Here is a 57,671-nt window from a genome sequence, read left to right as displayed (position 1 = left end):
CGCGCCACGCCGGACGGCGAGCCACTGGCCGTACCGCTTCTGCGGACCCGCCTCGGCGGTGAGCAGCGCGTGGTGTCCGTCGCCGAGCAGGGCGGTGAGCGCGGCGTCCACCCGCCCCGCCACCCGGCCGTCCGGCACGACGACGAGCGCGCCGCGCCCCGAGGCGAGCGTCGCGGCGACGGCCCGCGCCAGCTCGTCCGCCCAGTGCGGTCCGGGCAGCGCGATCCACACGGCGCGCGGGGAGCCCCCCTCGGCGAGCGCGTCCAGGAAGGCGGGCCCCTTCGCGTACCGCTGCCAGGTGCCCGGCTCCGGCCTGTCCGGCGCGGGCAGCGGTTCGGGGGACGGCTTGGCCTCCGCGCGCGCGTTCCTGGGCGGCACGGCCAGTTGCAGTACGTCGGCGAGGCTTCCCGCGTAGCGGTCGGCGACGGCGCGCGCGAGTCCCAGCAGCTCGGGGCCGAGCACCGGCTCCGGCGACACCACACCGGCCAGCGCGGCGAGCGGCCCCGCGTAGTCGGACTCGGCCCGCCGCTCGACGACGAACCCGTCGATCAGCCGCCCGCCCTCGCGCCGCCCACCCCGCACCTGCCCCGAACCGGCCCCGAACCGCACCCGCACCCGCACCCCGGGCTGCGCGGCCTCGTCCAGCTCCTCGGGCACGGCGTAGTCGAAAAACTGATCAAGATGCAGCACCCCCTTGTTCACCACCACCCGCGCGACGGGCAACTCCCCCGCCAACGGCGCCCCCCGCCACGTCCGCGGCTTGGCCCGCGGCACCTTGGCGGCCCGCACGGTCTCCCGAATAAACGCGAGCTGCTCCGGCCCACCGCCCCCGGCGGACTCCTCGGCATGCTCGTCGTCGCTGCTCACAGCCAAATTCTTACCAGACCCCACCGACACCGCTGCCCGTGGCCGATATCGCCGTCTCGACACGTTCGGCGCTGTCGGGTTGCCTCCGAAAGGGAAACAGGAAACTCCGCCGTCCTTCTTGTCGGACCGGTACGGCGACGGAACGCTGGCAGACGCCCGGCGCCAGACAGGCAAGGACCCAGACACGACCGGTATCAGGGGGAGCACGTGCTGGAACAGTCAGTCACGTTCGGGAGCGCATTGCGGCGGGCCCGGCTGGACGCCGGATTGACCCTCGTACAGCTCGCCAAACGCGTGCACTACAGCAAGGGGCAGATCAGCAAGGTCGAGCGGGGCCACAAACCGCCGGCGCCGGAACTGGCCCGCCTCTGCGACGCGGCGCTGGAGGCGGGCGGCAGGCTCAGCGGCCTCGTCACGGACAAGCCACATGCCGACGGCGCCGCGTGCGGTCCATCCGGCAACCAGGTCGCCACCGCCTCGTACGGCGATGCCCCGCCCGCCCGGCGGCAGGTGCTCACCGCGGGTGCGGCCTCCGTCTTCGGGACCGCCCTGCCGGATCATCGGCCCACCATGGAGGCCGCCGCCGACGGGACGCTGCTCGACGCCTCCCGCGCGTTGTTCGACCAGTTCCGACGGCTGGGGCAGACGGTGCCGCCGGGAGCCGTACTGCCAGCGCTCGGGGAGCAGACGAGAGCGCTCCGCGCGCTGGCCGCCCGAAGCGGTAGCCGCACCGGAAACAGTCTGCTCGTCCTGTGCGCGCGGTACGCCGAGTTCGCCGGATGGATGGCACAGGAGGCCGGCCAGGAGGAAGCCGCACTGCGCTGGACCGAGCATGCTGTGGAGGTCGCCCAAGCCACCAGTGACAGCGCTCTCGCCTCGTACGCCTTGGTACGCCGGGGCCTCATCGCCTACTACCGAGGCGATGCTTCCGAGACCATCGCCCTCGCTCAGGGCGTGCGGTCACGCCGATTACCGAGCCGCGTGCTCGGCCTCGCCGCACAGCGCGAGGCTCAGGGCCACGCGCTCGCGGGCGACCACGACGCCTGTAGGAGAAGGCTGGACCGCGCCCGCGACCTGCTTGCCGAGGATGTCGCGAACGGCTCGGCGCCCGTGCTGGGAACGACAAACCTCAGCGATCCGGTGTCGATGATCACCGGATGGTGCCTGCTGGATCTGGGCCGCCCTCGCCAGGCGGCGCGTGTCTTCGACCAGGAAATGGGCCGGATCCCGGCCCATGCACTGCGCACTCGTGCGAGATACGGCGCACGTCAGGCCCTGGCACACGCACTGGCCGGTGAGATCGACCACGCCTGCGATCTGACCCACGACCTGCTGAGCGCCGCGCACACGGTCGGCTCGGCAACCATCGCCCTTGACCTGCGCCGGCTCTCTCACACGCTCGGTCGACACCCGCGCAACGCGGCCGTCAGAGAACTCGCCCCCTTGCTCGCCTTCGCGCTCTCCCCTGCCGCACAGCCCCTGTAGATCCGACGAAAGGACTGCACGTCATGGCCGAGGTGTTCATCAACTACCGCACAGGCGACGGAGAGCAGACGGCGGTGGCCCTCGAACAAGGGCTCTCCGCGCGCTTCGGCGAGGAGCGGGTCTTCCGTGCGAGTTCAGCCATCCCAGCGGGCTCCTTGTTCGACGACAAACTGTTGGCAGGCGTCAGGACCAGCTCCGTGCTGATCGCGGTGATCGGTGAACACTGGGCCGACTCTCCGCGCCTGCACCAGCGAGGCGACTGGGTACGCCGGGAGATCCTGGAGGCGTTCCGTTGCGCGATCCCCGTCATTCCGGTGCTCGTGGGCCGCCGGACCGAGCGCCTCAGCGCCGCCACGCTGCCGACAGCGCTCCGCAAACTCGCTCGCTACCACTCGATCCGTTACGACAGCCAGAACGTGAAGCACGACCTGCTGCACATCGGAGACGCCGTGGTGGAGCAGGTCCCCGCACTCGGACGGGTGGAGCAAGCAGACAAGAGCACGCGATCGCCCGCTCCCGGCACCGCGCACAACTCGATGGGTGACGCGAACGGCGGGCCGGCTGTCCAGGCCCACGAGGTAACCGGCGATATCGGCGGCACGATCATCAAGAACTCTCACGGGCCCGTCAACACCGGGTCGGGCAACCAGAATCATCACGCCCCACACCTGTCGGGTGACGGCGCCTCGTACGTGGCCGGGGACCAGCACGACGGCGGCAACCGCAATACGTTCGGCACCGGGCGTCACCGCCAGGACGGCGATCGATGAGGGCGGCGCCGACGACCCACATCGGAACTTCCCAAGGCACCGTCAACACAGGGCCCGGCGACCAGCACATCCACAACTATCTGCAAGACATGGGCCCGCTGTCGAAGGACCCCAAGGGCAGGACACCCAGGGCCCTCGCCGAGGAGGAACTCAACTGGCTGCGCGACCACTTCGAGAACCCTGAGGGCTTCATCGAGGCGTTCGAAAAGCTGCGGGAACAGAACACGGTTCTCTTGGACGGCGAGCACGGCGACGGCCGTAACGCCGCCGCAAGAATGCTGCTCGTGCGGATCGAACACGGCGGGAAGTCGCTCCACGAAGTGCTGCTACGTGAGGAAGAAGGCTCCTCAAGGCAGTTGGACCCCGAGTCGATCGGTGACGAGGACCGGCTGCTGCTCGACCTGTCCCGGTCGAGCGACGACGTCTGGCAGAAGGTCGAACCCGAACTCTCGGAGTTTCGTGAGTCGGTCCGACTACGCCGGGCCAAGCTGGTAGTGATTCTGCCTCGTGGAGTCGCACGCCGCCTCAGCCCCGAGCTGACGCGTCTGCGCTTCGTGATCACACGCCCGCCAGGCATGGAGCTGGATATCGTCAAGCGTCATCTGCGCGTGGCGGGCATCGATCCGACCCTCACCGACACCGCCCCCACCGCGCTGGAGAAGTTCCTGGTCCAGCGACGTCCTCTCGCCGAGGTCGCCACTTTCGCGCAGTACGTCTGTCAGGCACACCGCGACGGGGACGACTTCCCGGGGGCGTGCGACACGGCCCTCGATGCGCTGCAAGGGCAGCCGGCGGGCGCGGCGGACCTCCTCGCCAAGGTCCGGAACCAGTCCGCGCGGGCCCTCCTTCTCGCCGCTGCCATGTTGCAGGGCGCGCGTGCGGACGCAGTGCACCGGGCCGCCGCTCTGTTGCTCGAAGCCGCCGATCCGACGGCGTCGAAGCGCCCCGCCCTGCAACACCCGCTCCTGTCCAAGCGGCTGCAGCCGTTGCGCGTGCAGATCGACGCCTCGGGACGGGTCCACTTCGCCGAGTTGGGTCTGGACGTCGCGGTCCGGGCGTGCGTATGGAACGATTTTCCGCAATTGCGAGAGACCCTGCGGGACTGGGTGGGCGACGCACTGGCCCTACCGGAACTGGGCGATACGGACCGCGAGGCGCTGGTCACACGCTTCGCCGAACAGACACTGGCCTGCCGACGCCCCCAGGACCTGCTGATCCTGGTCGAACGCTGGTCCCGCACCGACAAGAACGGAACTCAACTTCACGGGGCGGCCACGGCTCTCATCCGGGGCCTGCACGACCGTGAATTCGGACGCGAGTTCCGCAGTTCGGTCTATAACTGGTCCATCGACGACCGGCTGCCCCCCGGGCGACGGAAAGTCCTCGTCGATGTCTGTCGTGACGACATGGCGGTCAGTCATCCGAACGCGGCCCTGGTCCGCCTCCACCAGCTTGCCCGCCGGGAGAAGCACAGCATCATGGCCCGACCGGCCCTGCTCCACCTCACGGCCGATGATCACCGCCTCCGCCGTCGCCTGCTGTCCCGGCTGGGGAGCTACTTGGGACCGGTCGCATACGAAGGGGCGGTCAGAAAGCACGCGAGAGAAGATGTCAGCTTCTTCCTTGAGCACAGCGCACCCGGACCACTGACCGACGCAGGCACGCGCGGCCACCCGCTGATCTCCGAATCAGGAGTGCGGAACGACCTCACCACCGGATGGGCCGCCGTGTTCAGCATCGCTCCCGCCGAGGAGTGGACCACGTCCGTGCACGGCTGGTTCAGCACGGCCTGCGCCGAGCCCGCCAGCTTCGATGTGCTCATAGACACGTTGATCGCCGCCTGCGACCGGCGTGGTGACCGGCTCGCGTCGCTGTACAACGCGGCTCTGGCCTGGACGGCGCCCGCGTCCGTGCCGCACGCCGAAGCGGCGGACCTCGCCGGCCGCGTGCTCCGAAAGATGCCCGCGGCAACACATCACCAGCCCCCGACAGCGCGGGAGACGAGATGAGATCAGGCCAGAAGACCGTCACGGTCCTCATCACTGTCATCTTCGCCCTGGTCGTCGCCATCGTCGGCTACGCGACGCACTGGCCCACGTGGGCGTGGGCCACGTCGGTCCTCGTACTGGCCGTTGTTCCGGCTGCGGCTCTGCGACTGGCGAACCGGCACAGGGATCCCTTCCCGGCGCAGTACCTCCAGGAGCCCGACCTGCCGATCCCGCCGGCCGAGCGGCGCGAACTGCGTATCACCGGTGTCGCCCTTCCCAGCACCATGGAGGACTACGACTTTCTCCTCACAGCCACGGTCCGCTGGTGCCCGCTCAGCGCTCCCACGGGGGCCCCTCTGGTCAATCTCGGCGGACTGGCCGTCGACTCCATCCTCGAACGCGCCAGTCGCGTCTCGGAGGCCCGCCACCCGGCCCGCAGTTCATACGTACAGCACGAACTCAACGGAGCGCTGGCCACGATGCGCGACGACAGCACCGGCAGGGTCGAGGCAATGGCCCTGGATGTCACGCTGGAACTGTCCGAGCGGGACCAGGAACGTCTCGACACACTCGCGGCCGTGCGCAAGGACGAGGACGTCTGGGAGCACGAACGCAAGTACGAGCAGAGCCGGCGGGCCTACCTGGGGGACGACGTGCTCAAGGACACCGGAAGTGCGGTCGTCTGGTGGCTGCATCGCAACGAGGACAGCGTCGACACGACCGTGAAGGACATCGGCCTGCTGGCACAACTCACATCGGCGGCCAACGACGAGGACATCTCCGACCGTCTGCGCCACCTCGTGCCACCGGCAGTACACGATCCCGAGTCATACGGAGCGCCGGGAAGCTGGATTCCGGCCCAGCCGACCGAACAGGACCGGGGATTCGGTCACGCCTTCGAACAGCTTCTCAAGGCTGCCGGGATGTCACCCGACGACAAGGAGGTCCCGCTGCTGGCCGCGCACGTCGACATGGTGCTGGCCCAACGCGAGGGCGATCCCGCCTCCGAGATCCGGCACTACTTCGCGAAGCCTGATCCTCCAGAGGAGAGCGGCCCCGCGCCGGGGCCGACAGAGCCACGGGACGACGGCGACGGCCCCGCCGACTGACGGAAGCGGGCCCCGGACACCAGTGGTGTCCGGGGCCCGCCCCCTCACTGTGCGGTGTGCGCCTTACAGACCGGCCGCCGCGCGCAGGGCGTCCACGCGGTCCGTGCGCTCCCAGGTGAAGTCCGCCTCCTCGCGGCCGAAGTGGCCGTACGCCGCCGTCTGGGCGTAGATCGGGCGGAGCAGGTCCAGGTCGCGGATGATCGCGGCCGGGCGGAGGTCGAAGACCGAGGCGATGGCCTGCTCGATCTTCTCGACGTCGACGGCCGCCGTGCCGAAGGTCTCGATGAACAGGCCCACCGGCTCGGCCTTGCCGATCGCGTACGCGACCTGGACCTCGCAGCGCGAGGCGAGGCCGGCCGCGACCACGTTCTTCGCGACCCAGCGCATCGCGTACGCAGCCGAGCGGTCCACCTTGGAGGGGTCCTTGCCGGAGAAGGCGCCGCCGCCGTGGCGGGCCATGCCGCCGTAGGTGTCGATGATGATCTTGCGGCCGGTGAGGCCGGCGTCGCCCATGGGGCCGCCGATCTCGAAGCGGCCCGTCGGGTTGACCAGCAGGCGGTAGCCCTCGGTCTCCAGCTTGATGCCGTCCTCAAGGAGCTGCTTGATCACGTGCTCGACGACGAACTCGCGGATGTCGGGCGCCAGGAGCGAGTCCAGGTCGATGTCCGACGCGTGCTGCGAGGAGACGACGACCGTGTCGAGGCGGACGGCCTTGTCGCCGTCGTACTCGATGGTGACCTGGGTCTTGCCGTCGGGGCGCAGGTACGGGATGGTCCCGTTCTTGCGGACCTCGGACAGCCGGCGCGAGAGCCGATGGGCGAGGTGGATCGGGAGCGGCATCAGCTCGGGCGTCTCGTCGCAGGCGTAGCCGAACATCAGGCCCTGGTCGCCGGCGCCCTGCTTGTCCAGCTCGTCCTCCACACCGCCGACCCGCTTCTCGTAGGCGGTGTCGACGCCCTGGGCGATGTCGGGGGACTGCGCTCCGATGGACACCGACACGCCGCAGGAGGCGCCGTCGAAGCCCTTCTTCGAGGAGTCGTAGCCGATTTCCAGCACCTTGTCGCGGACGAGCTTCGCGATGGGCGCGTAAGCCTTGGTGGTCACCTCGCCGGCCACATGCACCAGGCCGGTGGTGATCAGGGTCTCGACCGCCACGCGTGAGGTGGGGTCCTCCCTCAGGAGCGCGTCGAGAATGGTGTCGCTGATCTGGTCAGCGATCTTGTCGGGGTGACCTTCGGTCACGGACTCCGAAGTGAACAGACGGCGCGACACATCGCTCCCTGGGGTTGCAGCGGCTGCTGGCTAGATCCTTGGCGGAACGCCCGGGGAGCTGCGCCCCGCGTCGTTCCGCCGCCAGTTTATCCGGCCGACGGCTCGGAAGGTCCAGACGTCTCGGACTGTGGGAGTGGAGTTAGGGGTGTCACTCCGTCCTGCGATACGACGATCGTCCCCTATCCCGACCTGGAACACCTGGTTTGAGCCGTTTTTCCCCGCCCGAAGGAGCGAACGAAGAATTAACGTCCCGTTCGTCTACGCGGAGCCGAATGCCGGTACGACCAGATCCCAGACCGTGTCGGCGAGGGCGTCCTTGGGGCCGTGCGGCACCGGGGTCTCGCCGCCGTCCGCGGCGAGAATCACCGCCTCGTTCTCCTCGGCGCCGAAGGTCTTGCGCTCCCCCACCTCGTTGACGACCAGCAGATCGCAGCCCTTGCGCCGCAGCTTCGCCCGGCCGTTGGCCAGCACGTCGTCCGTCTCGGCGGCGAATCCGACGATCACCTGGCCGGGCCTGGCGCGCTCGGTGCCGATCTCGGCGAGGATGTCCGGGTTGCGGACCAGCACGATGGGCGCCGGCTCCTGGCCGTCCTTCTTCTTGATCTTGCCCGTGGCGTAGTCGGCGGGGCGGAAATCGGCCACGGCCGCGGCCATCACCACCGCGTCGGCGTCGGCAGCCGCTTTCAGGACGGCTTCGCGCAGCTGTACGGCGGTGCCGACGCGCACGATGTCGACTCCGGCCGGGTCGGGCAGCCCGGTGTTGGCCTCGATGAGGGTGACACGGGCGCCACGGGCCGCCGCCGTACGGGCGAGGGCGTACCCCTGCTTGCCGGAGGAGCGGTTTCCGAGGAACCGTACGGGGTCGAGCGGCTCGCGCGTGCCGCCCGCCGAGACCACGACATGCCGGCCGGCCAGGTCGGGCTCGCTCACACCGCGTGCCAGCACCCGGCGGCACACCTCGAAGATCGCGTCGGGGTCGGGCAGCCGCCCCTTGCCTGTGTCGACGCCGGTCAGGCGGCCGACGGCGGGCTCGATGACGACGGCTCCGCGCTCGCGGAGGGTCGCGACGTTCGCCCGGGTGGCGGGGTGCTCCCACATCTCGGTGTGCATGGCCGGTGCGAAGACCACCGGGCAGCGCGCGGTGAGGAGCGTGTTGGTCAGCAGGTCGTCCGCCTGGCCGTGGGCGGCCTTGGCCAGCATGTCGGCGGTGGCGGGGGCGACGACGACGAGGTCGGCGGACTGGCCGATACGTACGTGCGGCACCTCGTGGACGTCCGACCAGACCTCGGTGGAGACGGGGTGGCCGGAGAGCGCCGCCCAGGTCGCGGCGCCGACGAAGTGCAGGGACGCCGCGGTCGGTACGACCTGTACGTCATGGCCCGACTCGGTGAGGCGGCGCAGCAGCTCGCAGGCCTTGTACGCGGCGATCCCGCCGCTCACCCCCAGGACGACCTTCGGCCTGTCCTGCGTCTTCGCCGACCGCTCCGTCTGGTCCACCGTGTCTCCCCGCGTTCGGATGGCTGCGTCGTCCCCCACCGGGAGACATCACCTATGACACACCACAGGCCCGGCAGTCGCGCTGCCGGGCCTGTGGGATGAGTAACTGTCGCCGTTACTGCGCCGGGCCGTCGATGGCCTCGGACGTCAGCAGACCCGCGTTGATCTCACGCAGGGCGATCGAGAGCGGCTTCTCGTGAACGTGCGTGTCCACCAGCGGACCGACGTATTCGAGCAGGCCCTCGCCGAGCTGTGAGTAGTACGCGTTGATCTGACGCGCGCGCTTGGCCGCGTAGATCACGAGGCTGTACTTCGAGTCCGTGGCCTCAAGCAGCTCGTCGATCGGCGGGTTGATGATGCCCTCGGGCGTGGAAATGGAAGAGGACACTCTCTTGCCTTCCGAAGATAAATCAGGGAAATACAGGAAATGCGAGGTGCTGCCGACGGCTGCGCGAAAGCAGACAGGGGTCAGACAACTGCCATCAAGGCTAGCAGCTCGCGGGCCACGTCCTCGACGGAGGTGTTGACGAGGCAGATGTCGAACTCCGGCTCGGCGGCCAGCTCCACCTTCGCGGCCTCCAGCCGGCGCTCGATCACCTCGGGCGACTCGGTGCCCCGGCCGGTCAGCCGGCGGACCAGTTCGTCCCAGCTCGGCGGCGCGAGGAAGACCAGCCGGGAGTCCGGCATCGAGTCCTTGACCTGCCGCGCGCCCTGGAGATCGATCTCCAGGAGCACGGGCTCGCCCGCCTCCAGGCGTTCGAGCACCGCGCGACGCGGCGTGCCGTAGCGGTTGCCCGCGAACTCCGCCCATTCCAGCAGCTCGCCGTTGGCGACCAGTTTGTCGAACTCCTCGTCGCCGACGAAGAAGTACTGGACGCCATGACGTTCGCCGGGACGCGGTTTTCTGGTGGTGGCCGACACCGAGAGCCATACCTCGGGGTGGACCTTGCGCATATGGGCGACGACCGTGCTCTTGCCGACCCCCGAGGGGCCGGAGAGCACGGTCAGCCGCGAACGTACCTCTGGTGCCATGCAGCGATTATCCAGGTTCCCGGGAGTGCCCGGGAACGTCAGGCGGCACCGCCGCCGAACTCGCGTTCAAGCGACGCGATCTGGTTGGAGCCGAGACCCCGCACACGCCGGCTCTCGGAGATGCCGAGCCGCTCCATGATCTGCTTGGCGCGGACCTTGCCCACGCCGGGCAGAGATTCGAGGAGGGCGGAGACCTTCATCTTTCCGATGACGTCGTTCTCCTGGCCCTTCTTGATGACCTCGTGGAGGGAAGCGCCGGAGTGCTTGAGTCGATTCTTGACCTCGGCCCGCTCCCGGCGAGCCGCGGCGGCCTTTTCGAGCGCGGCTGCGCGCTGTTCAGGGGTAAGGGGCGGAAGAGCCACGCCTACGTCACCTCGGATGTCGAACTGTCGGATACGGACCGGTGAGGAACTGGTTCGCCCCACACCAGGGCGAGCAACGAGCGAAGGTTCCACGCGTTGGCTCTCGACGGAGACTAGCGTTGAAGACCGCTCTCGTCAGCGAGAACAGCCGAAAAGTCCTGGTCAGCATCGCTCGACCAGGACATTCCAGGCAAAACAACCCGCTTTTCTGCTTCAATCCGGTTCAGCGCGCTCCGTCAGCGCTCCGGACCACGCCCTCAACCGCCGTCCGGACCTCGTCGCTGAACCGCTCCGCCGCCGCACGCAGGGCGTAAACATCCGGACCGTGCCGCAGTACGCCGCGGCTGACGCTCGGCACCACGTTTCCGACGGCCGCGCCGAACACCCCCGGAAGATCGGCGGGGGTCGCCCCCTGTGCCCCGATGCCGGGGGCGAGGAGCGGACCGTTGATGGCGAGATCCACACCGGCCTCGCCGAGGGTCGCCCCGACGACGGCACCGACCGAACCGAGCGGCGCCGCCCCGGAGTTCTCCGCGGCCATGTGATCGAGCATCAGCTGCGCGAGCGGCCGGCCGTCCGCCGTGGTGGACCGCTGGACCTCCGCGCCCTCCGGGTTGGAGGTGAGGGCGAGCACGAAGAGACCGGAGCCGCCGGCGCGCGCCGCGTCCAGGGCGGGCCGCAGCGAGCCGAAGCCGAGATACGGCGAGACCGTGAGCGCGTCCGAGAAGAGCGGGCTGCCCCTGTCGAGGTAGGTCTCGGCGTACGCGGCCATGGTGGAGCCGATGTCACCGCGCTTGGCGTCCATCAGGACGAGCGCACCGGCGGCCCGCGCCTCGGCGACTGCCTTCTCCAGGACGGCGACACCGCGCGAGCCGAACCGCTCGAAGAAGGCCGACTGCGGCTTCAGTACGGCGACGCGGTCGGCCAGCGCCTCGACGACCGTCCGGGTGAAGGCCGTCAGACCCGCGACGTCGTCGCTCAGACCCCAGGCGTGCAGCAGCGAGCTGTGCGGGTCGATGCCCACGCAGAGCGGGCCCCGGGTGTCCATGGCGCGGCGCAGCCGGGCCCCGAACGGGTCGGGCGCGGGCCGGACTTCGGCGGCGGGTGCGTTCACGCGCGCACCTTCCTGGTGTCGGCGCCGACGGCGTCGGCGAGTGTGGCGTACTCGCTGGTGGCGAGGCGCGCGGCGAGCCCCTTGTGGATGCCCCGGCTCCAGAACGGGCCCTGGTAGATGAAGGCGCTGTAGCCCTGGACGAGCGTCGCGCCCGCGAGGATCCGCTGCCAGGCGTCCTCGGCGTTCTCGATGCCTCCCACGCCGACCAGGGTGATCCGGTCTCCCACACGCCCGTACAGCCGCCTCAGGACCGCCAGCGAGCGCTCCTTGAGGGGCGCTCCGGACAGTCCGCCGGTCTCGGCGAGCAGCGAGGGGGCCGTCTTCAGGCCGAGGCCGTGCCGCGCGACGGTGGTGTTGGTGGCGATGATGCCGTCCAGGCCCAGCTCGACGGCCAGGTCGGCGACCGCGTCGATGTCCTCGTCGGCGAGGTCGGGGGCGATCTTGACCAGCAGCGGGACCCGCCGTCCGGTGACGACGCGGTCGGCGGCCTCGCGTACGGCGCTCAGCAGCGGGCGCAGCTGGTCGACGGCCTGGAGGTCGCGCAGGCCGGGGGTGTTGGGCGACGAGACGTTCACCACGAGGTAGTCGGCGTACGCGGCCAGGCGCTCGGTCGACGTCACATAGTCACGGATCGCCGCGTCGGGGGCCACGGTCTTGGTCTTGCCGATGTTGACGCCGACCGTCGTACGGAAGACGGCGCGGCGGGTGGCGAGACGCAGGGCGACGGTGGCCGATCCGTCGTTGTTGAAGCCCATGCGGTTGATCAGGGCGCGGTCGGCGGGCAGCCGGAACAGCCGCTGCCGGGGGTTGCCCGGCTGCGGCTGCCCGGTGACGGTGCCGATCTCGACGTGGTCGAAGCCGAGCATGGCCATGGCGTCGACGGCGACGGCGTTCTTGTCGAAGCCGGCGGCGAGTCCGAAGGGGCCGTGCATCCGCAGCCCGAGGGCCTCGGTGCGCAGCTCCTTGTAACGAGGTGCCAGCGCCGCCGCGACGAAGGTGCGCAGGACGGGGACGCCGACGACGAACCGGATCCAGCGGAAGGCCAGCTGATGGGCCTGCTCCGGATCCATCCGTCGGAAGAAGAGCCGGAAGAAGAGTCGGTACATGGGAGCAGGCTCCTCCTAGTCCTCGCGGGCGGCGATGAGGTGCTGGGCGTGTTCCTGGAGGGAACGGACGCCGACGTCGCCGTGGTTGAGGGCGTCGATGCCCTGGACGGCCGCCGCGAGCGCCTGCACCGTCGTCAGACAGGGGACGCCGCGGGCCACGGCGGCGGTGCGGATCTCGTAGCCGTCGAGCCGGCCGCCGGTGCCGTACGGGGTGTTGACGATGAGGTCGACCTCGCCGTCGTGGATGAGCTGGACGATGGTCTTCTCGCCGTTCGGCCCGGTGCCCTCGAACTGCTTGCGCACGATGCGGGCGTTGATGCCGTTGCGCCGGAGGACCTCGGCGGTGCCGGAGGTGGCGAGCAGTTCGAAGCCGTGGGCGACCAGTTCACGCGCGGGGAAGATCATGGATCGCTTGTCGCGGTTGGCGACGGAGATGAAGGCGCGGCCCTTCGTGGGAAGCGGACCGTACGCCCCTGCCTGCGACTTGGCGTACGCCGTGCCGAAGACGGAGTCGATGCCCATGACCTCGCCGGTGGAGCGCATCTCCGGGCCGAGGACGGTGTCGACGCCCCGCCCGTGGATGTCGCGGAAGCGGGACCACGGCATGACGGCCTCCTTGACGGAGATCGGCGCGTCCATGGGGAGGGTGCCGCCGTCGCCGTTGGCGGGCAGCAGGCCCTCCGTACGGAGGTCGGCGATCGTGGCGCCGAGCGAGATCCGGGCGGCGGCCTTGGCCAGCGGCACGGCGGTGGCCTTGGAGGTGAAGGGCACGGTGCGCGAGGCGCGCGGGTTGGCCTCCAGGACGTAGAGGATGTCCCCGGCCAGCGCGAACTGGATGTTGATCAGGCCGCGGACGCCGACCCCGCGCGCGATGGCCTCGGTGGAGGCGCGCAGCCGCTTGATGTCGAAGCCGCCGAGGGTGATCGGGGGCAGGGCGCACGCCGAGTCGCCGGAGTGGATGCCGGCCTCCTCGATGTGCTCCATGACGCCGCCGAGATACAGCTCCGTGCCGTCGTAGAGCGCGTCGACGTCGATCTCGATGGCGTCGTCGAGGAAGCGGTCCACCAGGACGGGCCGGGTGGGGCTGATCTCGGTGGACTCGGCGATGTACGAGGAGAGGCGGACCTCGTCGTACACGATCTCCATGCCGCGCCCGCCGAGGACGTAGCTGGGGCGGACCAGCACCGGGTAGCCGATCTCGTCGGCGATGGCCTTGGCCTCGTCGAAGGTGGTGGCCGTGCCGTGCTTGGGCGCGGGCAGTCCGGCCTCGGCGAGGACCCGGCCGAAGGCGCCGCGGTCCTCGGCGGCGTGGATGGCCTCCGGGGGCGTGCCGACGACGGGGACGCCGTTGTCCTTGAGCGCCTGGGCCAGGCCGAGCGGTGTCTGGCCGCCGAGCTGGACGATGACGCCCGCGACGGGCCCGGCCAGGGTCTCCGCGTGCACGATCTCCAGGACGTCCTCCAGGGTGAGCGGCTCGAAGTAGAGCCGGTCGGAGGTGTCGTAGTCGGTGGAGACGGTCTCCGGGTTGCAGTTGACCATCACGGTCTCGTACCCGGCGTCGCTCAGCGCGAAGGAGGCGTGCACACAGGAGTAGTCGAACTCGATGCCCTGACCGATGCGGTTGGGACCGGAGCCGAGGATGATCACGGCGGGCTTCTCGCGCGGCGCGACCTCGCTCTCCTCGTCGTAGGACGAGTAGAAGTACGGGGTCTTCGCGGCGAACTCGGCGGCGCAGGTGTCGACCGTCTTGTAGACGGGGCGCACGCCCAGCGCCTGCCGTACCTCGCGTACGACGTCCTCGCGCAGCCCGCGGATCTCGGCGATCTGGGCGTCGGAGAAGCCGTGCCGCTTGGCTTCGGCGAGGAGTTCGGGGTCGAGCTTCTCCGCGGCGGCCAGGTCGTCCGCGTACTCCTTGATCAGGAAGAGCTGGTCGACGAACCACGGGTCGATCTTCGTCGCGTCGAAGACCTCCTCCTGGCTCGCTCCCGCCCGGATCGCCCGCATGACGGTGTTGATCCGGCCGTCGGTGGGGACCTTCGCCAGCTCCAGCAGCTCGGCCTTGGTACCGAGGCCGATGCCACCGGGTCCGTCCGGGCCGCCCGGGTCGCCGGTGAAGGAGAACTGGCTGCCCTTCTTCTCCAGCGAGCGCAGCGCCTTCTGGAGCGCCTCGGTGAAGTTACGGCCGATGGCCATGGCCTCGCCCACCGACTTCATGGTGGTGGTGAGGGTGGCGTCGGCGGCGGGGAACTTCTCGAAGGCGAAGCGCGGGACCTTCACCACCACGTAGTCGAGGGTCGGTTCGAAGGACGCCGGGGTCTTCTCGGTGATGTCGTTGGGGATCTCGTCCAGCGTGTAGCCCACGGCGAGGCGCGCGGCGATCTTGGCGATCGGGAAGCCGGTGGCCTTGGAGGCGAGCGCGGAGGACCGCGAGACGCGGGGGTTCATCTCGATGACGATGATCCGGCCGTCGGCCGGGTCGACGGCGAACTGGATGTTGCAGCCGCCGGTGTCGACGCCGACCTCGCGGATGATCGCGATGCCGATGTCACGCAGCCGCTGGTACTCGCGGTCGGTGAGGGTCATCGCGGGCGCGACGGTGATGGAGTCGCCGGTGTGGACGCCCATCGGGTCGAAGTTCTCGATGGAGCAGACGACCACGACGTTGTCGTTCCGGTCGCGCATCAGCTCCAGTTCGTACTCCTTCCAGCCGAGGATCGACTCCTCCAGAAGCACCTCGGTGGTCGGCGAGAGCATCAGGCCCTGTCCGGCGATCCGGCGCAGCTCGTCCTCGTCGTGCGCGAAGCCGGAGCCGGCGCCGCCCATGGTGAAGGAGGGGCGTACGACGACGGGGTAGCCGCCCAGTTCCTCGACGCCGGCCAGGATGTCGTCCATCGAGTGGCAGATGACGGAGCGGGCGGACTCGCCGTAACCGATCTTCGCCTTGACGGCTTCGACGACGCCCTTGAAGAGGTCGCGGTCCTCGCCCTTGTTGATGGCTTCGACGTTGGCGCCGATCAGCTCGACGCCGTACTTCTCCAGGACACCGTTCTCGTGCATGGAGATCGCCGTGTTGAGGGCGGTCTGGCCGCCGAGGGTGGGCAGCAGCGCGTCGGGGCGCTCCTTGGCGATGATCTTCTCGACGAACTCGGGGGTGATCGGCTCGACGTACGTGGCGTCGGCGATCTCCGGGTCGGTCATGATCGTCGCCGGGTTGGAGTTGACGAGGATGACGCGCAGGCCCTCGGCCTTGAGGACGCGGCAGGCCTGGGTGCCCGAGTAGTCGAACTCGGCCGCCTGGCCGATGACGATCGGACCCGAGCCGATGACCAGGACGGACCGGATATCGGAGCGCTTAGGCACGCTGGCCCTCCATCAGGGATGTGAAGCGGTCGAAGAGGTACGCGGCGTCGTGCGGGCCGGCGGCCGCCTCGGGGTGGTACTGGACGCTGAAGACCGGCCGGTCGAGCAGCCTGAGTCCTTCGACCACGTTGTCGTTGAGACAGACGTGGGAGACCTCGGCGCGGCCGTAGGGGGTCTCGGTGATCTGGTCGAGCGGGGCGTCGACGGCGAACCCGTGGTTGTGCGCGGTGACTTCGACCTTGCCGGTGGAACGATCCTGCACCGGCTGGTTGATTCCCCGGTGGCCGTACTTGAGCTTGTACGTGCCGAAGCCCAGCGCGCGGCCGAGGAGTTGGTTGCCGAAGCAGATGCCGAAGAGCGGGGTGCCGCGCTCCAGCACGCCCTTGACCACGGTCAGGTCGGCGGTGGCGGGGTCTCCGGGGCCGTTGGAGAGGAACACGCCGTCCGGCTCGACCGCGTACACGTCATCGACGGTGGCGGTGGCGGGCAGGACGTGCACCTCGATGCCGCGCTCGGCCATCCGCCGCGGGGTCATGCCCTTGATGCCGAGGTCGATGGCGGCGACGGTGAACCGCTTGGTGCCGACGGCCGGGACGACGTACGACTCGGCGGTGGCGACCTCGGCGGAGAGGTCGGCGCCCTTCATCGCGGGCGCTTCCCGCACGCGCGCGGTGAGCGCCGCGTCGTCGGCGAGGAGGCCGCCGGCGAGCGCGTCGCCGGAGAAGATGCCGACGCGCATGGCGCCGCGCTCGCGCAGATGGCGGGTGAGCGCGCGGGTGTCGACGCCGCTGATGCCGACGATGCCCTGCCGGACCAGCTCCTCGTCCAGCGAGCGCCGGGAGCGCCAGTTGGACGGGGTGCGGGCGGGGTCGCGTACGACATAGCCGGCGACCCAGATCCGGCCGGACTCGTCGTCCTCGTCGTTGACGCCGGTGTTGCCGATGTGCGGGGCGGTCATGACGACGACCTGGCGATGGTACGAGGGGTCGGTGAGGGTTTCCTGGTAGCCGGTCATGCCGGTGGAGAACACCGCCTCGCCGAAGGTCTCCCCCACGGCCCCGTAGGCACGGCCGCGGAAGCTGCGGCCGTCCTCCAGGACGAGTACGGCGGGAGCCTCGGCGGCTCCCCGGGTGGAGAGGGTCATCGTGCGGTGCCTTCCGTCGTCATGGGCGCGTCGTCTGTGGTGATCGCCTGGTTCATGAGGTTGATCGCCTCGACCCACGCGGCGTGCTCCGCCGCGCGGTCGGAGCGGAAGCCGGAGTCGAGCAGCCTGTCGCCGTGCTGCCAGGTGAGGATCAGCAGCCCGCCCTCGGCGAGGACCTTGCCGGCGATGCCCTTGTCGAGCCGGGCGGCGCGCAGTTGGCCGGCCGGGACGAAGAAGTCGGTGGCTCCGGGGCGTACGACGTCCACGCCCGCGTCGGTGAGCGTCAGCTCCACCCGGCTGCGGACGCCCAGGCCGTGGGCGACGATCCGGTCCAGCCACTGACCGGCGGTGGTGGAGCCGTGGTAGCGACCGCTGAGGCGCAGCGTCACGTCCTTGTCGGCGACCGCCGCCTCGGGCGCCTGCGGCAGCTCGGGGAGGTCGGACTGAAGGCTCCCGCGCCACTTCCAGCCCTGGCGCATCAGCCAGTACACGAACGCGATGAACAGGAGCAGACCCACCACCCAGCCGATGCGGGCGGCCCAGTCGGTCACATCCGCCGACTTCTGTTCGGCGGCCAGATTGATCAGTACAGCGCTCACGCCAGATTCCCGTCGACGACCGTGGCACGGCCCCGCAGGAAGGTGTGGGTGACGCGTCCCGGCAGCTCACGGCCCTGGTAGGGGGTGTTACGGCTGCGGGAGGCGAAGCCCGCGGGGTCCACCACACCACGGTAAGCGGGATCGACGAGCGTGAGGTTGGCGGGCTCACCTGCCGAGACGGGACGGCCGTGACCGGCGAGCCGGCCGATCTGCGCGGGCCGGAACGACATCCGGTCGGCGACGCCCGCCCAGTCGATGAGACCGGTGTCGACCATCGTCTGCTGGACGACGGACAGCGCGGTCTCCAGGCCGACCATGCCCATGGCCGCCGCGGCCCACTCGCAGTCCTTGTCCTCGTGGGGGTGCGGGGCGTGGTCGGTGGCGACGCAGTCGATCGTGCCGTCCGCCAGGGCCTCGCGCAGCGCGAGGACGTCGGCCTCGGTGCGCAGCGGCGGGTTCACCTTGTAGACGGGGTTGTAGGTCCGTACGAGCTCGTCCGTCAGCAGCAGGTGGTGCGGGGTGACCTCGGCGGTGACGTTCCAGCCCTTGGACTTGGCCCAGCGGACGATCTCGACGGAACCGGCCGTGGAGAGATGGCAGATGTGGACGCGGGAGCCGACGTGCGCGGCCAGCAGTACGTCGCGCGCGATGATCGACTCCTCGGCGACGGCGGGCCAGCCGCCGAGACCCAGCTCCGAGGAGACGATGCCCTCGTTCATCTGGGCGCCCTCGGTGAGCCGGGGCTCCTGGGCGTGCTGGGCGATGACGCCGTCGAAGGCCTTCACGTACTCCAGGGCGCGGCGCATGATCACCGCGTCGTCCACGCACTTGCCGTCGTCGGAGAAGACGCGCACCCCGGCGGCCGAGTCGTGCATGGCGCCGAGTTCGGCGAGCTGCTTGCCCTCCAGGCCGACGGTGACGGCGCCGATCGGCTGCACGTCGCAGTAGCCGGACTCCCGGCCGAGCCGCCAGACCTGCTCGACGACACCGGCGGTGTCGGCGACGGGGAAGGTGTTGGCCATGGCGTGCACGGCGGTGAAGCCGCCGACCGCCGCCGCCCTGGTGCCGGTGAGGACGGTCTCGGAGTCCTCGCGGCCGGGCTCGCGCAGATGCGTGTGCAGGTCGACCAGGCCGGGCAGCAGGATCTGCCCCTCGGCCTCGACGACGGTGGCGTCGCCCGCGTCGACCGTCGTGTCGACCCGCTCGATGACCGTGCCGTCGATGAGGACGTCGCGCGCTTCGCCGCCGAGCACCTTGGCGCCACGGATCAGGATCTTGCTCATGGTTACTTGCTCTCCTCGGTGGCGGACGACGCGCGGGAATGGGTGACGGCGGGTTCGTTGCCGCCAAGAAGCAGATACAGCACGGCCATACGCGTCGAGACGCCGTTGGCGACCTGCTCGACGGCCGTGCAGCGGTCGGAGTCGGCGACCTCGGCGGTGATCTCCATGCCCCGGTTCATCGGGCCCGGGTGCATGACGATCGAGTTGTCGGGCATCCGGGCCATCCGCTCGCCGTCGAGCCCGTAACGCCGTGAGTACTCGCGCTCGGTGGGGAAGAAGGCGGCGTTCATCCGCTCGCGCTGGACCCGCAGCATCATCACCGCGTCGGACTTGGGCAGCACCTGGTCGAGGTCGTAACTCACCTCGCAGGGCCACTTCTCGACGCCGATCGGCACCAGGGTCGGCGGGGCGACGAGGGTGACCTGCGCGCCGAGCGTGTGCAGCAGCAGGACGTTGGAGCGGGCGACGCGGCTGTGCAGGATGTCGCCGACGATCGTGATGCGGCGGCCTTCGAGGTCCCGGCCGAGGCCCGCGTCGGCGCCGACGAGCCTGCGGCGCATGGTGAAGGCGTCGAGGATCGCCTGGGTGGGGTGTTCGTGCGTGCCGTCGCCCGCGTTGATGACGGCGCCGTCGATCCAGCCGGAGTTGGCGAGCCGGTACGGGGCGCCGGAGGAGCCGTGCCGGATGACGACGGCGTCGGCGCCCATCGCCTCCAGCGTCAGCGCGGTGTCCTTGAGCGACTCTCCTTTGGAGACGGACGAGCCCTTGGCCGAGAAGTTGATGACATCGGCGGACAGGCGCTTGGCGGCGGCCTCGAAGGAGATCCGGGTGCGGGTCGAGTCCTCGAAGAAGAGGTTGACGACCGTACGGCCGCGCAGTGTCGGCAGCTTCTTGATGGGCCGGTCGGCGACCCGGGCCATCTCCTCGGCGGTGTCGAGGATCAGCACGGCGTCGTCGCGTGTGAGGTCCGCGGCGGAGATGAGATGGCCGGGGGTACGGGGGCTTGCCCCTGTGAGGCGCAGCATCGGGTGTGCTCCGTTGTGTGGAGGTGGCTCTGGGGTCCGGGGGTGTCCCCCGGGAGGGCGCGGCGGCGTCGGGACGCGACGGCGCGCGGTCGGCCGGGTACGGGCCTGCGGCGTGCGGAGGTCCGCGCTACTGCTCGCCGGCCGGGCCGGGCTCCCCCGGGTCGGACTTCCGCAGACCGAGCAGCACGGTGTCGCGGCCGTCCTCCTCGGCGAGCTGGACCTTCACCGTCTCGCGCAGCGACGTGGGCAGGTTCTTGCCCACGTAGTCGGCGCGGATGGGCAGTTCGCGATGGCCGCGGTCGACGAGGATGGCGAGCTGGACCGCGCGCGGTCTGCCGATGTCGCCCAACGCGTCGAGGGCGGCGCGGATCGTACGGCCGGAGAAGAGCACGTCGTCCACGAGGACGACGAGCCGTCCGTCGACGCCGTCGGCCGGGATGTCGGTACGGGCCAGCGCGCGGGCGGGCCGCATCCGCAGGTCGTCGCGGTACATGGTGATGTCGAGGGAGCCGACCGGGATCTTGCCGCCGGTGATCTCCTCTAGCTTCTCGCCGAGCCGGCGGGCCAGGAAGACGCCGCGGGTGGGGATGCCGAGCAGAACCACGTCGTCGGCGCCCTTGCCGCGTTCGACGATCTCGTGGGCGATACGGGTCAGTGCCCGTGCGATGTCGGGCGCCTCCAGCACGGGGCGGGCGACTTCAGAGCTGTGCGTGTCCATAAGAAACGGACCTCCTTCTCCGCCTCACGGGACGGACGTTAAAGGACGTCGGATTTGCGCCGTCGACATTACCAGGTCCGAGCGCCTTTTCCGGACTTGTGGAGGGGTGGGTCCGAACCATTCGGCTTGACGCATCCAAGTCACGCTGCGTAACCTCACAGTGAGTTACCAGCCACGCGGCGGAGCCGCAGATTGTCCCAGCGTCCGGGGAGCCTTATGTCCAGCGAATACGCAAAGCAGCTCGGGGCCAAGCTCCGCGCCATCCGCACCCAGCAGGGCCTCTCCCTCCATGGCGTGGAGGAGAAGTCCCAGGGCCGTTGGAAGGCCGTGGTGGTGGGGTCGTACGAGCGCGGCGACCGCGCGGTGACCGTGCAGCGCCTCGCCGAGCTGGCCGATTTCTACGGGGTGCCGGTGCAGGAGCTGCTGCCGGGCACGACGCCGGGCGGCGCGGCCGAGCCCCCGCCGAAGCTCGTCCTGGACCTGGAGCGTCTGGCCCACGTCCCGCAGGAGAAGGCCGGCCCGCTCCAGCGTTACGCGGCGACCATCCAGAGCCAGCGCGGCGACTACAACGGCAAGGTGCTGTCGATCCGCCAGGACGACCTGCGCACCCTCGCGGTGATCTACGACCAGTCGCCCTCGGTCCTCACCGAGCAGCTGATCAGCTGGGGTGTCCTGGACGCGGACGCGCGCCGCGCGGTGGCCCACGACGAAGGCTGACAGCCCGGTACAGAACAGCAGAAACGTCACATCCGGTGGGGCGGACCGCGTCGGCGGTCCGCCCCACCGGCATGTCCGGGTGGCCGGCGCCCCTGTCGGGGCCGTACGCCGCCGGGACGGCCGACGACCTGCCCGAGGGCGCCGGCGGCCCGTCGCGTGCGCGCAGAGCGCCGTCTGGGCCCGTCAGGCGCCGGTCCGCCCCGACGGGGGCGGACCGGCACGACACGATCACGGGGCACGCGAGAGAGATGTCACTCCGCGCCGACGGGTCGAACGCGGGTACGGCCGAAGCGGCGGCGCCGCTTCGGGGGCCCATCACCCGGATGGCCCAGTCGCACCCGGCCGGGACACGGGCGGCCCCTCGCGCCGGAGAGGGGCGGGCCGGACACGCAAACGCCGGACGGGCCGCAGGTGCGGCCCGTCCGGCGTTTCGAGTTGCTTCGGCGATCGCGCTAGTCGACGCGCAGCAGGCTCGGCTTGAGGTCCTTGAAGCGGCCGAGGAGGCCGTTCACGAACGACGGTGAGTCGTCGGTGGAGAACTCCTTGGCGAGCTGTACCGCCTCGTCGATCACCACGGCGTCCGGCGTGCCGTCCACCCACACCAGTTCGTACGTGCCGAGCCGCACGATGTTCCGGTCGACGACCGGCATCCGGTCGAGCGTCCAGCCCACCGAGTAGGTGGAGATGAGCTCGTCGATCCGCTCGGCGTACCGCGCGTATCCCTCGACGAGTTCCATCGTGTACTCGCTGACCGGCGGCTGGCGGTCGTCGGTCCGGGCGTGCCGAAGCCAGTCCGCGAGGACCGTCTGCACGGGCGCCCCGCGCTGGTCGGCCTCGAAAAGGATCTGGAAGGCGCGCTTACGGGCCTTGTTGCGGGCAGCCACGGTTAGCTGTTCACCCGGCCGAGGTACTCACCGGAGCGCGTGTCGACCTTGATCTTCTCGCCGGTCGTGATGAAGAGCGGGACACCGATCTCGTAACCGGTCTCCAGCTTGGCGGGCTTGGAGCCACCGGTGGAGCGGTCGCCCTGCACACCGGGGTCGGTGTGCTCGATGACCAGCTCGACGGCGGCGGGCAGCTCGACGTAGAGCGCGTTGCCCTCGTACATCGCGACCGTGGCCTCGAAGCCCTCCAGGAGGAAGTTCGCGGCCTGGCCGACGACCTCCCTGCTGATGTGGATCTGGTCGTAGGTACCCATGTCCATGAAGACGAAGTACTCGCCGTCCATGTATGAGAACTGCATGTCGCGGCGGTCGACGCTGGCCGTCTCGACCTTCACGCCGGCGTTGAAGGTCTTGTCGACGACCTTGCCGGAGAGCACATTCTTCAGCTTGGTGCGCACAAAGGCCGGGCCCTTGCCAGGCTTGACGTGCTGGAACTCGACGACGGACCAGAGCTGGCCAGAGTCGAGCTTGAGCACCATGCCGTTCTTGAGGTCGTTCGTGGAAGCCACGGTTGCGGAATCTCCTGGACTGAAGCTGGGTGGGACCACGGGTGCGCGCCACCGGCGGGACCGGCGAAAACGGCCGGAGCACTAGAGCGCGAGCAATTCCTTGGTCGTGATGGTGAGTAGCTCGGGTCCGCCGTCCGCCTCGGGGCGGACGACGAGCGTGTCATCGATCCGGACTCCGCCCCGGCCCGGGAGGTGGACCCCCGGTTCGACGGTGACCGGCACACAAGCGTCCAGTTTACCCATGGCGGCGGGTGCCAACTGCGGGTCCTCGTCGATTTCGAGTCCGACACCGTGTCCGGTACGGGCCGCGAGCCCTTCGCCGTATCCCGCCGACTCCAGCGGCTGACGGGCCGCGCGGTCCACGTCGCGGTAGGCGGTTCCGGGCGTCAGAGCCTCCCGACCTGCCCGTTGTGCGGCGAACACCAGGTCGTACAGGTCGATCTGCCAGTCGGCGGGAGACGAGCCGATGACGAAGGTGCGGCCGATCTCGCAACGATATCCGTGGTAGTTGGCGCCGAGACGAACGGAGAGGAAATCTCCCTCCTCGACCCTGCGGTCCGACGGCCGGTGCCCCGGGCGGCCAGCGTTCGGCCCGGTGGCGACGGAGGTACGGAAGGCGGGTCCGTCGGCGCCGTGGTCGACCAGCCGGCGCTCCAGTTCGAGGGCGAGATGGCGTTCGGTGCGGCCGACGAGGATCGATTCGAGCAGTTCGCCCAGTGCCTGGTCGGAGATCTCGGCGGCGATCCGCAGCTGGGAGATCTCCTCCTCGTCCTTGACCGTCCGCTGCTGTTCGACGGTGCGGCCGAGATCGGCGAGGAGCAGCCGGGGCGCCACCGAGCCGATGGCGCGGTGGCGGGCGACGGTCAGATGGTGCTCCTCCACGGCGAGGGTCCGGGCGGTGGCCGGATCGAGGAGGTCGGCGGCGGCGACGGCCGGATCGCCCGAGGTGGTGGGCAGCACGGTGAGCCGCAGCCCCTCGTCGGGACGGCCCTCGGCCGGGTCGCCGGTGGGGGTGCGGGGGCAGAGCAGTACGTCGCGCTCCTCGGCGACACCGACCAGCAGGACGGCCCCCGGTGGCGCCCCGCCCGCGAGATAGCGGACGTTGGCGGGCAGTGAGACCAGGGCGGCATCGGTGCCGGCTGCGGCGCACCGGTCACGCAGCCGCCCGCGACGGACCGCGAACACCTCTGACATGTATCGAGCCTATGAGCGCGCGCCCGGCTCGGCGCGGTCGGCGCGTCCGACCGGGGGCGCGGCGGCCCCCGCCGGTGCGCCGTCCGGCCGCGCCGACGGGGCCCGGCTACCAGGCCGGCGGGCTCGCGATCGAGCGGGCCAGTACGTCGTCCAGCACGCGGGCCGTCGTCTCGACGTCGTACTTCGAGTTGTCGATGATCGGCAGTCCCGAGCCGTACCAGCCGGCCATCCGGCCGTGGATCCCCGCGACCTCCTCGTCGGAGAGCCTGCGGTTGCCGCTGCGCTCCGCGTTCCGCTCCAGGACGACCTCCAGGCCGGGCAGCAGCACGACGGGCAGCAGACCGGGGCCGACGTGGCGCTTCCAGCCGCCGAGCCCGACGACGGGGCGGTCCGGGAAGACCGCGTCGTCGAGGATGCAGGAGATGCCGTTGGCGAGGAAGTTACGGGCGGCGAAGCCGCAGGTGCGGCGGGCGAGCCGGTACTGCGCCTCGGAGTGGTCGTTCCATCCCGACTGGGGGTCGGCGAAGCCGGAGCAGACCCATTCCCGTACGTCGTCGAGGCTGATGTGCGCGGTGGGGACAGGACGGCGGGCCGCCCAGTGCCGGGCGACGGTCGTCTTGCCCGCGCCGGCCGGGCCGATCAGCAGGACGGCCAGCGTGGCGGCGCCCGTACCGCCGTCGGCGGGATGCGGCACGGGCAGCGGAACCGGTCCGCCCGGCGGCAGTTGGACATGCCCGGTCGAGTCCGGCGCGGGTGGCGCCGGGGGGCCCTGCGGAGGGACGGGCGCCTGCCCCTGCGGGATTCGCTGGGGACCGGTCGACCGGCCGGACGGCGGCGGCCCCTGTGGCGGGCGCGGTCCGCCGTGCTGAGGCGGCCCGCCCTGCGGGTGCGCGTGCGGATGTGGATGCTGGTGCGGTGCGCCGTGTCCGGGCGGTCCCGGGTGCCCGCCCGATGGCGGCTGCGCCCCGTACGGCGCCGCGCCCGGTACGGGCGGTTGCCCGTGGGGCGCGGGAGGGCCGGCGTGCGGTGGCGGGCCCTGGGGCGGGGAGCCGTACGCCCACCCGCCCGCGTCCTGCCCGCCCGCTCCGTGTCCCGAACCATGGGGAGGCGGCAGCGGAGCCCCCACTGCGTGCTGCATCCGGTGCCACTTTCGTCTCGTACGTCTGACTGATCGCTCGGCCGCCCGGCCGACTCGCCACCGAACGGTACCTTCACCGGCCGACTCCGTGAGAACGTCGCACGCCCGCCCCGAGTGCCCGGCCGCCCGTTCGGGCTTCGCCGACTCCCGTCGTCAGCCGTCCAGTTCCTCGGCGACGGCGCGCAGCGCCAGTCGGTACGAGCCGATGCCGAATCCCGCGATCGTGCCACTGGCGACCGCCGCGACGACCGACGTATGGCGGAATTCCTCGCGTGTGTACGGGTTGGAGATGTGCACCTCGATCAGTGGCGCGGTGCGCTGCGCCGCCGCGTCCCGCATTCCGTACGAATAGTGGGTGAAGGCCCCGGGGTTGAGCACGACGGGGATCGATCCGTCGGCCGCCTCGTGCAGCCAGCGGATCAGCTCGCCCTCGTCGTTCGTCTCGCGGACGTCAACCGCGAGGTCCAGCTCCTTGCCGGTCGACTGGCAGGTCTCCACAAGACCGGCGTAGGAGACGGAGCCGTAGACGTCCGGTTCGCGGGAACCGAGCCGCCCCAGGTTGGGGCCGTTGAGCACCAGCACCCGACGGGTCACTCGGACACCTCCCCGTACGCCGCGAGCAGCACGGCCGGGTCCGGTCCCTCCAGCACGGTCGGCTTGGCCAGACCGTCGAGGACGATGAATCGCAGCAGGTCACCGCGGGATTTCTTGTCGACCTTCATGGTTTCCAGCAGCTTGGGCCACTGGTCGCCCCGGTAGGTCAGCGGCAGTCCGACGGACTTCAGGACGGCGCTGTGCCGTTCGGCGGTGGCATCGTCCAACCGCCCGGCGAGACGGCCGAGTTCGGCGGCGAAGACCATACCGATGGAGACGGCGGCGCCGTGCCGCCATTTGTAGCGTTCGTTCTTCTCGATGGCGTGGGCGAGCGTGTGCCCGTAGTTGAGGATCTCGCGTACGCCGGACTCCTTGAGGTCGTTGGACACGACCTCGGCCTTGACCCGGATGGAGCGCTCGATCAGCTCGGCGGTGTGCGGTCCGGTGGGGACACGGGCGCCTTCGGGGTCGGACTCGATCAGATCGAGAATGGCCGGATCGGCGATGAATCCGGCCTTGATGATCTCGGCCATGCCGCTCACGTAGTCGTGCACGGGCAGCGAGTCCAGCGCCGCGAGGTCGCACAGCACCCCGGCGGGCGGGTGGAAGGCGCCGACGAGGTTCTTGCCCTCGGCGGTGTTGATGCCGGTCTTGCCGCCGATCGCCGCGTCGACCATGCCGAGGACGGTGGTCGGTACGGCGATCCACCGCACGCCGCGCAGCCAGGTCGCGGCGACGAAGCCCGCGACGTCAGTGGTGGCGCCGCCGCCGACGCCGACGATGACGTCGCTGCGGGTGAAACCGGTCTGTCCGAGCGCCTTCCAGCAGTAGGCGGCGACCTCGACGGTCTTGGCCTCCTCGGCGTTCGGCAGCTGGATGGCGACCGCCTCGTACCCCTGGTCCGCCAGGTCCTGGCGCAGCGTCTCACCGGTCTCGGCGAGCGCCTCCGGGTGCAGTACGGCGACGCGCTTGGCCTGGGCGCCGATGAGCGCGGGCAGTTCGCCCAGCAGCCGTCGGCCGACGAGCACCTCGTACGGGTCGTGGCCGGCGGTGCCGCCGACCTGGATACGGGTGACCGGCTGGTCCTGGTCCGTCGTCATGCGTCGTTCTCCTTGCCGGGGTTGGCCGACGGATCGGCTCCGGGGACGGCCGTGGCGCCCAGTTCCAGCGCCTCGATGACGGCCTCGGCGACCTCTTCGGGTGCCCGCTCGTCCGTCGGGACGATCGCGCGCGCGACCTCCGTGTAGAGGGAGCGGCGCTCCTCCATCAGGAGCTTCCACTGCTGGCGGGGGTTGATGGCGAGCAGGGGGCGGGCCAGGCCCAGTCCGGTGCGCCGTACCGCCTCGTTCGCCTCCATCGAGAGATAGACGACGGGCAGTCCCGTGAGCAGTTCACGGGTGTCCTTGTCGAGGACCGCCCCGCCGCCGAGCGCGACGACGCCGGGGTGTTCGGTGAGCGCGGTGCGTACGGCGGTCCGCTCCAGCTCCCGGAAGTGCTGCTCGCCGTCGTCGAAGAAGATGTCCGAGATCTCGCGGCCCTCGGCCGCGACGATGTCGGCGTCGGTGTCCCGGTACCCGGTGTCGAGGCGTTCGGCGAGCAGCGCGCCGACGGTGGTCTTGCCGACCCCCATGGGGCCGACCAGGACGACCAGTGGGCCGCTCATCGGACGACCAGGTTCTCAAGGTACGACTCGACGTTGCGCCGGGTCTCCGGGACGCTGTCGCCGCCGAACTTCTCGGCCACGGCGTCGGCGAGGGTCAGCGCGACCATGGCCTCGGCGACGATGCCCGCAGCGGGCACGGCGCAGACGTCGGAGCGCTGGTGGTGCGCCTTGGCGGGCTCGCCGGTGACGACGTCGACGGTGGCGAGTGCGCGGGGCACGGTCGCGATGGGCTTCATCGCGGCGCGTACGCGCAGCAGTTCGCCCGTCGACAGCCCGCCCTCGGTGCCGCCGGAGCGGCCCGACGCGCGCCTGAGGCCCTCGTCGGTGAGCATGATCTCGTCGTGCGCCTGGGAGCCGGGCACCCGGGCGAGGCCGAAGCCGTCGCCGACCTCGACGCCCTTGATGGCCTGGATGCCCATGAGGGCGGCGGCGAGCCGGGCGTCGAGTCTGCGGTCCCAGTGGACGTGCGAGCCGAGGCCGACGGGCACGCCGTACGCCAGCACCTCGACCACACCGCCGAGGGTGTCCCCGTCCTTGTGGGCCTGGTCGATCTCGGCGACCATCGCCTCGCTGGCCTCGGGGTCCAGGCAGCGCACGGGGTCGGCGTCGAGCCGCTCCACGTCGCCGGGGGTCGGGTGGACGCCGTACGGGGCCTTGGCGGTGGCCAGTTCGACGACATGGGACACGATCTCGATCCCGGCCGTCTCCTTCAGGTAAGAGCGGGCGACCGCGCCGAGCGCGACCCTGGCCGCCGTCTCCCGGGCGCTGGCGCGCTCCAGGATCGGCCGGGCCTCGGACGCTCCGTACTTCTGCATGCCCGCGAGGTCGGCGTGGCCGGGACGCGGGCGGGTCAGGGGCTCGTTGCGGGCGAGCCCGGCCAGGATCTCGGGGTCGACCGGGTCGGCCGACATGACCTGTTCCCACTTGGGCCACTCGGTGTTGCCGACCATGATCGCGACGGGTGATCCCATGGTCAGCCCGTGCCGTACGCCGCCGAGGAAGGTGACCTCGTCGCGCTCGAACTTCATCCGCGCGCCGCGTCCGTAGCCGAGGCGCCGCCTGGCGAGGTGATCGCCCACGATCTCCGTGGTGATCGGCACACCCGCGGGAAGACCCTCCAGCGTCGCGACGAGTGCGGGGCCGTGCGACTCCCCGGCTGTCAGCCAGCGCAACCTGCTCAACGGTGCTCCTCGGTAATTCTCGGCAGCTTCGACGGTACGACTGCGGTACGCATCCTGGGGTCCCGATCCTGCCATGACCGGCCACCCGCCCCGCGCTGCCGTCCAGCCTGCGGATGCGGGGCCCGGTGGCGGGCGGTCAGCCCTCGTGGGTCCCGAGCGCCTGTTCGCCGGCCTTGCGCATCACGCCGAGCGGGGCGGGCGTGCGGCCGGTCATCAGCTCGACCTGGAGGACGGCCTGGTGCACGAGGAGGTCGAGACCGCCGACCACGGCGCCGCCCCGGGTGGACCAGGTGGCGGCGAGCGCGGTGGGCCACGGGTCGTACAGCACGTCGAAGAGTGTGCCGGGGCTGTCGGGGACCAGGTCCGCCAGTTCGTCGGTGGCGCCGGCCGGGGTCGTCGCGATCACCAGGGGCGCGCCGAGCGCGTCGGCCGCCCGGGACCAGTCGGCGGTGCGGACGTCGACGCCGAGCTGTTCGCCCCAGCCGCGCATCTCGGCGGCGCGGGACTCGCTGCGTACGTAGGCGGTGACCGGGCCCGCGCAGACGCGGGAGAGCGCGGCCAGGGCGGACGAGGCGGTGGCTCCGGCACCGAGGACGGCGGCCGACTCGACGGCGGTGACGCCCCGCTCGCGCAGGGCGGCGATCATGCCGGGGATGTCGGTGTTGTCTCCCGTACGCCGCCCGTCGCCGTCGATGACGACGGTGTTGACGGCCTCCACGGACGCCGCCGTTTCGCTGATTCCGTCGAGCAGCGGAATGACGGCCCGCTTGAGCGGCATGGTCAGGGACAGTCCCGCCCAGGACGGGTCGAGGCCGGTCAGAAAGGCGGGGAGCTGTGCCTCGGCCACCTCGAAGCGGTCGTACGACCAGTGGGTGAGGCCCAGTTCGGCGTACGCCGCCCGGTGCAGCACCGGGGAGAGTGAGTGCGCGATGGGTGATCCGAGAACGGCCGCCCGGCGTTCGGTGGTTCTAGTTGTCCGCATTCTTCCGTCGTTCGTTGAACTTCTCGACCAGCTTCTCGTGCTCGGCCAGGGTCTTGGTGAATTCGGTGGTCTTGCCGTCGACGGAGATGAAGAACATCCAGGCGCCGGGGTCCGGCCCCGTCGCGGCGTTCAGCGCGTCGGCACCCGGATTGCCGATGGGCCCCGGCGGCAGACCCCGGTGGAAGTAGGTGTTGTAGGGGTCGGGGTTGCTTCTGATTTCCGAGGTCGAGATATCGATCTCGCTCTCGTTCTTCAGATAGTTGAACGCCGAGTCGAATTCGATCTTCTGGTTGGTGGCGGTGTTCGTCGGCTTGAGCCGGTTGTAGACGACGGACGCCATCTTCTTGAAGTCGTCGTGCGTCATGCCCTCGGCCTGCACGAGGCTGGCGACGGTGACGACGTCGAGCGGCGACTCCAGACCGAGCTTCTCGGCCGATTCTTCCAGGTCGTAGTTCTCGTACTCCTGCTTGGAACGGGCGACCATCTGTTTGAGGACGTCCTGCGGCTTCGTCTTCTCACCGATGTCGTAACGCGCGGGGTAGAGGAATCCTTCGAGCGGATCCTTTATGTTCTTGTCGTCGTCGGCCCAGTCCGGCAGGCCGAGTTTGCCGGCGTCCGCCTTGGCGACATCCGCGGTGGTTCCGGGGTCGAGCTGGAGTTTGGTGTCGATGAATTCGTAGACCTTGACGGCGCGTGTACCCTCGGCGATGGTCAGCGAATTCAGATTGCTCGGATCGGTCATCAGCTCGACCGCTGCCTTCGCCGACATCTCCTTCTTCATCGGGTAGACACCGGGCTGAATGGTCTTGCCCTTGGGGTGCTCACCCGCCGCGTCGATGAAGGCCTGGGTGCTCTTGACCACACCGGCTTTCCTGAGCAGATTGCCCATTTCGGCGAGCCCGGCGTTCTTCGGGATCTCGACCTGGACGGAGCCGGTGCCGCTGCCCGCGAAGTCGGCGGGGGGTCCGAAGCGTTCCTGCCAGAACTGGTAGGCGTAGTAGCCGCCGCCGGCCGCGCCGGCGACCAGGACGAGGGAGGCGACGAGGCAGGCACCGCCGCCGCGGCGCTTCTTCTTCGACTTGCCGCGGCGGTCGCGGCCACCGCCTCCGCCGCGCCTGCCGTCGTCCTCGTCGTACTCGCGGTCGTCGTACTCACGGTCGTCGTCCAGGTCACGACTCCCCCGGCCCCGGCCCCGGTCGTCGTCACGGGCGGCGCGGTCGTCGCGGTCGTCGCCGGTGAAGAAGGGGTGCGTCTCCTCGGGCTGCGGGCCGTCCCAGTCGTTCTCGGGCCGGTCCTGGGCAGGAGCCGGTGGCTCCTGCTGACGCCGTCCCGGAGGGCTGGGCGGGGGGTATGCCTCGGAGTTGCCGTACGGGTCGGGGTTCTCGCCGCCGTAGCCCGCGCCCTGCCCGCCCCCGTAGGGATCGGCCGGGTTCTCGCCGTACGGCATGGCCGCCTGCTGCCCGGTGTCCCAACCGCCGTAATTCTGCTGGGGGTTGTCGGGCTGCTGACCGACGTACTGCTGCTGGTGGCCGTACTGGGGATCGTTGTACTGCTGCTGCGGGTACGGGGGCTGCTGGTGCTGAGGGTGCTGCTGCTGTGGGTACTGAGGTTGCTGCGGCTGCTGGGGGTGGTGAGGCTGCTGGGCGTACTGCTGCTGACCCGTGTCCCACCCGCCACCGTCGTACTGCGGGTCGTACTGCTGCTGGGGGTGTTGTTGCTGCTGCTGTGGGTATTGAGGATGTTGCGGCTGCTGGGGATGGTGAGGCTGCTGGGCGTACTGCTGCTGACCCGTGTCCCAGCCACCAGCGCCGTACTGCGGGTCGTACTGCTGCTGCGGAGGGGGCTGCTGGGCCTGAGCGTCGTAAGGAGTCCCGCCGTCGGCGGCCTGCTGGGCGCCCCACCCCTGGTCCCCGTACAAGGGATCCTCGGGGTGCCACGGTTCAGGGCCTCGACCCCGGCCATAGTCAGTCATCGATCCCCTAGAGCCGCGAGGCGACCGGTGCCGGGCTCGGATGACCCGGTGCCCGCGACGCCTCTCTCTGTGCGGCAGTTGTTCGAATCCCGCCGCATCGCGCGGAACGTTACCGTATCGCGACAAGCCGACGGTCAACCCCGCATACAGATAACCGTAAGTATGTTCCGGTTTCGCCCGATCGGGCGTCTCAGGTCTGAACCTGCACACCCTCACCGGGCGGCATTCCGGAGGCCCGTTCGGACTCCAGCGCGTTCTGAAGGATGATGACGGCCGCCACCTGATCGATGACGGACCGGCCCTTCTTCGCCTTCACACCCGAGGCACGCAGCCCCTGACCGGCACTGACCGTGGTCATTCTCTCATCCACGAGACGTACCGGGACCGGGGCGATACGACGCGCCACCTCCCCCGCGAAGGCCCGCACCTTGACCGCCGCCGGGCCCTCTCCGCCGCTGAGCGAGCGCGGCAGACCGATCACCACCTCGATCGGCTCGTACTCCTCCACCAGCTGAGCCAGGCGCCGGTGGGCGGCCGGGACATCACGTCCCGGCACGGTCTCCACCGGTGTCGCGAGGACCCCGTCGGGGTCGCACGAGGCGACCCCGATCCGGGCGTCCCCGACGTCGACGGCCAGTCTGCGGCCCCGGCGCGTGAGGGCCGTCACGCTGCCACGTCCCGCGCCGGGCCCCGCACCACGTCCTCGGGCATCGGAGCCTCAGGCCGTCTCGGTGACAAGGCGCTCGACGGCGGCCACGGCGTCACCGATGGCCTCGGGGTTCTGACCGCCGCCCTGGGCGACGTCCGGCTTGCCGCCGCCTCCGCCGCCGAGGGTCTTGGCGGCGGCACGGACCAGCTCGCCGGCCTTGAGCCCGCGCTCACGGGCGGCCTCGTTGGTGGCGATGACCGTCAGCGGGCGCCCGTTGGCGGTCGAGAACAGCGCGACGACGGCCGGCCGCCCGGCCGTGATCCGGCCGCGTACGTCCAGTACCAGCCTGCGCAGGTCGTCGGCCGACGTGCCGTCCGGCACCTGGCCGGTGACCAGGGCGGTGCCCCGTACGTCCTTGGCGCCCTCGACCAGTCCGGCGGCGGCGGCCAGCACCTTCTCCGCGCGGAACTTCTCGATCTCCTTCTCGGCGTCCTTCAGCTTGCCGAGCATCCCGGCGATCTTCTCCGGCAGTTCCTCGGAGCGGCCCTTGACCAGCTCCTGGAGCTGGGCGACGACGGTGTGCTCCTTGGCGAGGAAGTTGTACGCGTCCACGCCCACCAGCGCCTCGATACGGCGTACGCCGGAGCCGATCGAGGACTCGCCGAGCAGCTTCACCAGACCGAGCTGGGCGGTGTTGCGCACATGCGTGCCGCCGCACAACTCCTTGGAGAAGTCGCCGATGGTCACGACGCGGACCCGCTCGCCGTACTTCTCGCCGAACTCGGCGATGGCGCCCTGCTTCTTGGCGTCGTCGATGGACATGACCTCGGCCTGGACGTCGAGTTCACGGGCGAGGACTTCGTTGATCTTCTGCTCGACATCGGTGAGGACCGTGCCGGGTACGGCGGCGGGCGAGCCGAAGTCGAAGCGGAAGCGGCCCGGCGAGTTCTCGGAGCCGGCCTGGGCGGCCGTCGGGCCCAGCGCGTCGCGCAGCGCCTGGTGCGTCAGGTGGGTGGCGCTGTGGGCGCGGGCGATGGCGCGGCGGCGGTGGGTGTCGATGGCGGCGAACGCGGCGGCCCCGACGGTCACTTCACCGACCTGTACGGATCCCTTGTGCACGGAGACGCCGGGGACCGGCTGCTGGACGTCGCGCACCTGGATGACGGCGCCGGTGTCGAGCTTGATCCGGCCCTGGTCGGCGAGTTGGCCGCCGCCCTCGGCGTAGAACGGGGTGCGGTCGAGTACGACCTCGACCTCGTCGCCCTCGGTGGCGGCCGGCGACGGTACGCCGTCGACGAGCAGGCCGACGATCCGCGACTCGCCCTCGGTGGAGCCGTAGCCGGTGAACTCGGTGGAGCCGGAGGTGTCGGCGACCTCGCGGTAGGCGGAGAGGTCGGCGTGACCGGTCTTCTTGGCCTTGGCGTCGGCCTTGGCCCGGTCCCGCTGCTCCTTCATGAGCCGGCGGAAGCCGTCCTCGTCCACGGACAGGCCCTGCTCGGCGGCCATTTCGAGGGTGAGGTCGATCGGGAAGCCCCAGGTGTCGTGGAGCAGGAACGCCTTGTCGCCGGGCAGGACCGAGCCGCCGGCGGCCTTGGTCTCGGTGACGGCGGTGTCGAGGATGTTGGTGCCGCCCTTGATGGCCTTGAGGAAGGCGGCTTCCTCGGCGAGGGCGACGGTCTCGATGCGCTTGCGGTCGGTGATCAGCTCGGGGTACTGCTCGCCCATCGACCTGATGACCACGTCGAGCAGTTCGGCGACGACCGGGCCGGTGGCGCCGAGGAGGCGCATGTTGCGTACGGCGCGGCGCAGGATGCGGCGCAGGACATAGCCGCGGCCCTCGTTGCCGGGGGTGACACCGTCGCCGATGAGCATCACGGAGGTGCGCATGTGGTCGGTGACGATGCGCAGCGAGACGTCCGAGGCGGGGTCGGCGCCGTAGCGGACGCCGGTCAGCTCGGTGGCCTTGTCGATGACGGCCATCGAGGTGTCGATCTCGAACATGTTGTGGACGCCCTGGAGGATCATCGCGAGGCGTTCGAGGCCGAGTCCGGTGTCGATGTTCTTGGAGGGGAGGTCACCGAGGATCTCGAAGTCCTCCTTGCCCTCGCCCTCACCGCGCTCGTACTGCATGAAGACCAGGTTCCAGATCTCCACGTAGCGCTCGTCGTTGACGGCGGGGCCACCCGCTTCGCCGAACTCGGGACCGCGGTCGTAGAAGATCTCCGAGCAGGGTCCGCACGGGCCGGGCACGCCCATGGACCAGTAGTTCTCCTTCTTGCCGAGGCGCTGGATCCGCTCGGCGGGGAAACCCACCTTGTCGGTCCAGATGTCGGCGGCCTCGTCGTCGTCCAGATAGACCGTGACCCACAGCCTCTCCGGGTCCAGGCCGTAGCCGCCGTCGGCGACGGAGGTGGTCAACAGCTCCCAGGCGAGCGGAATGACACCTTCCTTGAAGTAGTCGCCGAAGGAGAAGTTGCCGCACATCTGGAAGAACGTGCCGTGCCGGGTGGTCTTGCCGACCTCTTCGATGTCCGGCGTACGGACGCACTTCTGCACGCTGGTCAGCCGGGGGGCGGGGGCCTTGGCCTCGCCGAGGAAGTACGGCTTGAAGGGGACCATGCCCGCGGGGACCAGCAGCAGAGTCGGGTCGTCCGCGATGAGCGACGCCGAGGGTACGACGGTGTGTCCGCGCTCCTCGAAGAAGCGCAACCAGCGGCGGCGGATTTCAGCCGACTCCATCAGTGGTCCTCATTCCGGTTGTGCGGTGTACGTGAGTTGATTCGATCGCTGTGCGGGTGGTCGTCGGACGAGCGTGCGGCGCGGCCCTCGACGGCGAGGCGCCGCCCGGCGGGGAGTTCGGGGTCGGCGGGTGCGTCGAGCCCCAGCGCCTCACCCAGTTCGGACTCGCGCTGGGCCATGCCCGCGCGGACGTCGAGTGCGAACTCCTTGAGCCGGTGTCCGGCGTCGACGGCCTTGTCGGCCGCCTGGGCGGCGAGGGACTCGGGTGTCAACTGGCGGAGTTTGGTGTGGACCTTGGTGGTGGCCCACACACCGGCCGCCGCACCCGCGGTGAACCAGAACGTACGGCGGAACATCGCTGCCTCAGCCCTTCTGCTTCCTGCTGCGTCGGGCGGACGGAACGGTCCTGCCCACGATCACCGTGCCCCGCCGGCCACGTGCGGCCGGCTCCGGCGCCGGCGCCCCGCGGTCGGCGGGTGCCGGCTCGCCCGGCGCCTTGCGGCCCATCGCCCGGCGCACTCCATAGCCGAAGGCCGCGACCTTCACCAGGGGGCCGCCGAAGGTCGACGCCACGGTCGTGGAGAGCGCCGACGCGTTGGAGGTGACTTCCTGGACGTCCGTCGCGATGGCGTCGACCCGGTCGAGCTGGGTCTGCGCCGCGCGTACGGTCGCCGAGGCGTCCGCCAGCAGCGGCACGGCCTGGTCGGTCACGTCCGCCACGAGTTTGGTGGTCGCCTTGAGCGTCTGGGCCAGCCTCACGAGCACCACGGCGAGGAGGGTGACCAGCACCGCCCAGAAGACGGCCACCAGGATCCCGGCAACCTCTCCACCGGTCACGCTGCACCGCTCTCTGCTTCGGGACCATCCCCACGGGCGCGGGGAACGCTGTCGTTGTCGGCCTGCTCGGATCGGGGCGATCACGGGGCCTTGAGAAAGTCGTCCCTTGAGCTTATCGCGCCCCGAGTGGGTCCCCGTACCGCTTTACGGCGGTCGCGGACCCTACCTCATCGGACGGGGCGGGGAGGGGCGGTTGCCCCGGCGGATTGTACGCAGTGCTGCCGCATGAGTACTCTGCGTGTCTCATGCGACCTGTCCCCGGCAATCTCCCCGCGGAGCTGAACCGGTTCGTGGGCCGTGCCGACGAACTGGCGGAGCTGACACGCCTTCTCAGCGAGGTCCGGCTGCTCACCCTGGTGGGTGTGGGCGGTGTCGGCAAGACGCGACTGGCGGTGCGAGCGGCCCGGTCCGCGCGGTCCGCGAATCTGGAGAAACGCTACTGCGACGGTGTCTGGCTCGCCGAACTCTCCGCGATCCGCGACCCCGGACTGCTCGACCACGCGCTCGTCGACGCGCTGCGCGTCACCGACCACAGCGGCCGGCCACCGCGCGAGGTGCTGCGCACCCATCTCGCCGACCGCGACCTGCTGTTGGTGCTGGACGGCTTCGAACAGCTCGTCGACCCGTGCGCGGAGCTGGTACGGGACCTGCTGCGCCGCTGCCCCGGCCTGACGGTGCTGGCCGTCGGCCGCCGCCCGCTGCGGGTGGACGGCGAACGGACCGTGGCCCTGGCCCCGATGTCGGACACCGACGCGGCGCGGCTCTTCGCCGACCGGGCCATCGACGTGGCGCCCGGTCACCGCCGGCTCGACGAACACGACGACGAGGTACGGGAGTTGTGCCGCCGCCTCGACGGCATCCCGCTCGCGCTCGAACTGGCCGCCGCGCGGCTGCGCGCCCTCTCCGTGGAGCAGGTCCTCCGCCGGATCGACGACCGCTTCCGGCTGCTGACCGGCGGCTCGCGCGGCGAACTGCCCCGCCATCGCACGCTCCGTACCGCGATCGGCTGGAGCCATGAACTGTGCACCCCCGCCGAGCGGCTGCTCTGGGCGCGGCTCTCCGTCTTCGCCGGCCCCTTCGACCTGGAGGCGGTCGAGTACGTGTGCGCAGGCCCCGAACTGCCGGACGCGAGCGTGCTGGACGTGCTCGGCGAACTGATCGCCCAGTCCCTGGTCGTACGCGAGGAGTCAGCCGCCGGGCCGCGCTACCGGATGCTGGACACGGTGCGCGCGTACGGCGCCGAGTGGCTGGACGCCCTGGCGGACACCGACCGGATGCGCAGGAGACACCGCGACTGGTACATGGGGCTCGCCACCTGGTGCGAGGTGGACTGGTTCAGCCCCCGGCAGGCGGAGATCGCCGCCTGCGCCGACAGCGCGCTGCCCAATCTGCGCGCCGCCATCGAACTGTGCCTGGAGACGGAGGGCGAGGCCCATCTGGGCCGGCATCTGACGGGCACGCTCTGGTTCTACTGGGCGGGCTGCGGCCGGCTCACCGAGGGCCGGCACTGGCTGGAGCGCTCGCTCGCACCGGAGGTCTCCCGCGACGAGCCGCACGAGGAGCCGGGGGAATGGGAGGAGGGCGAACCGCACGAGGGGGCACGGCTCAAGGCGCTGTGGGTGCTGGGCTATGTGGCCGTCCTCCAGGGCGACAACACGGCCGCGACGCGGGCGCTGTACGAATGCCGGGGGGAGGCCGCCCGTACGGGAAACGCCCTCGCCCACGCGTACGCGGTGCACCGGCTGGGCTGTCTCGCGCTCCTCACCGGTGACATGCCGCGTGCCGAGAGGCTGCTGCGCTCCGCGCTCGGCGCGTACCGCGAGCTGGGCGAGATCAACAGCAATGTGCTCATGGGCCAGGCGGAGCTGGCCCTCTCCCTGGTCTTCCAGGGCGACCTGGACGCGGCCGTGGCGCTGTGCGCCGACGTACGGGAGATCTGCGAGGACAGCGGCGAGCGCTGGGCCCGGTCCTACGCGCTCTACGTCCACGCGTACGCGGCCTGGACGGGCGGCCGGCTCGGCGAGGCGCGTGCCCTGCTGACCGAGGCCATCACCGTCCACCACATGTTCAACGATCTGGTCGGCCTGGTGCTGGCGATGGAGCTGATGGCCCTGGTGACCGCGGGCGAGGGAGACCCGGCGGAGGCCGCGGTGCTCCAGGGGGCGGCTGCCCGGCTCTGGGAGTCGGTGGGTGCGCCCCTGTTCGGCTCGCCGGCCTTCGGAGGGCCGCACGAACAGTGCGAACGGCGGGCGACGGAGCTGCTGGGGCCCGAGCGGTACGGCGCCCGGCTGGCGGAAGGACGCGCCCTGGCGCCGACGGCCGCCGTCGAGCGGGTGCTGGCCGGGCCGCGCGCCGAGTCCGTACCGCCGCGTCAGCCCTCGGGCGGGCGCAGACCGGCGCCCGTGCGGGAGACCGACCGGAGGACGGACACGGACCGGAAGACGGACCGGGACACGCGAGAGCCCGCCGGCTCCCCCGGCCAGATCGGCGGGGAAGCGGCGGGCTGAAGCGCGGTCGATCGCGCGAACTGCGCCTGGATCAGCGGGTGATCAGCGGGCGTAGTACTCGACGACGAGCTGCTCGTCGCAGATGACCGGGATTTCCTTGCGCAGCGGGTCACGGTCCAGCCGGAACGCCAGCGCCTTCAGGTTGACCTGGAGGTAGCGCGGGGTCTCGCCGTCGGTGTCGTAGCCACCCTCGCGCGCGACCTGGAAGGGAACCTTCTCGCGGCTGCGCTCGCGGACCATGATGACGTCGTCGGGACGGACCCGGAACGACGGCTTGTCGACCTTGCCGCCGTTGACCTCGATGTGGCCGTGGACGACCATCTGACGGGCCTGGTAGATGGTGCGGGCGATGCCCGAACGCAGGACCAGGGCGTCGAGACGACGCTCCAGCTCGACGACCAGGGCCTCGCCGGTCTTGCCGCCGGCCTTGCGGGCGCGGTCGTAGGCGCGGGCCATCTGGCGCTCGCTGATGTCGTACTGGGCACGCAGACGCTGCTTCTCCAGCAGACGGACCTTGTAGTCACTGTTCTGCTTGCGGCCACGGCCGTGCTCGCCCGGCGGGTAGGGACGGGCCTCGAAGTACTTCACGGCCTTCGGCGTCAGCGCGATACCGAGCGCGCGTGACTTCTTGACCTTGGGACGCGACTGGTTAGGCACGTTCTCCAGACCTCCGTTGTAGGTTAGGTTAGGCTCACCTTACTCAAAGGAGATCGCATGTCTCGTCGCCCTGGGAACACCACACGCATCACAGACAGTCTCGACGCGCAGGGCATCGATACGACGGAGGTCCGATCAGCTCATGGTCAGCCGCGTCCCAGCGGGCTTGAAATCGCCCGGATGCCGTCAGCAGCCGAGCGCACACGAACTCTCGTACAGAGTACATGCTCAAGCGTGCTGCTCATCCCGGGCCTGGACTCCCTGCGACCCGACCAGTTGATGCCCGACGCGCGGGCCGTGGACACCGACGGTGACGTGCTGCTGGTCTTCGCCGCGGACTCCCCCGTCGTCAGGGCGGCGACGCACGCGCAGGCCGACGAGCTGCCCGTGGTGCTGGAGGTCACGGATGTCGCGCCGGTCTCCGTCCCCCACCGTATCCGGGGCCGCGCCTGGGTCTCCGGCTGGCTGACGCGCGTACCCGGCGCGGCCGAGCCCGGCCGGACGACGCTGCGGCTGGAGGTCGGCGAGGCGTATGTGGACGACCTGTGGGGCGCCGAGTCGGTGGAGGCGGACGCGTTCGCCACGGCGGTGGCGGACCCTTTGTCGGAGCACGAGGCGGAACTGCTCCAGCACCTGCACTCCGCGCACAGCGCCGAGGTGTCGACGCTGCGCTCGCTGCTCGGCGGGCGGACCGGTGGCACGGCGGCCGTGCCGGTCGGAGTGGACCGCTTCGGCCTGCGGGTGCGCTTCACCGGCGTCAACTGCTTCGACGCCCGCTTCGACTTCCCCGAGCCGGTGCGCGACATCGCCGAACTGCGCCGTGCCATGCACGCGCTCTTCGAGGCCGCGGGCCACTGAGCCCCCGCCGGGACGATCGATTCAGTCCGAGGGGGCGTCGCCGCGCAGCCTTGTCCGGACCTTCTCGACCACGTCCGCGTACCGCGCCTCCGCGCCGTACCGCGTCGGGGTGTAGTACTGCCTGCCCCGCACCTCGTCCGGGAGGTACTGCTGCGCGGCGATGCCTCCCGGCACGTCGTGCGGATACACATAGCCCTGCGCGTGACCGAGCTTGGCCGCGCCCTTGTAGTGACCGTCGCGCAGATGCGGCGGTACGGGACCGGCCAGGCCCTTCTTCACATCCTCCAGCGCGGCGGAGATGGCGAGCGTCGCCGCGTTCGACTTCGGGGCCAGCGCGAGCGCGATCGTGGCGTGGCTGAGGGTGAGAGCGGCCTCCGGGAAGCCGATCATCGCCACCGCCTGGGCCGCCGCGACGGCCGTGGGCAGGGCCGTCGGGTCGGCGAGACCGATGTCCTCGCTGGCCGAGATCATCAGCCGGCGGGCGATGAACCGGGGGTCCTCCCCCGCCTCGATCATGCGCGCCAGATAGTGCAGGGCCGCGTCCACGTCGGAGCCGCGGATCGACTTGATCAGGGCGCTCGCCACGTCGTAGTGCTGGTCGCCGTCGCGGTCGTACTTCACCGCCGCGCGGTCGACCGTCTCCTCCACCGTGGCGAGGGCGATCTCCTTCTCGCCCTTGGAGATCGCGGCGCCGGCCGCCGCCTCCAGGGCGGTCAGCGCGCGCCGGGCGTCGCCCCCGGCGATCCGCAGCAGATGCGCCTCGGAGTCGTCGGGCAGGGTGACCGCGCCACCGAGCCCGCGCTCCTCGGTGAGCGCGCGCCGCAGCAGGGCGCGCAGGTCGTCGTCGGTGAGCGGCTCCAGCGTCAGCAGCAGGGAGCGCGAGAGCAGCGGCGAGATGACGGAGAAATAGGGATTCTCGGTGGTGGCCGCGATGAGTGTGATCCAGCGGTTCTCCACGGCGGGCAGCAAGGAGTCCTGCTGGGCCTTGCTGAAGCGGTGGATCTCGTCGAGGAAGAGGACGGTCTCCTTGCCGAAGCCGCCCGAGGCACGCCGGGCGCCGTCGATGACGGCGCGGACCTCCTTGACGCCGGCGGTGATCGCGGACAGCTCCACGAAGCGCGCGTCGGTGGCCTTGGAGACGACATAGGCGAGCGTCGTCTTGCCCGTGCCGGGCGGGCCCCAGAGAAGCACCGACGAGGGGCCGGCCGGTCCCCTGCCCTGGGCGGCCTGCTCGACCAGGCGGCGCATCGGGGAGCCGGGCTTCAGCAGATGCTTCTGTCCGACCACCTCGTCCAGCACGCGCGGACGCATCCGGACAGCAAGGGGGCTGCTGGACGGGTCCTTCTCCTGGCGGTCTTCGGCTGCTGCGGTAAAGAGGTCGGGCTCCACATGTGAAGCCTATGCCAGCCCACTGACAACGGGGTCGGCGCGATCAGCTCGTCCAGAAGTCCCACCAGCGCGTGAGGATGAGCATCCCGATGATCCCGATCCACAGCACCGGCGGCACCCAGTGGAACTCCCCGAGCCCACTGCGCAGCCAGCGCGGCGCCGGGAGGATTCCGCGCGTGACGTTGTACGTGGTGACGTAGGAGAACATGACGATCGTGGCCACCCAGGCGAGACAGCACCACAGGCAGAGCGAGCTGATGTTGTAGAGCGACTGGTACTGGAGCCAGGTGCAGAAGCCGACCCCGAACAGCATCCCGGCGTTGAGCCCCAGCCAGAACCACCGCCGGTAGCGCGCCCCCGCGAGCAGCCCGAGCCCCACACAGACCACCACGGCGTACGTCACCAGCCCCAGCATCGGATTGGGGAAGCCGAACGCCGACGCCTGGTCGCTCTTCATGATGTTCCCGCAGGACACCACCGGGTTCAGGCTGCATCCCGGCGTGAACCCCGGATCCTCCAGCAGCTTGAACTTGTCGATCGTGATCACCCACGACGCAAGCACACCCGCCGCGCCGGTCACCACCAGCAACCACGCCAGCACCCGCCCCGTCCCGAAGAGACCGGGGGCGTCGTGGTCCTCCCGGTCGGCGGACACGTCGCCTGGCGCTGTACTCGTCATATCGCCGTTCCATCACTCGTGGCCTGCACCTTGCAGAGGGCCCCGGTCATTCTGCCGCACCCACCCCCGTGTCCACCGTTCGATGGACATAAGGAGGTACGGACGGTTGTCCCGGAGCCGCCCGTTCCGCAGCAGGCTCAAGGGCATGGGAGAAGCAGGGAGAACAAGAGCTTCGACGGGGGATCTCGCGGTCGACGTCCGGGGGCTCCGCAAGCGGTACGGCAATGTGACGGCGGTCCAGGACCTGGACCTGCGCATCGGACGCGGCGAGGTCTTCGGCATCCTCGGCCCCAACGGCGCGGGCAAGAGCACGACGGTGGAGATCCTCCAGGGCCACCGCGACCGGGACGGCGGCGAGGTGACCGTCCTGGGGGCGGATCCCGCCACCGGCGACAGGAGGTGGCGCTCCAGAATCGGCATTGTGTGGCAGGACGAATCCGCACCCGCCGAGTTGACGGTCCGCGAGACCGTGCGCCATTTCGCCACGTACTACCCGGCCCCGCGCGACCCCGAGGAGGTCATCCACCTGGTGGGCCTCGGCGAGAAGGCGTCGAGCCGGGTCAAGGCTCTGTCCGGTGGGCAGCGGCGGCGGCTGGACGTGGCGCTCGGCGTGATCGGCGGGCCCGAGCTGCTGCTCCTCGACGAGCCGACGACCGGCTTCGACCCGGCGGCCCGCCGCCAGTTCTGGGAGCTGATCCGCACGCTCGCGGACGAGGGCACCACGATCGTCCTCACCACGCACTATCTGGACGAGGCCGAGGCGCTGGCCGACCGGCTCGCCGTGATCGCGACGGGCCGGGTGGTGGCGGAGGGGACCCCGTCCGGTCTGCGCGCGGAGCACGACGCGGCGGCCACGGTCGCGTGGACGGAGCCGGACGGCTCGCCGCGCACCGAGCGCACGACGACCCCGACCCGTACCGTCGCCGAGCTGGCCCGGCGCTTCGACGGCGAGATCCCGGGCCTGCTGATCGGCCGGCCGACCCTCGAAGACGTATATCTGCGGCTCATCGGAGAGGAGGCCGCGTGATGGCGACCGTCACCGACCGGCTCGGCACCACCCGTACCACCCCTGCCGCGCTGCCCGGCGCCTGGACGCTGGGACTGCGGCGCGGCGCACTGGAGTTGCGGCAGTTCTTCCGCCAGCGCGATCAGGCGATCTTCACCTTCGCCTTCCCGATCGTCTTCCTCTTCCTGTTCGCGTCGATCTTCAGCAACGACGTGGAGGGCGCGGGCATCACCGCGTCCCAGCTGTACGTCCCGTCGATGATCGCGGCCGGCATCATGTCGGCGAGTTTCCAGTCGCTGGGCATCTCCATCGCGATCGAGCGGGACAGCAAACAGCTGCGGCGGCTGCGCGGTACGCCGATGCCACCCGCCTCCTACTTTCTCGGCAAGGTGTGGCTCGTCCTGGTGACCGGGTTGCTGGAGACGGTGGCGCTGCTCACGGCCGGCGTGCTCTTCTACGGCATCGAGCTGCCCACCGGCGCGGTCGACTGGCTGACCTTCGGCTGGATCTTCGTCCTCGGGCTGACCGGGTGCGCGCTGCTGGGGATCGCGATCAGCAGCCTGCCGAAGACCGGACAGAGTGCCTCGTCGGTGGTCGTACTACCGTTCCTGGTACTGCAGTTCATCTCCGGGGTGTACATCGCGATCGACACCATCCCCGACTGGCTGCTGAACATCGGCGCGCTGTTCCCGCTGAAGTGGATGTGCCAGGGACTGCGCGGGGTGTTCCTGCCCGAGACGGCCGCCGTGCTGGAGCAGGCGGGCGGCTGGGAGTACGGACGGATCGCGCTGGTACTGGGCGCCTGGTGCATCGGAGGACTGGTGCTGTGTCTGCTGACCTTCCGGTGGAAGAGCCGGCGCGACGGGTGAACCCGGCGCCGCCGGGCGGGACGCGCGAGATCGACGCCTGGGACCGCAGCTTCCGGCCGTGGGACGTGTACTTCGGGGTCGTCTGGTCGGCGACGCTGGTCTTCACGGTCGCCGCGCCGAACTCGACGCCGGTGCGGGCGACGGCGTTCACGCTCTTCTTCCTGCTCGCGCCCTGGTACGTGTGGTTCGGGCGCCGGGAGCTGATGCGGGGCCTGGACTCCCGGGGAGCGCTCGTCTACATCTATGTCGCGATCCTGCTGTTCATCCCGCCCGTCGTGCTGGTGGGCGAGATGCGCTCGGCGGCGTTCGCGCTCGTACCGCAGTGCTTCATGCTGCTGTCGATGTCCCGCGCCCTGTGGGCGGTGGTGGTCCTCAACGCCGTGCCGGTGATCGGGTGGGCGCTGTGGTGGCGCCCGGACGGCGAGGCCATTTTCTTCAACGCCCTGTTCGCCGTGGTCAGTCTGGCCTTCTCCGCGGTGCTCGGGAGCTGGATCATCCGGATCATCGCGCAGAGCGCGGAGCGCGCGGAACTGATCGCCGAGCTGGAGGCGAGCCGGGAGGAGGTCTCCCGGCTCTCGGCGGAGCGGGGCGCGCTGGCCGAGCGCGAGCGGATGTCCCGGGAGATCCACGACACGCTGGCCCAGGGCTTCACGAGCCTGCTGATGCTCGTGCAGGCCGTGGAGTCGGAACTGGAACGGGATCTGCCGGGTGCCCGCCGTCATCTGGACCTGATGGCGGACACGGCCCGGCGGAATCTCGCCGAGGCGCGCGCGTTGGTGGCCGGCGGGGCGCCGGCCGATCTGAACGGGAACTCGCTGCCCGACGCGCTGCGCCGGCTCGCCGCCCGGCACGGGCCCGGCCCGGCCGAGGTGTCCGTCGACGTGACCGTCGAGGTGACCGGCCTGGTCCGACCGCTGGCCCCGGCGCTGGAGGTGGTGGCGCTGCGTACGTGCCAGGAGGCGCTGTCCAACACCGTCCGGCACGCCGGGTCCGGAGCGCGGGCCGCGATCTCGCTCGCGTACTCGGACGCCGAGCTGTGTGTGCGGATACGGGACACGGGGCGCGGCTTCGACGTCTCCGCACCGTCCGACGGGTACGGCCTCAGTGGGCTGCGGGCGCGTGCGGCCGAGGTGGGTGGCAGCGCGGAGGTGCGCAGCGAGCCGGGCGACGGCACGCTCGTCGCCGTACACCTGCCACTGCCCCCACCGCCGTCGCTCACCGGGAGTCCCACATGATCCGCGTCCTGCTCGCCGACGATCACCCCGTCGTACGGGAGGGGCTGCGCGGCATGCTCAGCGCCGAGCCCGACCTGACGGTGGTCGGCGAGGCGTCGAGCGGCCCGCAGGCGGAGGCGCTGAGCGCCGAACTGGGCCCGGACATCGTCCTGATGGACCTGCGGATGCCGGGCGGCGGCGGTGTGGAGTCGATCGGCCGGATGCGGGCGGCGGGGCTGTCCTGCCGGGTCATCGTGCTGACGACGTACGAGACGGACACCGACATCCTGCGCGCCGTGGAGGCGGGCGCGGCCGGCTATCTGCTGAAGGACCTGACCCGCGCGGAACTGGCGGACGCGGTACGCGCCGCCGCACGGGGCGAGACGGTGCTGGCGCCGTCGGTGGCCGCGCGGCTGGTCGACCAGTTGCGCAGCCACCCGGAGCGACCGAGGCTGTCGCAGCGCGAGACGGCGGTGCTACGGCTGGTCGCCGAAGGCTGCACGAACGCGGAGATCGGACGGCGGCTGTTCATCGGCGAATCGACGGTGAAGACCCATCTGCTGCGCGTCTTCGCCAAGTTGGGCGTGACCGACCGCACGGCGGCGGTGACGAACGCGATGCGGCACGGGCTGCTGACGGAGTGAGTATGGCGGGGCGCGCCTCGGGCCGTGTTGGCGGCCGGTCCGAGTCCGCCCTCGGTCACGTGACGGCGCGGCCCGCGGACCGGTCGAGCACCGCGCCACGCCGCACGGTGCGTCACCCCGTCACCGCACAGCTGCCACACCCCTCGGCGGTGCCACGCACATGGAGCCGTCTCGGCCCGCCGCCACGCAGACGCCAACAAGCACGTATGCGACGCGACGCCACGCGCCCGGCCGCGAATTCCGTTCAGGTCGGCCAGGGGGCCAAGTCGACCCGTACGACCCGCCGCCGGGCAGAGAACCGCAGCACACAACGACGCGTCACCCCGTCACCACACGGCCGGCGCGCCCCTCGGCAGTGCCACGCACATTGAGCCGTCTCGGCCCGCCGTCGCGCCCGGCCAGGGGGCCAAGTCGAGCCGTACGGCCCCTGCCCGCCGCCAGGCGGAGAACCGGCGGCCTCGGCGACGCCACCCGGTCCGCCCGGCAACACAGTGGGCCCCGGTCGCACATGGCGTCCGGGGCCCGTCGTGGTGTGGTCCGTGTGGGGTCAGGTCAGCTTTGCCGTCAGGTCTGCCACCAGCGCGTCCAGGGGGACCGGCTTCTGTTCGCCGCTCTCCATGTCCTTGACCTGCGCCACGCCCTCCGCGAGGTCGCGCTCGCCGACCACGACCGTGAACCGCGCGCCCGACCGGTTGGCGTTCTTCATCGCGCCCTTGAGGCCCTTGGCCCCGTAGCTGAAGTCGGCCGCGACCCCCGCCCTGCGCAGCTCGGTGACCACGCCGAACAGCAGCCGGCGCGCCTCGTCGCCGATCGGGACGGCGAACACGCTGGTGGCGGGCGGTAGTTGGAGCGTGATGCCCTCCGCCTCCAGGGCCAGCACCGTACGGTCCACGCCCAGCGCCCAGCCGACCGACGGCAGTTCGGGGCCGCCGATCATCTCCGAGAGCCCGTCGTAGCGCCCGCCACCGCCCACCGCGGACTGCGCGCCGAGACCGTCGTGGACGAACTCGAAGGTCGTACGGGTGTAGTAGTCCAGGCCCCGCACGAGCCGTTCGTCGTCCTCGTACACGACACCCGCCGCGGTCAGCAGGTCCCGTACCTCCGCGTGGTATTCGCGGCACGCGTCGCACAGGTAGTCGCGCAGCTTCGGCGCGTCGGTGAGCTGGCGCTGGACGTCCCGGCGCTTGTCGTCGAGGACCCGCAGAGGGTTGATCTCGATGCGCCGGCGCGTCTCGTCGTCCAGGTCGAGGTCGCGCAGGAAGGTCTGGAGCGCCTCGCGGTAGACGGGGCGGCACTCCTTGTCGCCCAGGGAGTTCAGCAGGATGCGGAAGCCGGTCAGCCCCAGCGAGCGGTACGCCTGGTCGGCGAGGATGATCAACTCGGCGTCGAGCGCCGGGTCCTCGGCGCCGATGGCCTCCGCGCCGACCTGTGAGAAGTGGCGGTAGCGGCCCTTCTGCGGGCGCTCGTAGCGGTAGTACGAGCCCGAGTACCAGAGCTTGACGGGGAGGTTGCCGGCCTTGTGCAGGTTCGCCTCCAGCGCCGCGCGCAGCACGGAGGCCGTGCCCTCGGGGCGCAGCGCCAGTTGGGAGCCGCCCTTGGTCGTGAGGGTGTACATCTCCTTCGTGACGATGTCGGTGGACTCGCCGACACCGCGCGCGAAGAGTTCGACGTTCTCGAAGCCGGGGGTCTCGATGTAGCCGTAGCCGGAGTTCCGCAGCGGTGCGGAGATCGCCTCGCGCACCGCGAGGTACACGGCGGAGTCCGGCGGAAGCAGGTCGTACGTGCCCTTGGGGGCCTGGAAGGTGTTCATAGGATTTAGCTGCGTCACAATCCTCGTCGCGGAGCGGCGCTCGGGCCGCTTCCGGTGCCTGCGGCCACCTCGCGCAGATACGGGTTGGTGGCTCGCTCGTGGCCGATGGTCGTCTGGGGGCCGTGGCCGGACAGCACCACGGTCGAGTCGTCGAGCGGCAGGCACACACGGCCCAGCGACTCGAGCAACTCGGCCGGATCGCCGCCCGGCAGGTCCGAGCGTCCGACGGAGCCGGCGAACAGCAGGTCGCCCGAGAACAGGACGGGCGGAATGTCCGCCGCCTCGGGCATCCCGAAGGTCACCGACCCCTTCGTATGGCCGGGCGCGTGCGCGACGCCGAAGCGCAGCCCCGCCAGGTCCAGTTGGGCGCCGTCGTCCAGCTCCTTGACGTCGTCGGGCTCCCCCACGGTCAGCTCACCCATCAGCGGCATCCCGATGGAGCGGCCGAGGGCCTTCTCGGGGTCGCTCATCATGTACCGGTCCGACGGGTGGATCCAGGCGGGCACGTCGTGGGCGCCGCACAGCGGGACGACCGACGCGACATGGTCGATGTGGCCGTGGGTGAGGATGACGGCGACGGGCTTCAGGCGATGCTTCTTGAGCGTCTCCTGAACGCCCTCGGTGGCCTGGTGGCCCGGGTCGATGATCACGCACTCCTCGCCCGCGGCGGGGGCGACCAGATAACAGTTGGTCCCCCAGGCCCCGGCGGGGAACCCGGCAATAAGCACGATCGTCCTCAATTGTCGTCCGGCGGGAGATTGCGGCAGATCAGAAGCCTACCGGCGCTCCTCATTCCACAGGTAACCCATATACCGTACGGGGCTAGTCAGTCGTTCACAGGACGTGGTTCGGGAACTGCCTTCGCAGGGCCCGCGAAGACACGAAGACACGAGGAGACGACCCGGTGGTCAACAGCGAGCAGCGCCGGCGCCAGCTTGCCAGGGAGAAGTTCGAGCGGCAGCAGCAGCGCCGGGCGGAGATCCGCGGCAAGGCCAGGCGCCGCAACGCGATCATCGCCTCCGCACTGGCCGTCGTCCTGGCGGCGGGAGGTGGCGCGTACGCCATCGCGGGCCTGACGGACGACGACGGTGAGAAGGACGTCGCGCAGGACAGTCCCTCGGCGCCGCCGTCGCCGAGCGAGAGCAAGCCGGCCGGGCCGAAGATGACGATCGACGCCAAGGCCAAGTACACGATGGCCCTCAAGACGAGCGAGGGCGACATCGGTATCGCGATGGACGCCGCGAAGACACCGGAGACGGTGAACTCCTTCAAGTCCCTCACGGACAAGAAGTTCTTCGACGGCACCAAGTGCCACCGCCTGACCACAGAGAACATCTTCGTGCTCCAGTGCGGCGACCCGAAGGGCGACGGCACGGGCGGTCCCGGGTACACGATCGCGGACGAGAATCTCGACGGGCTCGGCAAGCCGGCCGCGGACGGTGCGGTGACCTATCCCGCGGGGTCGGTGGCGATGGCGAATACCGGCCAGCCGAACAGTGGTGGCAGCCAGTTCTTCCTGGTGTTCAAGGACACCAAGCTGCCGCCCTCGTACACCCCGTTCGGGACGATGGACGCCGAGGGCCTGAAGACGGTCAAGGCCGTGGCGGCGGCGGGTGTCACCGGCGACAACAAGGGTGACGGCCCGCCGAAGAAGACCGTCACGATCGAGAAGGGCACCGTCGACAAGACGTGACCGCGGGTGACCGGCGGGGCGGGCCGTGACATCGGGTCCCGGACCGCCCCGTCGGCGTACCTGTGAATTTCGGCCGTGCGGAGTGCGGACAGCCGGGCCACCGGTCACCTAGATTGGCGGGTGGCGACGCGCGGACCGTCTTCGCGGATCCGCTCTCGCGTCGCGAAAGACGGGCGTGACCCGTCCAGGAAACTGTGGACGATGCCGGGGGGCACCCCTCGCCGGTATCAGGTGGAGGAGGCGCTGTGAGCAGCGACCCGTGGGGCCGTGTCGATGAGACGGGCACCGTGTACGTGCGTACGGCCGAGGGCGAGCAGGTCGTCGGATCGTGGCAGGCAGGTTCTCCCGAGGAGGCGCTGGCCTACTTCGAGCGCAAGTACGAGGGCCTGGTGGTCGAGATCGGCCTTCTTGAGAAGCGGGTGAAGACCACCGATCTCTCGGCCAAGGACGCGCAGTCCGCCATCGACCATCTGCGGGCGCAGGTGGACGAGCATCACGCCGTCGGGGATCTCGCCGCCCTGCGTACGCGTCTCGACGGGCTTGTCGCCACGGTCGAGGCGCGCCGCGAGGAGCGCAAGATCCAGAAGGCCAAGCAGACGGACGCCGCCCGGGAGTCGAAGCAGGCTCTGGTCAAGGAGGCCGAGGAGCTGGCGCAGAGCGATCAGTGGCGGTCGGCCGGTGAGCGGCTGCGCGCGCTGGTGGACACCTGGAAGGGCCTGCCGCGGCTCGACCGGAAGTCCGACGACGAGCTGTGGCACCGCTTCTCGCACGCGCGCTCGGCGTTCTCCAAGCGGCGCAAGGCGCACTTCGCCTCGCTGGACGCGCAGCGCGAGGAGGCCCGTAAGGCGAAGGAGAAGCTGGTCGCCGAGGCCGAGTCGCTGTCGGGCTCCACGGACTGGGGCGGGACGGCGGCGCGCTACCGCGAGCTGATGACCGACTGGAAGGCCGCGGGCCGCGCGCAGCGCGAGGCCGAGGACGATCTGTGGAACCGCTTCCGCGGCGCCCAGGACGTCTTCTTCGCCGCCCGCGGTGAGGTCTTCGCCGAGCGGGACGCGGAGCAGACGGAGAATCTGAAGGCCAAGGAAGAGCTGGCGGCCGAGGCCGAGCGGCTGCTCCCGGTGAAGGACCTGAAGGCGGCCCGTGCCGCGTTCCGGGCCCTGAACGAGCGGTGGGAGGCGATCGGGCATGTGCCGCGCGACGCCAGGCCCCGGGTCGAGGGCCGGATGCAGACCGTCGAGCGGGCGCTCCAGGAGTCCGAGGAGAGCGAGTGGCGCCGTACGAACCCGGAGGCGCTGGCACGCGCCACGGGTCTGACGGGCCAGCTCCAGGCGGCCGTCGACAAGCTGCGCACGCAGATCGACACGGCGCGCGCCGCGGGCAACAACGCCAGGGCCGACAAGCTGGCGAAGGAGCTCGAAGGCCGGCAGGCGCTGCTGGACCAGGCGCTGAAGGGTCTCCAGGAGTTCGGCGGCTGACGCCACGCGCGTGACAAGGAAGCGGCCCGGCGGTGATCCCACCGCCGGGCCGCTTCTTCACGAGGTTCCGCGAGGTTCCGTGTCGTTTCGCGAGGTGTCGTTTCGTTTCGTTTCGCGAGGTGTCCTACGGCCTGCGGGCCGAGGTGACGCGGTAGACGTCGTACACGCCCTCCACGCCCCGTACCGCCTTCAGCACATGGCCGAGGTGCTTCGGATCGCCCATCTCGAAGGTGAAGCGCGAGGTGGCGACCCGGTCGCGGGACGTCTGGACGGCCGCCGACAGGATGTTGACGTGCTGGTCGGACAGGACCCGGGTGACGTCGGACAGCAGCCGGGACCGGTCCAGCGCCTCGACCTGGATGGCGACGAGGAAGACGGACGACTGGGTGGGCGCCCACTCGACTTCGAGGATGCGTTCGGGCTGCTGCGACAGCGAGTCGACGTTGACGCAGTCCGCGCGGTGTACGGAGACACCGCTGCCCCGGGTGACGAACCCGATGATCGGGTCGCCCGGGACCGGCGTACAGCAGCGGGCGAGCTTGACCCACACGTCCTCGACGCCCTTGACGACCACACCGGGGTCGCTGCTGGAGCGGCGCTTGGAGCGACCACGCGACGGCGGCGCGCTCTCGGCGATGTCCTCGTTGGCGGCCTCCTCACCGCCGAGTGCCTGGACGAGTTTCTGTACGACGCCCTGGGCCGCGACATGGCCCTCGCCGATCGCCGCGTACAGCGACGAGATGTCGGGGTAGCGCATCTCGTGCGCGAGCGTGACGAGCGAGTCGCCGGTGAGGATCCGCTGGATCGGCAGGTTCTGCTTGCGCATCGCCTTGGCGATGGCGTCCTTGCCGTGCTCGATCGCCTCGTCGCGGCGCTCCTTGGAGAACCACGCTCGGATCTTGTTCCTGGCCCGTGGCGACTTGACGAAGCCCAGCCAGTCCCGCGAGGGTCCGGCGCCCGACGCCTTGGAGGTGAAGACCTCCACCAGATCGCCGTTGTCAAGGGTCGATTCGAGGGGGACGAGCCGCCCGTTGACCCGTGCTCCTATGGTGCGGTGGCCGACCTCCGTATGGACGGCGTACGCGAAGTCGACGGGGGTGGCCCCGGCCGGCAGCGCTATCACGTCGCCCTTGGGCGTGAAGACGAAGACCTCGTTGCGCGACAGGTCGAAGCGCAGGGACTCCAGGAACTCGCTGGGGTCCTCGGTCTCCTTCTGCCAGTCGAGCAACTGCCGCAGCCACGCCATGTCGTTGACGGTGTCCTGGCCCGCGCCCTTGCCGGCGTTCTTGGGGACGTCGGTGCGGACCTTGGACGCCCCGGCGACGGCCTCCTGCTTGTACTTCCAGTGCGCGGCGATGCCGTACTCGGCGCGGCGGTGCATGTCGAAGGTACGGATCTGGAGCTCGACCGGCTTGCCGCTGGGCCCGATGACCGTCGTGTGGAGCGACTGGTACATGTTGAACTTGGGCATCGCGATGTAGTCCTTGAACCGCCCGGGTACCGGATTCCACCGGGCGTGGACGGTGCCGAGCGCCGCGTAGCAGTCGCGGACGGTGTCGACGAGGACGCGGATGCCGACCAGGTCGTAGATCTCGGCGAAGTCCCGGCCTCGCACGATCATCTTCTGGTAGACGCTGTAGTAGTGCTTCGGCCTGCCGGTGACGGTGGCCTTGATCCGGGCGGCGCGCAGATCGGACTGGACCTCGTCGGTCACTATCGCCAGATACTCGTCGCGTTTGGGCGCCCGCTCGGCGACGAGCCGGACGATCTCGTCGTACATCTTGGGGTAGAGGATCGCGAAGGCGAGGTCCTCCAGCTCCCACTTGATGGTGTTCATGCCCAGCCGGTGGGCGAGCGGCGCGTAGATCTCCAGCGTCTCGCGGGCCTTCTTCTCCTGCTTCTCCCGCTTGAGATAGCGCATGGTGCGCATGTTGTGCAGCCGGTCCGCGAGCTTGATGACCAGGACCCGGGGGTCCTTGGCCATGGCGACGACCATCTTGCGTACGGTCTCGGCCTGGGCGGCCTCGCCGAACTTGACCTTGTCGAGCTTGGTGACACCGTCGACGAGCAGGGCGACCTGCTCGCCGAAGTCCTTGCGCAGCGTGTCCAGGCCGTACTCGGTGTCCTCGACGGTGTCGTGCAGCAGGCCCGCCATGAGCGTGGCCGGGTCCATGCCGAGTTCGGCGAGGATCGTGGTCACGGCGAGCGGGTGGGTGATGTACGGGTCGCCGCTCTTGCGCTTCTGGCCGCGGTGCCAGCGCTCGGCGACCTGGTAGGCGCGCTCGATCTGGCGGAGGACGGCGGTGTCGATCTTGGGGTCGTTGCCGCGTACGGTCCGCAGGAGCGGTTCGAGGACCGGGTTGTACGGCGACGAGCGCTGTACGCCGAGACGGGCCAGCCGGGCGCGTACGCGGTTGGAGGAGCCACCGGAGCGCGAGGGGGCGGCCGGGGCGGGCTTGGGCGCGGTGACCGGGACCGGGAGCTGGCTCTTGGCGGGCGAGGAGCCGGGGGTGGGCGCGGGCGCCGGGGGGTCGGCCGGTGCGGGGCCCGCCGCGGGCGTGGAGGCGGGTTTCGAGCCGGTGGACGGCTTCGGTCCGGACCCGTTGGGCTTGGATCCGTTGTGCTCGGATCCGTTGTGCACGGCAGGCGTGTGCGCAGCGGCGCTCGCCCCGTCCGCCGGCTTCTGCGGCGTGGCGGGCGCCGTCACGGCCCGCTCCGCGTGCGGATCGGGCTGGGCGGCGGCGAGTGGCTGGGCCTCGTCTGGCAAGAGCGCTCCTCGTGCGTTTCCGGGTCCCCCGGTCAGGTCCGGAACGGCCATGGTAACGACCTCGTGGCGCGACCGCTCACGAGACCGGTGCGCGCGGGGGTTCCCGGGTGTTGTCACGGGAACGCGGACACCCCGGGTGGAATTCCCGGGGTGTCCGCTTATGGCATATTTCGCCACGATGTTCCGTCGCGAGGCCTTGGCCCGTGTGACGGGTGGATCAGACCTTGACCAGTGCCTCCAGCGGGACGCCCCGCAGATGCGGCTCCAGACGTGCCCTGCCGTCGAGGAAGCCCAGCTCCAGCAGGACGGCCACGGCCACCACCTCGGCGCCGGCCCGGCGGACGAGTTCCACCGAGGCCGCGGCGGTGCCGCCGGTGGCGAGCACGTCGTCTATGACGATGACGCGGTCGCCCTCCCGCAGGTCCTCGGCGTGGACCTCCATCTCGGCGCTGCCGTACTCCAGGTCGTAGCTCTGCGACAGCGTCGCACCGGGCAGCTTCCCCGCCTTGCGGACGGGGATGAAGCCGATGCCGGAGCGTACGGCGACCGGCGCGGCCAGGATGAAGCCGCGCGCCTCCAGGCCGACGATCTTCGTCGCGCCGTGCCGTACCGCGAGCTCGGCGAGGGCGTCCGTGAGCGCCGTGAAGGCCTTCGGATCCGCGAGCAGCGGCGTGATGTCCTTGAACGCCACGCCCGGCTTCGGATAGTCGGGCACATCACGGATCCGGCTCAGGAGCAGCTCCCGCGTGCTGTCGTCGGTCATCGACGCTTCCCCGACGGACGGCCCCGGCCGCGGCCACCGTGGCTGCGGGGACCCGCGACCGCGGCGGCGGGCGGCGTGTTGTCCTGCGCCGCCGTCGCCTCGTCGTCCGGCTCGGCGTCCCTCGGCTCGTCGCCGCCCTCGTCCGAGTAGTCGGGCGCCTCGCCCTTGGCGGCGGCGGCCTTCCGCTTGGCCAGCACGCGCTTCCTCAGTGCCTTGACCGACGGCTCGCGTTCCTTGAGGTCGGCGACCAGCGGAGTGGCGATGAAGATCGACGAGTACGCGCCGGCGGCGAGGCCGACGAACAGCGACAGCGAGATGTCGTTCAGCATGCCGGCGCCCAGGACACCGCCACCGATGAACAGCAGACCGGCGACCGGCAGCAGCGCGACGACGGTGGTGTTGATGGAACGCACCAGGGTCGAGTTGATGCTGCGGTTGGCGACCTCGCTGTAGGTGTACCGCGTCTGCTTGGTGATGTCCTTCGACCCCTCCTTGAGGGAGTCGAAGACCACGACCGTGTCGTAGAGGGAGTAACCGAGAATGGTCAGCAGACCGATCACCGTGCCCGGTGTGACCTCGAAGCCGACCAGCGCGTACACACCGACCGTGATCGTCAGGTCATGGATCAGGGCGATGAGCGCCGCGACCGCCATTCTCCATTCGAAGGCGATCGCGAGATAGATCACCACCAGGATCATGAAGATCCCGAGACCCGTCCACGCCTTGTTGGCGATCTGGTTGCCCCAGCTGGGACCGACCAGGTCGGCGTTGATCTTCTCCTGGGGGATGTCCAGGTCCTTGGCGAGCTGGGTCTGCACCTTGTCGGCCTGGGCCGTGTTCAGCTCGGTGACCTGGATACGAAGGCCGCCGTTGCCGAGCTTCTGGACGATCGCGTCATGGCCGGAGGCCTTCTCCGCGTGGTCCTGCGCGGCTGCCACGGAGATGCTCGTCTTCGGGGTGTTGAAGACGGCACCGCCCTTGAACTCGATGCCCATGTTGAGCCCGCGCACCGCCAGGCCCGCGATGGCCGCGATGGTGATCAGGATCGAGAGCGCGTACCAGAACTTGCGCTTCCCGACGAAGTCGTAACCGACTTCGCCGCGGTAGAGCCGGGCGCCGAGATCTCCGAGTCGCGACATCTCACGCCTCCTTCGGGTCGGTGGGGGCGCCGAGACGGCGGGTGCTGCGGCGCAACGGTGGTTTGGCTCCGAGGCGCTTCGGGTCGAGACCGGACCAGGACCCACCGCCCGAGAAGAACTTCGTACGGGCGACCAGCGTCATGACCGGCTTGGTGAAGAAGAACACGACGACGACGTCGAGCACCGTGGTGAGGCCGAGCGTGAACGCGAAGCCCTGCACCTTGCCGACGGTGACGGTGAACAGCACGGCCGCGGCGAGGAACGACACGAAGTCGGACACCAGGATCGTGCGCCGGGCGCGCGGCCAGGCCCGTTCGACGGCGGGCTTGAGCGTGCGGCCCTCTCTGATCTCGTCACGGATTCGTTCGAAGTACACGATGAACGAGTCCGCGGTAATACCGATCGCAACGATCGCACCACACACCGCGGGCAGGTTGAGTGCGAAGCCGATACCTGGCCCGAGCAAGGTCATGATCGCGTACGTCATGACCGCCGAGGCCAGCAGGCTGATGATGGCGATCAGCGCGAGACCCCGGTAGTAGAGCACCAGGTAGATGATCACCAGCGCGAGGCCGATGGCGCCCGCGATCAGACCGGCGTGCAGCTGCTCACCGCCGAGCGCGGCGGTGACCGTGGTGACGGTCTCCTCGCGGAAGGTGAGCGGCAGTGCGCCGTACGACAGGATGTTGCCCAGGTCCTGTGCGGACTCCTGGGTGAAGTTGCCGGAGATCTCGGCGTTGGCGCTCAGGGTCTGGCGCACCGAGGGCGCCGAGACGACCTCACCGTCGAGGACGATGGCGAACTGGTTCTGCGGGGCCTGCTGCTGCGAGAGCTTGCTGGTGATCGCCTGGAACTTCTTCGAGCCACCGCTCGTGAAGTCCATCTGGACGATCCACTGGCCGGTCTGCTGGTTGATGGTGGCGTTGGCGTCGTCGACGTCCTTGCCGCCCACCTCGGCCGGACCGAGGATGTACTTCTCCCACACGCCGTCGTTCTCACCGCAGGCGAGCGTCGGCTCACTCGGCTTCGCGGTGTCCCCGAGGGCGCCCCTGGCCTTCTCGTTCGTGCAGTCGAGCGCCACGAAGTCGGCCTGGAGCTTCTCCGTCGCGGGGTCCGCGGGCGGTGTCGCGCTGTCGCTCGGCGCCGGGCTCTCGGAGGCCTTGGGCTCGTCGGAGGCTCCCGGAGAGGGCGTCGCGTCGGCCTTCAGATTGTCCGTGAGGGCGCGGCCCTGGGTGGTCTCCGAAGCGCTGGGCGCGCCCGCGGCCGGCGGGTCGGCGGACTCCTCGCCCGGCTTGTCGCTCGTGGAGGCGCTGGGCTTCGGGCTCTCGCTCGAACCGGCGCTCGGAGTCGCCTCCGGCTGCGGCTGCTGCGCGGAGGGGTCACCCGGTCCGAGGGTCAGGACCGGCCGGAAGTACAGCTGAGCGGTGGTGCCGACCTGCTCACGAGCCTGCTGGGAGTTCGTGCCCTTGGGGATGTTGACAATGATGTTGTCGGATCCCTGGGTCTGAACCTCGGCCTCCTGAACGCCGAGACCATTGACACGACGCTCGATGATGCCGACCGCGGTGTTCATGTTGGTCTCGTTGACCGCGTTCGCCTGGCCCGGCGAGCTCTTGGCCTTGAGCGTGATGGTCGTGCCGCCGGCGAGGTCGATACCGAGGCGCGGCGTGAGCTCGCCCGCCCCGAACATTCCTCCGACGAGGGCGATCATCGCGATCAGGAACAGGATCAGGGTGCGCCCCGGCTTTCCCGGGGCCCCCGTCTGCCTTCGGCCCTTCTGAGGTGCTGCCACCTTTTCGTTTCTCCCTGTCCGACCGCTCCACGCCGGGTGAGCGACGGAGCGGCAACGAAGTGTTGTGGGGACCTGCCCACGCGAAAGCCGACGTCGTCCGGGGACCGCGGGGCGCCTACGGGCGCGGCGCGGTGCCGGACGTGACTACTTCGCGCCGCTCTCGCCGTCGGCCTTGGCGTCCTTGGGCTCGGCCTTCTCGGCGTCGGCCTTGGCCGCCTCGGCGGTGACGTCCGCCGTGGTGTCGGCCTCGGCGTCCTCCGGGCCGTCCTTCTTGCCCAGGTCGATCTTCGCCACGTCGTCGTCGCCGGTCAGGGAGGAGGCGTCGTCGGGCACGACGGCACCGTCGACCTCGATGTCCTCCTCCTCGTCACCGTGGACGATGCGGTTGTACTCCGCGTCGGTGAGGACGGCGCCGATGGAGTTCTTCGCGTACACGGCGTGGACGGCCGGCGCGACCTCAAGGAGGACCGTGTCGTCGTGAACTTCCTTGACGGTGGCGTACATGCCGCCGATCGTCCGGACGCCGGTGCCGGGCTGCATCTCATTGCGCATCTGCGCA

The 57,671-nt window shown here is 70.4% G+C and carries 51 protein-coding genes (2 of these 51 cut by a window edge); 13 read left to right on the top strand and 38 right to left on the bottom strand.

The window, feature by feature from the left end:
- On the bottom strand, window positions 1–867 hold the 5' portion of the coding sequence (locus ACFYNU_RS15980; RefSeq protein WP_356595052.1) for a primosomal protein N'. It extends 1,281 nt beyond the left edge of the window; only the first 867 of its 2,148 coding nucleotides appear in the window; its start codon is at window positions 865–867; its stop codon lies off the left edge, out of view.
- Between the two features lie 207 nt (window positions 868–1,074).
- Here ACFYNU_RS15980 and ACFYNU_RS15975 point away from each other — a divergent pair, with 207 nt between their 5' ends.
- From ACFYNU_RS15975 to ACFYNU_RS15960, 4 genes are read left to right on the top strand one after another with little or no spacing between them, the layout of a single operon-like run.
- Window positions 1,075–2,352: a helix-turn-helix transcriptional regulator gene (locus tag ACFYNU_RS15975; RefSeq protein WP_356595054.1), complete on the top strand. Its 1,278-nt coding sequence runs from the start codon at window positions 1,075–1,077 to the stop codon at window positions 2,350–2,352.
- 23 nt (window positions 2,353–2,375) lie between these two features.
- The gene (locus ACFYNU_RS15970; protein ID WP_356595056.1) at window positions 2,376–3,122 is read left to right on the top strand and encodes a toll/interleukin-1 receptor domain-containing protein; all 747 of its coding nucleotides are present in this window, start codon (window positions 2,376–2,378) and stop codon (window positions 3,120–3,122) included.
- Window positions 3,119–5,131 (top strand): hypothetical protein, encoded by a 2,013-nt coding sequence (locus tag ACFYNU_RS15965; protein ID WP_356595058.1) that lies wholly within the window; start codon window positions 3,119–3,121, stop codon window positions 5,129–5,131. The genes ACFYNU_RS15970 and ACFYNU_RS15965 overlap by 4 nt, the downstream gene beginning before the upstream one ends.
- Window positions 5,128–6,219 carry a hypothetical protein gene (locus ACFYNU_RS15960; RefSeq protein ID WP_388766412.1) on the top strand — a complete coding sequence of 364 codons (1,092 nt, stop codon included), beginning with the start codon at window positions 5,128–5,130 and terminating at the stop codon, window positions 6,217–6,219. Before ACFYNU_RS15965 ends, ACFYNU_RS15960 begins: the two co-directional genes overlap by 4 nt.
- A gap of 63 nt (window positions 6,220–6,282) precedes the next feature.
- On the opposite strand, the gene metK is transcribed toward ACFYNU_RS15960, so the two are convergent.
- The 13 genes from metK to pyrR form a co-directional block, all read right to left on the bottom strand.
- Window positions 6,283–7,491: a methionine adenosyltransferase gene (metK, locus tag ACFYNU_RS15955; RefSeq protein WP_356597201.1), complete on the bottom strand. Its 1,209-nt coding sequence runs from the start codon at window positions 7,489–7,491 to the stop codon at window positions 6,283–6,285.
- Window positions 7,492–7,749: 258 nt separating this feature from the next.
- A complete protein-coding gene (gene coaBC, locus ACFYNU_RS15950; protein WP_356597203.1) occupies window positions 7,750–8,988 on the bottom strand; it encodes a bifunctional phosphopantothenoylcysteine decarboxylase/phosphopantothenate--cysteine ligase CoaBC in 1,239 nt (412 codons plus the stop codon).
- Window positions 8,989–9,103: 115 nt separating this feature from the next.
- Window positions 9,104–9,376, bottom strand: coding sequence for a DNA-directed RNA polymerase subunit omega (gene rpoZ / locus ACFYNU_RS15945; RefSeq protein ID WP_023542989.1), 273 nt, complete (start codon window positions 9,374–9,376; stop codon window positions 9,104–9,106).
- Window positions 9,377–9,456: 80 nt separating this feature from the next.
- Window positions 9,457–10,020, bottom strand: a complete 564-nt coding sequence (gene gmk / locus ACFYNU_RS15940; protein ID WP_356597205.1) for a guanylate kinase — start codon at window positions 10,018–10,020, stop codon at window positions 9,457–9,459.
- Window positions 10,021–10,058: 38 nt separating this feature from the next.
- On the bottom strand, window positions 10,059–10,382 hold the full coding sequence (locus tag ACFYNU_RS15935) for an integration host factor (protein WP_023542987.1): 324 nt from the start codon (window positions 10,380–10,382) through the stop codon (window positions 10,059–10,061).
- Window positions 10,383–10,605: 223 nt separating this feature from the next.
- Window positions 10,606–11,496 carry an orotidine-5'-phosphate decarboxylase gene (pyrF, locus tag ACFYNU_RS15930; protein WP_356597208.1) on the bottom strand — a complete coding sequence of 297 codons (891 nt, stop codon included), beginning with the start codon at window positions 11,494–11,496 and terminating at the stop codon, window positions 10,606–10,608.
- Window positions 11,493–12,602, bottom strand: a complete 1,110-nt coding sequence (locus ACFYNU_RS15925) for a quinone-dependent dihydroorotate dehydrogenase (protein ID WP_356597210.1) — start codon at window positions 12,600–12,602, stop codon at window positions 11,493–11,495. The genes pyrF and ACFYNU_RS15925 overlap by 4 nt, the downstream gene beginning before the upstream one ends.
- A 15-nt stretch (window positions 12,603–12,617) precedes the next feature.
- The gene (gene carB / locus ACFYNU_RS15920) at window positions 12,618–15,962 is read right to left on the bottom strand and encodes a carbamoyl-phosphate synthase large subunit (RefSeq protein WP_356597212.1); all 3,345 of its coding nucleotides are present in this window, start codon (window positions 15,960–15,962) and stop codon (window positions 12,618–12,620) included.
- Window positions 15,955–17,106 (bottom strand): glutamine-hydrolyzing carbamoyl-phosphate synthase small subunit, encoded by a 1,152-nt coding sequence (gene carA / locus ACFYNU_RS15915; RefSeq protein WP_356597214.1) that lies wholly within the window; start codon window positions 17,104–17,106, stop codon window positions 15,955–15,957. Before carA ends, carB begins: the two co-directional genes overlap by 8 nt.
- On the bottom strand, window positions 17,103–17,705 hold the full coding sequence (locus ACFYNU_RS15910) for a hypothetical protein (RefSeq protein WP_356597216.1): 603 nt from the start codon (window positions 17,703–17,705) through the stop codon (window positions 17,103–17,105). The genes carA and ACFYNU_RS15910 overlap by 4 nt, the downstream gene beginning before the upstream one ends.
- Complete coding sequence (locus tag ACFYNU_RS15905; protein WP_356597218.1) at window positions 17,702–18,988, bottom strand: dihydroorotase; 1,287 nt, start codon at window positions 18,986–18,988, stop codon at window positions 17,702–17,704. The genes ACFYNU_RS15910 and ACFYNU_RS15905 overlap by 4 nt, the downstream gene beginning before the upstream one ends.
- Window positions 18,989–18,990: 2 nt before the next feature.
- Entirely contained in the window at window positions 18,991–20,013 is a 1,023-nt protein-coding gene (locus tag ACFYNU_RS15900) for an aspartate carbamoyltransferase catalytic subunit (RefSeq protein ID WP_356597220.1), read from the bottom strand.
- A 127-nt stretch (window positions 20,014–20,140) separates the two neighbouring features.
- Window positions 20,141–20,731 (bottom strand): bifunctional pyr operon transcriptional regulator/uracil phosphoribosyltransferase PyrR, encoded by a 591-nt coding sequence (pyrR, locus tag ACFYNU_RS15895; RefSeq protein ID WP_356597222.1) that lies wholly within the window; start codon window positions 20,729–20,731, stop codon window positions 20,141–20,143.
- A gap of 216 nt (window positions 20,732–20,947) precedes the next feature.
- Between pyrR and bldD the strand changes: the two genes are divergently transcribed.
- Entirely contained in the window at window positions 20,948–21,448 is a 501-nt protein-coding gene (gene bldD, locus ACFYNU_RS15890) for a transcriptional regulator BldD (RefSeq protein WP_023542978.1), read from the top strand.
- 452 nt (window positions 21,449–21,900) lie between these two features.
- Here bldD and nusB read toward each other — a convergent pair whose 3' ends face one another.
- The 14 genes from nusB to ACFYNU_RS15820 form a co-directional block, all read right to left on the bottom strand.
- Window positions 21,901–22,332, bottom strand: coding sequence for a transcription antitermination factor NusB (gene nusB, locus ACFYNU_RS15885; protein ID WP_356592268.1), 432 nt, complete (start codon window positions 22,330–22,332; stop codon window positions 21,901–21,903).
- Between the two features lie 2 nt (window positions 22,333–22,334).
- The gene (efp, locus tag ACFYNU_RS15880) at window positions 22,335–22,901 is read right to left on the bottom strand and encodes an elongation factor P (RefSeq protein WP_356592266.1); all 567 of its coding nucleotides are present in this window, start codon (window positions 22,899–22,901) and stop codon (window positions 22,335–22,337) included.
- Between the two features lie 81 nt (window positions 22,902–22,982).
- Window positions 22,983–24,095 carry an aminopeptidase P family protein gene (locus tag ACFYNU_RS15875; RefSeq protein ID WP_356592264.1) on the bottom strand — a complete coding sequence of 371 codons (1,113 nt, stop codon included), beginning with the start codon at window positions 24,093–24,095 and terminating at the stop codon, window positions 22,983–22,985.
- A gap of 106 nt (window positions 24,096–24,201) precedes the next feature.
- A complete protein-coding gene (locus ACFYNU_RS15870) occupies window positions 24,202–25,233 on the bottom strand; it encodes an AAA family ATPase (RefSeq protein ID WP_356592262.1) in 1,032 nt (343 codons plus the stop codon).
- Window positions 25,234–25,386: 153 nt separating this feature from the next.
- Window positions 25,387–25,827, bottom strand: coding sequence for a type II 3-dehydroquinate dehydratase (aroQ, locus tag ACFYNU_RS15865; protein ID WP_356592260.1), 441 nt, complete (start codon window positions 25,825–25,827; stop codon window positions 25,387–25,389).
- Window positions 25,824–26,927, bottom strand: coding sequence for a 3-dehydroquinate synthase (gene aroB / locus ACFYNU_RS15860; RefSeq protein WP_356592258.1), 1,104 nt, complete (start codon window positions 26,925–26,927; stop codon window positions 25,824–25,826). The genes aroQ and aroB overlap by 4 nt, the downstream gene beginning before the upstream one ends.
- Window positions 26,924–27,490 (bottom strand): shikimate kinase, encoded by a 567-nt coding sequence (locus ACFYNU_RS15855; RefSeq protein WP_356592256.1) that lies wholly within the window; start codon window positions 27,488–27,490, stop codon window positions 26,924–26,926. Before ACFYNU_RS15855 ends, aroB begins: the two co-directional genes overlap by 4 nt.
- A complete protein-coding gene (gene aroC, locus ACFYNU_RS15850) occupies window positions 27,487–28,671 on the bottom strand; it encodes a chorismate synthase (RefSeq protein WP_356592254.1) in 1,185 nt (394 codons plus the stop codon). The genes ACFYNU_RS15855 and aroC overlap by 4 nt, the downstream gene beginning before the upstream one ends.
- A 136-nt stretch (window positions 28,672–28,807) precedes the next feature.
- A complete protein-coding gene (locus ACFYNU_RS15845) occupies window positions 28,808–29,653 on the bottom strand; it encodes a shikimate dehydrogenase (protein ID WP_356592252.1) in 846 nt (281 codons plus the stop codon).
- Window positions 29,640–31,625 (bottom strand): endolytic transglycosylase MltG, encoded by a 1,986-nt coding sequence (mltG, locus tag ACFYNU_RS15840; RefSeq protein ID WP_356592250.1) that lies wholly within the window; start codon window positions 31,623–31,625, stop codon window positions 29,640–29,642. Before mltG ends, ACFYNU_RS15845 begins: the two co-directional genes overlap by 14 nt.
- A 190-nt stretch (window positions 31,626–31,815) precedes the next feature.
- Window positions 31,816–32,292: a Holliday junction resolvase RuvX gene (gene ruvX / locus ACFYNU_RS15835; protein WP_356592248.1), complete on the bottom strand. Its 477-nt coding sequence runs from the start codon at window positions 32,290–32,292 to the stop codon at window positions 31,816–31,818.
- A gap of 51 nt (window positions 32,293–32,343) precedes the next feature.
- Window positions 32,344–35,013, bottom strand: coding sequence for an alanine--tRNA ligase (gene alaS / locus ACFYNU_RS15830; RefSeq protein WP_356592246.1), 2,670 nt, complete (start codon window positions 35,011–35,013; stop codon window positions 32,344–32,346).
- Window positions 35,013–35,369: a DUF6167 family protein gene (locus ACFYNU_RS15825; RefSeq protein WP_356592244.1), complete on the bottom strand. Its 357-nt coding sequence runs from the start codon at window positions 35,367–35,369 to the stop codon at window positions 35,013–35,015. Before ACFYNU_RS15825 ends, alaS begins: the two co-directional genes overlap by 1 nt.
- A gap of 7 nt (window positions 35,370–35,376) precedes the next feature.
- On the bottom strand, window positions 35,377–35,850 hold the full coding sequence (locus ACFYNU_RS15820; protein WP_356592242.1) for a DUF948 domain-containing protein: 474 nt from the start codon (window positions 35,848–35,850) through the stop codon (window positions 35,377–35,379).
- Window positions 35,851–36,095: 245 nt separating this feature from the next.
- Between ACFYNU_RS15820 and ACFYNU_RS15815 the strand changes: the two genes are divergently transcribed.
- On the top strand, window positions 36,096–38,357 hold the full coding sequence (locus ACFYNU_RS15815; protein WP_356592240.1) for an NACHT domain-containing protein: 2,262 nt from the start codon (window positions 36,096–36,098) through the stop codon (window positions 38,355–38,357).
- 42 nt (window positions 38,358–38,399) lie between these two features.
- Here ACFYNU_RS15815 and rpsD read toward each other — a convergent pair whose 3' ends face one another.
- Window positions 38,400–39,014 (bottom strand): 30S ribosomal protein S4, encoded by a 615-nt coding sequence (gene rpsD, locus ACFYNU_RS15810; protein ID WP_023542962.1) that lies wholly within the window; start codon window positions 39,012–39,014, stop codon window positions 38,400–38,402.
- Between the two features lie 180 nt (window positions 39,015–39,194).
- Between rpsD and ACFYNU_RS15805 the strand changes: the two genes are divergently transcribed.
- Entirely contained in the window at window positions 39,195–39,872 is a 678-nt protein-coding gene (locus tag ACFYNU_RS15805) for a DUF2470 domain-containing protein (RefSeq protein ID WP_356592237.1), read from the top strand.
- A 21-nt stretch (window positions 39,873–39,893) separates the two neighbouring features.
- Here the strand turns inward: ACFYNU_RS15805 and ACFYNU_RS15800 are convergent, their stop codons facing one another.
- Both ACFYNU_RS15800 and ACFYNU_RS15795 read right to left on the bottom strand, forming a co-directional pair.
- Complete coding sequence (locus tag ACFYNU_RS15800; protein WP_356592235.1) at window positions 39,894–41,261, bottom strand: replication-associated recombination protein A; 1,368 nt, start codon at window positions 41,259–41,261, stop codon at window positions 39,894–39,896.
- 43 nt (window positions 41,262–41,304) lie between these two features.
- Entirely contained in the window at window positions 41,305–41,940 is a 636-nt protein-coding gene (locus ACFYNU_RS15795; protein WP_356592233.1) for a vitamin K epoxide reductase family protein, read from the bottom strand.
- A gap of 145 nt (window positions 41,941–42,085) precedes the next feature.
- Here ACFYNU_RS15795 and ACFYNU_RS15790 point away from each other — a divergent pair, with 145 nt between their 5' ends.
- From ACFYNU_RS15790 to ACFYNU_RS15775, 4 genes are read left to right on the top strand one after another with little or no spacing between them, the layout of a single operon-like run.
- Window positions 42,086–42,967, top strand: coding sequence for an ABC transporter ATP-binding protein (locus ACFYNU_RS15790; RefSeq protein ID WP_356592231.1), 882 nt, complete (start codon window positions 42,086–42,088; stop codon window positions 42,965–42,967).
- Window positions 42,967–43,815: an ABC transporter permease gene (locus ACFYNU_RS15785; RefSeq protein WP_356592229.1), complete on the top strand. Its 849-nt coding sequence runs from the start codon at window positions 42,967–42,969 to the stop codon at window positions 43,813–43,815. Before ACFYNU_RS15790 ends, ACFYNU_RS15785 begins: the two co-directional genes overlap by 1 nt.
- A complete protein-coding gene (locus tag ACFYNU_RS15780; protein ID WP_356592227.1) occupies window positions 43,773–45,050 on the top strand; it encodes a sensor histidine kinase in 1,278 nt (425 codons plus the stop codon). Before ACFYNU_RS15785 ends, ACFYNU_RS15780 begins: the two co-directional genes overlap by 43 nt.
- Window positions 45,047–45,673, top strand: coding sequence for a response regulator transcription factor (locus ACFYNU_RS15775; RefSeq protein ID WP_356592225.1), 627 nt, complete (start codon window positions 45,047–45,049; stop codon window positions 45,671–45,673). The genes ACFYNU_RS15780 and ACFYNU_RS15775 overlap by 4 nt, the downstream gene beginning before the upstream one ends.
- Before the next feature lie 547 nt (window positions 45,674–46,220).
- Here ACFYNU_RS15775 and hisS read toward each other — a convergent pair.
- On the bottom strand, window positions 46,221–47,483 hold the full coding sequence (gene hisS / locus ACFYNU_RS15770) for a histidine--tRNA ligase (RefSeq protein WP_356592223.1): 1,263 nt from the start codon (window positions 47,481–47,483) through the stop codon (window positions 46,221–46,223).
- Between the two features lie 14 nt (window positions 47,484–47,497).
- Complete coding sequence (locus ACFYNU_RS15765) at window positions 47,498–48,211, bottom strand: MBL fold metallo-hydrolase (protein WP_356592221.1); 714 nt, start codon at window positions 48,209–48,211, stop codon at window positions 47,498–47,500.
- A gap of 176 nt (window positions 48,212–48,387) precedes the next feature.
- Here ACFYNU_RS15765 and ACFYNU_RS15760 point away from each other — a divergent pair, with 176 nt between their 5' ends.
- On the top strand, window positions 48,388–49,176 hold the full coding sequence (locus tag ACFYNU_RS15760) for a peptidylprolyl isomerase (RefSeq protein ID WP_356592219.1): 789 nt from the start codon (window positions 48,388–48,390) through the stop codon (window positions 49,174–49,176).
- A 245-nt stretch (window positions 49,177–49,421) separates the two neighbouring features.
- Window positions 49,422–50,651 (top strand): DUF349 domain-containing protein, encoded by a 1,230-nt coding sequence (locus ACFYNU_RS15755; RefSeq protein ID WP_356592217.1) that lies wholly within the window; start codon window positions 49,422–49,424, stop codon window positions 50,649–50,651.
- Between the two features lie 124 nt (window positions 50,652–50,775).
- On the opposite strand, the gene ACFYNU_RS15750 is transcribed toward ACFYNU_RS15755, so the two are convergent.
- The 5 genes from ACFYNU_RS15750 to yajC form a co-directional block, all read right to left on the bottom strand.
- On the bottom strand, window positions 50,776–53,418 hold the full coding sequence (locus tag ACFYNU_RS15750; RefSeq protein ID WP_356592215.1) for a bifunctional (p)ppGpp synthetase/guanosine-3',5'-bis(diphosphate) 3'-pyrophosphohydrolase: 2,643 nt from the start codon (window positions 53,416–53,418) through the stop codon (window positions 50,776–50,778).
- 217 nt (window positions 53,419–53,635) lie between these two features.
- Entirely contained in the window at window positions 53,636–54,181 is a 546-nt protein-coding gene (locus tag ACFYNU_RS15745; RefSeq protein WP_356592213.1) for an adenine phosphoribosyltransferase, read from the bottom strand.
- Window positions 54,178–55,320: a protein translocase subunit SecF gene (gene secF / locus ACFYNU_RS15740; protein WP_356592211.1), complete on the bottom strand. Its 1,143-nt coding sequence runs from the start codon at window positions 55,318–55,320 to the stop codon at window positions 54,178–54,180. Before secF ends, ACFYNU_RS15745 begins: the two co-directional genes overlap by 4 nt.
- Before the next feature lies 1 nt (window position 55,321).
- Window positions 55,322–57,112 carry a protein translocase subunit SecD gene (gene secD, locus ACFYNU_RS15735; RefSeq protein ID WP_356592209.1) on the bottom strand — a complete coding sequence of 597 codons (1,791 nt, stop codon included), beginning with the start codon at window positions 57,110–57,112 and terminating at the stop codon, window positions 55,322–55,324.
- 144 nt (window positions 57,113–57,256) lie between these two features.
- Window positions 57,257–57,671, bottom strand: partial view of a preprotein translocase subunit YajC gene (yajC, locus tag ACFYNU_RS15730; RefSeq protein WP_356592207.1) — the 3' portion only. The gene runs 89 nt beyond the window's last position; the window shows 415 of its 504 coding nt (coding positions 90–504); the start codon falls outside the window, past its right edge; it ends in the stop codon at window positions 57,257–57,259.

Origin of the sequence: Streptomyces sp. NPDC006643, assembly GCF_042870175.1 — a bacterium.
Classification (GTDB): Bacteria; Actinomycetota; Actinomycetes; order Streptomycetales; family Streptomycetaceae; genus Streptomyces.
Note: the sequence above shows the minus strand (reverse complement) of the source record. Positions and strands in the feature narration are given on the sequence as shown.

Coding starts and splice junctions, on each gene's coding strand:
- ACFYNU_RS15785 (WP_356592229.1), top strand. CDS start 42,967: ATGGCGACCGTCACCGACCGGCTCGGCACCACCCGTACCACCCCTGCC.
- bldD (WP_023542978.1), top strand. CDS start 20,948: ATGTCCAGCGAATACGCAAAGCAGCTCGGGGCCAAGCTCCGCGCCATC.
- ACFYNU_RS15745 (WP_356592213.1), bottom strand. CDS start 54,181: ATGACCGACGACAGCACGCGGGAGCTGCTCCTGAGCCGGATCCGTGAT.
- ACFYNU_RS15965 (WP_356595058.1), top strand. CDS start 3,119: ATGAGGGCGGCGCCGACGACCCACATCGGAACTTCCCAAGGCACCGTC.
- ACFYNU_RS15775 (WP_356592225.1), top strand. CDS start 45,047: ATGATCCGCGTCCTGCTCGCCGACGATCACCCCGTCGTACGGGAGGGG.
- ACFYNU_RS15875 (WP_356592264.1), bottom strand. CDS start 24,095: ATGTCAGAGGTGTTCGCGGTCCGTCGCGGGCGGCTGCGTGACCGGTGC.
- ACFYNU_RS15855 (WP_356592256.1), bottom strand. CDS start 27,490: ATGAGCGGCCCACTGGTCGTCCTGGTCGGCCCCATGGGGGTCGGCAAG.
- ACFYNU_RS15825 (WP_356592244.1), bottom strand. CDS start 35,369: ATGTTCCGCCGTACGTTCTGGTTCACCGCGGGTGCGGCGGCCGGTGTG.
- ACFYNU_RS15790 (WP_356592231.1), top strand. CDS start 42,086: ATGGGAGAAGCAGGGAGAACAAGAGCTTCGACGGGGGATCTCGCGGTC.
- ACFYNU_RS15795 (WP_356592233.1), bottom strand. CDS start 41,940: ATGACGAGTACAGCGCCAGGCGACGTGTCCGCCGACCGGGAGGACCAC.
- ACFYNU_RS15845 (WP_356592252.1), bottom strand. CDS start 29,653: ATGCGGACAACTAGAACCACCGAACGCCGGGCGGCCGTTCTCGGATCA.
- ACFYNU_RS15960 (WP_388766412.1), top strand. CDS start 5,128: ATGAGATCAGGCCAGAAGACCGTCACGGTCCTCATCACTGTCATCTTC.
- carA (WP_356597214.1), bottom strand. CDS start 17,106: ATGACCCTCTCCACCCGGGGAGCCGCCGAGGCTCCCGCCGTACTCGTC.
- ACFYNU_RS15900 (WP_356597220.1), bottom strand. CDS start 20,013: ATGCTGCGCCTCACAGGGGCAAGCCCCCGTACCCCCGGCCATCTCATC.
- alaS (WP_356592246.1), bottom strand. CDS start 35,013: ATGGAGTCGGCTGAAATCCGCCGCCGCTGGTTGCGCTTCTTCGAGGAG.
- gmk (WP_356597205.1), bottom strand. CDS start 10,020: ATGGCACCAGAGGTACGTTCGCGGCTGACCGTGCTCTCCGGCCCCTCG.
- ACFYNU_RS15805 (WP_356592237.1), top strand. CDS start 39,195: ATGCCGTCAGCAGCCGAGCGCACACGAACTCTCGTACAGAGTACATGC.
- pyrR (WP_356597222.1), bottom strand. CDS start 20,731: ATGGACACGCACAGCTCTGAAGTCGCCCGCCCCGTGCTGGAGGCGCCC.
- secF (WP_356592211.1), bottom strand. CDS start 55,320: ATGTCGCGACTCGGAGATCTCGGCGCCCGGCTCTACCGCGGCGAAGTC.
- ACFYNU_RS15870 (WP_356592262.1), bottom strand. CDS start 25,233: ATGCAGCACGCAGTGGGGGCTCCGCTGCCGCCTCCCCATGGTTCGGGA.
- hisS (WP_356592223.1), bottom strand. CDS start 47,483: ATGAACACCTTCCAGGCCCCCAAGGGCACGTACGACCTGCTTCCGCCG.
- mltG (WP_356592250.1), bottom strand. CDS start 31,625: ATGACTGACTATGGCCGGGGTCGAGGCCCTGAACCGTGGCACCCCGAG.
- aroB (WP_356592258.1), bottom strand. CDS start 26,927: ATGACGACGGACCAGGACCAGCCGGTCACCCGTATCCAGGTCGGCGGC.
- ACFYNU_RS15815 (WP_356592240.1), top strand. CDS start 36,096: ATGCGACCTGTCCCCGGCAATCTCCCCGCGGAGCTGAACCGGTTCGTG.
- ACFYNU_RS15905 (WP_356597218.1), bottom strand. CDS start 18,988: ATGAGCAAGATCCTGATCCGTGGCGCCAAGGTGCTCGGCGGCGAAGCG.
- ACFYNU_RS15970 (WP_356595056.1), top strand. CDS start 2,376: ATGGCCGAGGTGTTCATCAACTACCGCACAGGCGACGGAGAGCAGACG.
- ACFYNU_RS15925 (WP_356597210.1), bottom strand. CDS start 12,602: ATGTACCGACTCTTCTTCCGGCTCTTCTTCCGACGGATGGATCCGGAG.